Source organism: Mycobacterium kyogaense, assembly GCF_036946525.1.
In the GTDB taxonomy this organism is placed as follows: domain Bacteria; phylum Actinomycetota; class Actinomycetes; order Mycobacteriales; family Mycobacteriaceae; genus Mycobacterium; species Mycobacterium kyogaense_A.
The window spans coordinates 115,344-172,299 of record NZ_JAQIIY010000013.1 but is presented as its reverse complement, the minus strand read 5'-3'; the positions used below and the strand labels follow the sequence as shown (position 1 = coordinate 172,299).

At 65.8% G+C, this 56,956-nt stretch carries 52 protein-coding genes, 2 tRNA genes and 2 pseudogenes (1 of these 56 running past the window's edge); 27 read left to right on the top strand and 29 right to left on the bottom strand.

Annotated features, from left to right (window positions below; translation table 11 throughout):
• Positions 1–47: 47 nt before the first annotated feature.
• Positions 48–2,008: pseudogene (locus PGN37_RS12385) on the bottom strand (2-oxoacid:acceptor oxidoreductase subunit alpha).
• Positions 2,009–2,358: 350 nt separating this feature from the next.
• Entirely contained in the window at positions 2,359–3,363 is a 1,005-nt protein-coding gene (locus PGN37_RS12380; protein ID WP_335331317.1) for a LacI family DNA-binding transcriptional regulator, read from the bottom strand.
• A 109-nt stretch (positions 3,364–3,472) separates the two neighbouring features.
• On the opposite strand from PGN37_RS12380, the gene PGN37_RS12375 reads away from it, so the two are divergent.
• From PGN37_RS12375 to PGN37_RS12360, 4 genes are read left to right on the top strand one after another with little or no spacing between them, the layout of a single operon-like run.
• Complete coding sequence (locus PGN37_RS12375; protein WP_335331316.1) at positions 3,473–4,627, top strand: phytanoyl-CoA dioxygenase family protein; 1,155 nt, start codon at positions 3,473–3,475, stop codon at positions 4,625–4,627.
• A complete protein-coding gene (locus tag PGN37_RS12370; protein ID WP_335331315.1) occupies positions 4,624–5,640 on the top strand; it encodes a Gfo/Idh/MocA family protein in 1,017 nt (338 codons plus the stop codon). Before PGN37_RS12375 ends, PGN37_RS12370 begins: the two co-directional genes overlap by 4 nt.
• Positions 5,637–6,509, top strand: coding sequence for a sugar phosphate isomerase/epimerase family protein (locus tag PGN37_RS12365; protein ID WP_335331314.1), 873 nt, complete (start codon positions 5,637–5,639; stop codon positions 6,507–6,509). The genes PGN37_RS12370 and PGN37_RS12365 overlap by 4 nt, the downstream gene beginning before the upstream one ends.
• Positions 6,506–7,468: a Gfo/Idh/MocA family protein gene (locus PGN37_RS12360; RefSeq protein WP_335331313.1), complete on the top strand. Its 963-nt coding sequence runs from the start codon at positions 6,506–6,508 to the stop codon at positions 7,466–7,468. Before PGN37_RS12365 ends, PGN37_RS12360 begins: the two co-directional genes overlap by 4 nt.
• A 20-nt stretch (positions 7,469–7,488) precedes the next feature.
• Here PGN37_RS12360 and PGN37_RS12355 read toward each other — a convergent pair whose 3' ends face one another.
• On the bottom strand, positions 7,489–7,638 hold the full coding sequence (locus tag PGN37_RS12355) for a hypothetical protein (RefSeq protein WP_335331312.1): 150 nt from the start codon (positions 7,636–7,638) through the stop codon (positions 7,489–7,491).
• A 137-nt stretch (positions 7,639–7,775) separates the two neighbouring features.
• On the opposite strand from PGN37_RS12355, the gene PGN37_RS12350 reads away from it, so the two are divergent.
• Both PGN37_RS12350 and PGN37_RS12345 read left to right on the top strand, forming a co-directional pair.
• Positions 7,776–8,474, top strand: coding sequence for an Abi-alpha family protein (locus tag PGN37_RS12350; protein WP_335331311.1), 699 nt, complete (start codon positions 7,776–7,778; stop codon positions 8,472–8,474).
• 10 nt (positions 8,475–8,484) lie between these two features.
• Positions 8,485–9,750 carry a DUF445 domain-containing protein gene (locus PGN37_RS12345; RefSeq protein ID WP_335331310.1) on the top strand — a complete coding sequence of 422 codons (1,266 nt, stop codon included), beginning with the start codon at positions 8,485–8,487 and terminating at the stop codon, positions 9,748–9,750.
• An 11-nt stretch (positions 9,751–9,761) separates the two neighbouring features.
• On the opposite strand, the gene PGN37_RS12340 is transcribed toward PGN37_RS12345, so the two are convergent.
• The 4 genes from PGN37_RS12340 to PGN37_RS12325 form a co-directional block, all read right to left on the bottom strand.
• Positions 9,762–10,241, bottom strand: coding sequence for an SRPBCC family protein (locus PGN37_RS12340; protein ID WP_335331309.1), 480 nt, complete (start codon positions 10,239–10,241; stop codon positions 9,762–9,764).
• Positions 10,242–10,303: 62 nt separating this feature from the next.
• Complete coding sequence (locus PGN37_RS12335) at positions 10,304–11,128, bottom strand: ATP-binding cassette domain-containing protein (protein WP_335331308.1); 825 nt, start codon at positions 11,126–11,128, stop codon at positions 10,304–10,306.
• Between the two features lie 4 nt (positions 11,129–11,132).
• Positions 11,133–12,191, bottom strand: coding sequence for an ABC transporter permease (locus PGN37_RS12330; RefSeq protein WP_335331307.1), 1,059 nt, complete (start codon positions 12,189–12,191; stop codon positions 11,133–11,135).
• A complete protein-coding gene (locus PGN37_RS12325) occupies positions 12,191–13,180 on the bottom strand; it encodes a substrate-binding domain-containing protein (RefSeq protein ID WP_335331306.1) in 990 nt (329 codons plus the stop codon). Before PGN37_RS12325 ends, PGN37_RS12330 begins: the two co-directional genes overlap by 1 nt.
• Before the next feature lie 184 nt (positions 13,181–13,364).
• Between PGN37_RS12325 and PGN37_RS12320 the strand changes: the two genes are divergently transcribed.
• Positions 13,365–14,147, top strand: coding sequence for a TIM barrel protein (locus PGN37_RS12320; RefSeq protein ID WP_335331305.1), 783 nt, complete (start codon positions 13,365–13,367; stop codon positions 14,145–14,147).
• 4 nt (positions 14,148–14,151) lie between these two features.
• On the opposite strand, the gene PGN37_RS12315 is transcribed toward PGN37_RS12320, so the two are convergent.
• Positions 14,152–14,883 carry a GntR family transcriptional regulator gene (locus PGN37_RS12315; RefSeq protein ID WP_335331304.1) on the bottom strand — a complete coding sequence of 244 codons (732 nt, stop codon included), beginning with the start codon at positions 14,881–14,883 and terminating at the stop codon, positions 14,152–14,154.
• A 151-nt stretch (positions 14,884–15,034) separates the two neighbouring features.
• Between PGN37_RS12315 and iolC the strand changes: the two genes are divergently transcribed.
• From iolC to PGN37_RS12280, 7 genes are all read left to right on the top strand, one after another.
• Positions 15,035–16,003 (top strand): 5-dehydro-2-deoxygluconokinase, encoded by a 969-nt coding sequence (gene iolC, locus PGN37_RS12310; protein WP_335331303.1) that lies wholly within the window; start codon positions 15,035–15,037, stop codon positions 16,001–16,003.
• Positions 15,996–16,880, top strand: coding sequence for a Cgl0159 family (beta/alpha)8-fold protein (locus PGN37_RS12305; protein WP_335331302.1), 885 nt, complete (start codon positions 15,996–15,998; stop codon positions 16,878–16,880). Before iolC ends, PGN37_RS12305 begins: the two co-directional genes overlap by 8 nt.
• A complete protein-coding gene (gene iolB, locus PGN37_RS12300) occupies positions 16,877–17,746 on the top strand; it encodes a 5-deoxy-glucuronate isomerase (RefSeq protein WP_335331301.1) in 870 nt (289 codons plus the stop codon). Before PGN37_RS12305 ends, iolB begins: the two co-directional genes overlap by 4 nt.
• A gap of 3 nt (positions 17,747–17,749) precedes the next feature.
• On the top strand, positions 17,750–19,702 hold the full coding sequence (gene iolD / locus PGN37_RS12295; protein ID WP_335331300.1) for a 3D-(3,5/4)-trihydroxycyclohexane-1,2-dione acylhydrolase (decyclizing): 1,953 nt from the start codon (positions 17,750–17,752) through the stop codon (positions 19,700–19,702).
• Positions 19,703–19,721: 19 nt separating this feature from the next.
• Positions 19,722–21,209: a CoA-acylating methylmalonate-semialdehyde dehydrogenase gene (locus PGN37_RS12290; protein ID WP_335331299.1), complete on the top strand. Its 1,488-nt coding sequence runs from the start codon at positions 19,722–19,724 to the stop codon at positions 21,207–21,209.
• A gap of 136 nt (positions 21,210–21,345) precedes the next feature.
• On the top strand, positions 21,346–22,431 hold the full coding sequence (locus tag PGN37_RS12285) for a YncE family protein (RefSeq protein WP_335331298.1): 1,086 nt from the start codon (positions 21,346–21,348) through the stop codon (positions 22,429–22,431).
• 322 nt (positions 22,432–22,753) lie between these two features.
• Positions 22,754–23,071: a hypothetical protein gene (locus tag PGN37_RS12280; protein WP_335331297.1), complete on the top strand. Its 318-nt coding sequence runs from the start codon at positions 22,754–22,756 to the stop codon at positions 23,069–23,071.
• Positions 23,072–23,190: 119 nt separating this feature from the next.
• Here the strand turns inward: PGN37_RS12280 and PGN37_RS12275 are convergent, their stop codons facing one another.
• The 3 genes from PGN37_RS12275 to PGN37_RS12265 all read right to left on the bottom strand — a co-directional run bounded on the left by PGN37_RS12275 (position 23,191) and on the right by PGN37_RS12265 (position 27,602).
• A complete protein-coding gene (locus tag PGN37_RS12275; RefSeq protein ID WP_335331296.1) occupies positions 23,191–23,781 on the bottom strand; it encodes a hypothetical protein in 591 nt (196 codons plus the stop codon).
• Between the two features lie 351 nt (positions 23,782–24,132).
• Positions 24,133–26,958, bottom strand: coding sequence for a hypothetical protein (locus PGN37_RS12270; protein ID WP_335331295.1), 2,826 nt, complete (start codon positions 26,956–26,958; stop codon positions 24,133–24,135).
• Complete coding sequence (locus PGN37_RS12265) at positions 26,955–27,602, bottom strand: hypothetical protein (RefSeq protein WP_335331294.1); 648 nt, start codon at positions 27,600–27,602, stop codon at positions 26,955–26,957. The genes PGN37_RS12270 and PGN37_RS12265 overlap by 4 nt, the downstream gene beginning before the upstream one ends.
• Before the next feature lie 296 nt (positions 27,603–27,898).
• On the opposite strand from PGN37_RS12265, the gene PGN37_RS12260 reads away from it, so the two are divergent.
• Positions 27,899–28,510: a recombinase family protein gene (locus tag PGN37_RS12260; RefSeq protein ID WP_335331293.1), complete on the top strand. Its 612-nt coding sequence runs from the start codon at positions 27,899–27,901 to the stop codon at positions 28,508–28,510.
• A gap of 115 nt (positions 28,511–28,625) precedes the next feature.
• Complete coding sequence (locus PGN37_RS12255; RefSeq protein ID WP_335331292.1) at positions 28,626–29,366, top strand: hypothetical protein; 741 nt, start codon at positions 28,626–28,628, stop codon at positions 29,364–29,366.
• A gap of 536 nt (positions 29,367–29,902) precedes the next feature.
• On the opposite strand, the gene PGN37_RS27310 is transcribed toward PGN37_RS12255, so the two are convergent.
• Together PGN37_RS27310 and PGN37_RS12250 are read right to left on the bottom strand one after the other, a co-directional pair.
• Positions 29,903–30,481: a DUF3631 domain-containing protein gene (locus tag PGN37_RS27310; RefSeq protein WP_442932915.1), complete on the bottom strand. Its 579-nt coding sequence runs from the start codon at positions 30,479–30,481 to the stop codon at positions 29,903–29,905.
• 596 nt (positions 30,482–31,077) lie between these two features.
• Positions 31,078–31,302, bottom strand: a complete 225-nt coding sequence (locus PGN37_RS12250; protein WP_335331291.1) for a helix-turn-helix transcriptional regulator — start codon at positions 31,300–31,302, stop codon at positions 31,078–31,080.
• Between the two features lie 98 nt (positions 31,303–31,400).
• On the opposite strand from PGN37_RS12250, the gene PGN37_RS12245 reads away from it, so the two are divergent.
• Positions 31,401–32,549: a tyrosine-type recombinase/integrase gene (locus tag PGN37_RS12245; protein WP_335331290.1), complete on the top strand. Its 1,149-nt coding sequence runs from the start codon at positions 31,401–31,403 to the stop codon at positions 32,547–32,549.
• Between the two features lie 20 nt (positions 32,550–32,569).
• Here PGN37_RS12245 and PGN37_RS12240 read toward each other — a convergent pair whose 3' ends face one another.
• The gene (locus tag PGN37_RS12240; RefSeq protein WP_335331289.1) at positions 32,570–34,747 is read right to left on the bottom strand and encodes a glutamine synthetase III family protein; all 2,178 of its coding nucleotides are present in this window, start codon (positions 34,745–34,747) and stop codon (positions 32,570–32,572) included.
• A 203-nt stretch (positions 34,748–34,950) separates the two neighbouring features.
• On the opposite strand from PGN37_RS12240, the gene fdhD reads away from it, so the two are divergent.
• A complete protein-coding gene (fdhD, locus tag PGN37_RS12235) occupies positions 34,951–35,775 on the top strand; it encodes a formate dehydrogenase accessory sulfurtransferase FdhD (RefSeq protein WP_335331288.1) in 825 nt (274 codons plus the stop codon).
• 21 nt (positions 35,776–35,796) lie between these two features.
• On the opposite strand, the gene clpX is transcribed toward fdhD, so the two are convergent.
• Positions 35,797–37,077, bottom strand: a complete 1,281-nt coding sequence (gene clpX / locus PGN37_RS12230) for an ATP-dependent Clp protease ATP-binding subunit ClpX (RefSeq protein WP_046364531.1) — start codon at positions 37,075–37,077, stop codon at positions 35,797–35,799.
• Between the two features lie 259 nt (positions 37,078–37,336).
• The gene (locus PGN37_RS12225) at positions 37,337–37,609 is read right to left on the bottom strand and encodes a hypothetical protein (RefSeq protein WP_335331287.1); all 273 of its coding nucleotides are present in this window, start codon (positions 37,607–37,609) and stop codon (positions 37,337–37,339) included.
• A gap of 97 nt (positions 37,610–37,706) precedes the next feature.
• Here PGN37_RS12225 and PGN37_RS12220 point away from each other — a divergent pair, with 97 nt between their 5' ends.
• On the top strand, positions 37,707–38,150 hold the full coding sequence (locus PGN37_RS12220; protein ID WP_335331286.1) for a TIGR03618 family F420-dependent PPOX class oxidoreductase: 444 nt from the start codon (positions 37,707–37,709) through the stop codon (positions 38,148–38,150).
• Positions 38,151–38,153: 3 nt separating this feature from the next.
• Here the strand turns inward: PGN37_RS12220 and PGN37_RS12215 are convergent, their stop codons facing one another.
• The 4 genes from PGN37_RS12215 to PGN37_RS12200 all read right to left on the bottom strand — a co-directional run bounded on the left by PGN37_RS12215 (position 38,154) and on the right by PGN37_RS12200 (position 41,116).
• Complete coding sequence (locus PGN37_RS12215; protein WP_335331285.1) at positions 38,154–38,834, bottom strand: ATP-dependent Clp protease proteolytic subunit; 681 nt, start codon at positions 38,832–38,834, stop codon at positions 38,154–38,156.
• The gene (locus PGN37_RS12210) at positions 38,831–39,442 is read right to left on the bottom strand and encodes an ATP-dependent Clp protease proteolytic subunit (protein WP_111509492.1); all 612 of its coding nucleotides are present in this window, start codon (positions 39,440–39,442) and stop codon (positions 38,831–38,833) included. The genes PGN37_RS12215 and PGN37_RS12210 overlap by 4 nt, the downstream gene beginning before the upstream one ends.
• A 115-nt stretch (positions 39,443–39,557) precedes the next feature.
• Complete coding sequence (gene tig / locus PGN37_RS12205) at positions 39,558–41,000, bottom strand: trigger factor (protein WP_335331284.1); 1,443 nt, start codon at positions 40,998–41,000, stop codon at positions 39,558–39,560.
• Between the two features lie 39 nt (positions 41,001–41,039).
• A tRNA-Pro gene (locus PGN37_RS12200) sits at positions 41,040–41,116 on the bottom strand.
• 151 nt (positions 41,117–41,267) lie between these two features.
• Here PGN37_RS12200 and PGN37_RS12195 point away from each other — a divergent pair.
• Positions 41,268–41,338 (top strand) — tRNA-Gly (locus PGN37_RS12195).
• Here the strand turns inward: PGN37_RS12195 and PGN37_RS12190 are convergent.
• The 3 genes from PGN37_RS12190 to PGN37_RS12180 are packed head-to-tail and all read right to left on the bottom strand — an operon-like array spanning position 41,338 to position 44,494.
• Positions 41,338–42,186: an NAD(P)-dependent oxidoreductase gene (locus tag PGN37_RS12190; protein WP_335331283.1), complete on the bottom strand. Its 849-nt coding sequence runs from the start codon at positions 42,184–42,186 to the stop codon at positions 41,338–41,340. The genes PGN37_RS12195 and PGN37_RS12190 overlap by 1 nt on opposite strands.
• Before the next feature lie 15 nt (positions 42,187–42,201).
• Entirely contained in the window at positions 42,202–43,389 is a 1,188-nt protein-coding gene (locus PGN37_RS12185) for a DUF1501 domain-containing protein (RefSeq protein ID WP_335331282.1), read from the bottom strand.
• 10 nt (positions 43,390–43,399) lie between these two features.
• Entirely contained in the window at positions 43,400–44,494 is a 1,095-nt protein-coding gene (locus tag PGN37_RS12180; protein ID WP_335331281.1) for a DUF1800 family protein, read from the bottom strand.
• 348 nt (positions 44,495–44,842) lie between these two features.
• Here PGN37_RS12180 and PGN37_RS12175 point away from each other — a divergent pair.
• A pseudogene (locus tag PGN37_RS12175) lies at positions 44,843–45,710 on the top strand (helix-turn-helix transcriptional regulator).
• A gap of 107 nt (positions 45,711–45,817) precedes the next feature.
• Positions 45,818–46,783 carry an SDR family oxidoreductase gene (locus tag PGN37_RS12170; protein WP_335331280.1) on the top strand — a complete coding sequence of 322 codons (966 nt, stop codon included), beginning with the start codon at positions 45,818–45,820 and terminating at the stop codon, positions 46,781–46,783.
• Between the two features lie 13 nt (positions 46,784–46,796).
• Here PGN37_RS12170 and PGN37_RS12165 read toward each other — a convergent pair whose 3' ends face one another.
• Positions 46,797–47,360, bottom strand: coding sequence for a TetR/AcrR family transcriptional regulator (locus tag PGN37_RS12165; protein ID WP_335331279.1), 564 nt, complete (start codon positions 47,358–47,360; stop codon positions 46,797–46,799).
• Positions 47,361–47,438: 78 nt separating this feature from the next.
• On the opposite strand from PGN37_RS12165, the gene PGN37_RS12160 reads away from it, so the two are divergent.
• The 4 genes from PGN37_RS12160 (at position 47,439) to PGN37_RS12145 (ending at position 51,591) form a co-directional block, all read left to right on the top strand.
• A complete protein-coding gene (locus PGN37_RS12160) occupies positions 47,439–48,632 on the top strand; it encodes an FAD-dependent monooxygenase (RefSeq protein ID WP_335331278.1) in 1,194 nt (397 codons plus the stop codon).
• 291 nt (positions 48,633–48,923) lie between these two features.
• Positions 48,924–49,976 carry a PE-PPE domain-containing protein gene (locus tag PGN37_RS12155; protein WP_335331277.1) on the top strand — a complete coding sequence of 351 codons (1,053 nt, stop codon included), beginning with the start codon at positions 48,924–48,926 and terminating at the stop codon, positions 49,974–49,976.
• A gap of 119 nt (positions 49,977–50,095) precedes the next feature.
• On the top strand, positions 50,096–50,785 hold the full coding sequence (locus tag PGN37_RS12150) for a Crp/Fnr family transcriptional regulator (RefSeq protein ID WP_335331276.1): 690 nt from the start codon (positions 50,096–50,098) through the stop codon (positions 50,783–50,785).
• 5 nt (positions 50,786–50,790) lie between these two features.
• Positions 50,791–51,591 carry an MBL fold metallo-hydrolase gene (locus PGN37_RS12145; RefSeq protein WP_335331275.1) on the top strand — a complete coding sequence of 267 codons (801 nt, stop codon included), beginning with the start codon at positions 50,791–50,793 and terminating at the stop codon, positions 51,589–51,591.
• Positions 51,592–51,608: 17 nt separating this feature from the next.
• On the opposite strand, the gene PGN37_RS12140 is transcribed toward PGN37_RS12145, so the two are convergent.
• On the bottom strand, positions 51,609–52,079 hold the full coding sequence (locus PGN37_RS12140; RefSeq protein ID WP_335331274.1) for a DUF4383 domain-containing protein: 471 nt from the start codon (positions 52,077–52,079) through the stop codon (positions 51,609–51,611).
• 119 nt (positions 52,080–52,198) lie between these two features.
• Between PGN37_RS12140 and PGN37_RS12135 the strand changes: the two genes are divergently transcribed.
• Positions 52,199–53,032 (top strand): DUF1542 domain-containing protein, encoded by an 834-nt coding sequence (locus PGN37_RS12135; protein ID WP_335331273.1) that lies wholly within the window; start codon positions 52,199–52,201, stop codon positions 53,030–53,032.
• Here the strand turns inward: PGN37_RS12135 and PGN37_RS12130 are convergent.
• The 4 genes in view from PGN37_RS12130 to PGN37_RS12115 are tightly spaced (at most 42 nt apart) and all read right to left on the bottom strand, a layout consistent with a single transcriptional unit that may run on beyond the window.
• The gene (locus PGN37_RS12130; protein WP_335331272.1) at positions 53,029–54,717 is read right to left on the bottom strand and encodes a cation:proton antiporter; all 1,689 of its coding nucleotides are present in this window, start codon (positions 54,715–54,717) and stop codon (positions 53,029–53,031) included. The two genes, PGN37_RS12135 and PGN37_RS12130, sit on opposite strands and share 4 nt — an antisense overlap.
• Positions 54,718–54,759: 42 nt before the next feature.
• Entirely contained in the window at positions 54,760–55,560 is an 801-nt protein-coding gene (locus PGN37_RS12125; protein ID WP_335331271.1) for an Fpg/Nei family DNA glycosylase, read from the bottom strand.
• Between the two features lie 3 nt (positions 55,561–55,563).
• On the bottom strand, positions 55,564–56,586 hold the full coding sequence (locus PGN37_RS12120; RefSeq protein WP_335331270.1) for an allophanate hydrolase-related protein: 1,023 nt from the start codon (positions 56,584–56,586) through the stop codon (positions 55,564–55,566).
• A 32-nt stretch (positions 56,587–56,618) separates the two neighbouring features.
• Positions 56,619–56,956 carry the 3' portion of a ribose-5-phosphate isomerase gene (locus PGN37_RS12115; RefSeq protein WP_335331269.1) on the bottom strand. The gene runs 136 nt beyond the window's last position, so 338 of the gene's 474 nt are visible here — the last part of the coding sequence; its start codon lies beyond the right edge, outside the window — the gene reads right to left on this strand; the stop codon is at positions 56,619–56,621.

Here is a 56,956-nt window from a genome sequence, read left to right as displayed (position 1 = left end):
CATCTTGGTCAGCGGCGTCAGTCCGAGGTCGGTGCCCATCACGTCGGTCATGCGTTCACTCCGGTCGCGTCAGTCGCTTCGATGTCGATGGTGGCCGCAGCCAGCCGCGCGAACTTGGCTTTCTCGTTTTCCTTCTCGGCCAGTGTCCCGTCCAGCGCGGAGTCGATGATGCTCTCGACCTCGTCAGCCAAGAACGCCATGCCCTCCACCTTGGTCACCGACTGCACGTCGACGAGGAACTGGCCCCGCAGGAGCAGCGCCAGCTGACCGAGGTTCATCTCGGGTAGGACGACCTGGGAGTAGCGCCCCAGCACGTCACCCAGGTTCGAGGGGAACGGATTGAGGTGACGCAGCTGCGCGTGGGCGACCTTGATGCCCTTGCGTCGGGCGCGCCGGCACGCCTCACCGATCGGTCCGTAGCTGCTACCCCAGCCGAGCAGCAGCAGCTCGGCGTCACCGGTCGGGTCGTCGACCTCGAGATCGGCGACGTCGATGCCGGCGACCTTCTCCTGCCGCAGCCGGACCATCAGGTCGTGGTTCTTCGGCTCGTAGGAGATGTTGCCCGACCCGTTGGCCGATTCGAGCCCGCCGATGCGGTGCGCCAGGCCCGGGGTGCCCGGCACCGCGAACTGGCGGGCCAGCGTCTCGGGATCGCGCGCATACGGCTGGAAGGGTTCGCCTTCCTTGGCGAAGGTGTGCTCGATCGGTGTGAACGTGCTGACGTCCGGAATGCGCCACGGCTCGGACCCGTTGGCGATCGCGCCGTCGGACAGGATCATCACCGGCGTGTGGTAGTTGATCGCGATGCGCACTGCCTCCACCGCGATGTCGAAGCAGTCCGACGGTGAGCGGGGGGGCCAGGATGGCCACTGGCGATTCACCGTTGCGGCCGAACATCGCCTGCAGCAGATCGGCCTGCTCGGTCTTGGTGGGCAGACCGGTCGACGGGCCACCGCGCTGGACATCGATGACGAGCAGCGGCAGCTCGGTCATCACGGCCAGGCCGATCGCCTCCGACTTCAGCGAGATACCGGGGCCCGAGGTGCTGGTGACACCGATCGCGCCGCCGTAGGACGCGCCGATCGCCGCGCCGATGCCGGCGATCTCGTCCTCGGCCTGGAACGTCAGCACGTTGAAGTTCTTGTGCTTGGACAGCTCGTGCAGGATGTCCGAGGCCGGCGTGATCGGGTAGGTGCCGAGCACGACCTGCAGATCGGACAGCTGGCCCGCGGTGACGATGCCGTACGCGAGCGCGGTGTTGCCCGAGATCTGCCGGTACTCACCGCTTTTCAGCTTCGCCGGGGCGACCTCGTAGGTGGTGCCGAACGCCTCGGTGGTCTCGCCGTAGTTCCAGCCGGCCTTGAGCGCCAGCACGTTGGCCTCGGCCACCTCGGGCTTGCGGGCGAACTTCTCCCGGATGAACGCCTCGCTGTGCTCGAGCTCGCGTCCGTACATCCACGACAGCAGTCCGAGCGCGAACATGTTCTTGGCGCGCTGACCGTCTTTCTTGCTGGCGCCGATCGACTCCACGGCGCCGAGCGTCAGCGTGGTCATCGCGACGGCCTGGACCACGTAGTCCGAGAGCTCGTCGGTCTCGAGAGGGTTGGCGTCGTAGCCGACCTTGGCCAGGTTGCGCTTGGTGAACTCGTCGGAGTTGGCGATGATCAGGCCACCGCGGGGCAGGTCGGAGACGTTGGCCTTGAGAGCAGCCGGGTTCATCGCGACCAGCACGTCGGGGCGGTCGCCCGCGGTGAGGATGTCGTAGTCGGCGATCTGGATCTGGAAGGACGAGACGCCGGGCAGCGTGCCCTGGGGGTGCGCGGATCTCGGCGGGGTAATTCGGTTGCGTGGCAAGGTCGTTGCCGAACAGGGCTGCTTCCGAGGTGAACCGGTCGCCGGTGAGCTGCATACCGTCTCCGGAGTCGCCGGCGAAGCGGATGACGACCTTCTCGAGCTTCTGCCGGGGCGCGCCGGATGCCTTCGCACTCACGGTGCCGTTGTCTGCCACTCGCTTGCCTTCCGTGTCTCTCTCGTCTCCTCCGGGCGCGCGTCGCGCGTGCGCCCCAGCGACGCTTGCGAGCGAATGCCCATCGAGTCGCCACCGGTGCGGTGCGCCGTCAATGGACACCCGTCAAGAAGTTGGTGTCACTGGCAGTACCGATTATGGCACTTCTCTTAGGGGCGCCTATACCAGGCCCGTAGATGACCCTCAGGTTTCAGCGCGACGAACACCCAGTTCAGGCCCTGTCGACGCGGCGGCCACGGGATGCGAATGTGGTTTTCGTCACGTTGCCGGGTCGTGTCCAGCGTCGCGAACTCTCTTAGAAAAGGTTACCGATCAGTAGCGATCAGCTAGCGCTAGGCGGGCAGGTTGTATGGCGTGATGACCTGGATGGGCACCGGCCGGGCGATCTCCGCCGGCAAAGCTCCGCGCTCGTGCAGGATCAGCCGCAGCGCCAGCCGGGCGTCGGCGCGCAGATCGTTGTGCAGCACCGCCGAGAGCTTCCCCTCGCCCAGGAGGCGACGATTGTCGGCGTCGAGATCGTGCGCGACGAAGACCCGGCAGGGACGACCCAGTGTCTCGAAGGCCGCCACGGTCGCGACGTTGCCGCCCCCGACGGAGTAGACGGCTTCGATGCCGGGGTTGGCCGCCAGCGCGTCGAGCACCAGCCGCTCGTTGCTCGCGTCGATGCCGTCGCTACCGCTGACCTCGACGATCGCGCGGCCGGATGAGCGCAGCGCCGACCGGAAGCCGACCTCTCGCTCCCCCTCGCCGCGGAACACGGCGCGACTGAGGGTGATCAGCACGTCCGACGGCGACTCCCCCAGCCACTGCTGCATCAGGTAGGCCGCCGTGACGCCGGCTCCGTGGTTGTCGATGCCCACGTACGCGCTGCGCGCGCTGGCCGGTATGTCGGTCGTGTAGGTCACCACCGGGACGCCGGCGTCCACCAGTCGGCCGACGGCCTCGGCGACCTGCGGCTCGTCCTGCGCCTTGAGGATCACGCCGTGGCTGCCGCGAATCCGGGCCAGGGTGTCGACCATCTGCGCCGTGGAGCCGGCCTCCCAGAGGTGGAAGCGGGCCCGCAGCATGGCCGGCGCGAACGCCGGTAGCTCAGCTTCGATGGCGGCGCGGAAGGCATCGGAGAATCTGCGCGGGGTCTGCATCACGACGTCGACGAGGTAGCGCCGACCGTTGAGCCGCAGCTGCGCGCGTTGTTTGTCGAGGTCGGCGATCGCCTGGTCGACCTCGGCGATCGTGGTCTCCCGCACACCGGGACGACGGTTGAGCACGCGGTCGACGGTCGCCTCGCTCAGCCCGCTCTGCTGAGCGATCTCTCGGATCTTGTAGCGATGCGCCATCGACCTGGCCCTGTTTCTCCCGGCGTGAGCCCCACGCCAGGTCCTCTGAGGTGTTTTTGACGGGTTTTTGCCGTTGATTGCGGTGCGGATCACAGCAAGACTAACCGTCATGGCCACCTCCCTCCACTCACCGGCATGGCTCGGCGAGGCGGACTGCGACCTCGACGAGTTCCGGGCGCAGGTCGAACAGCAGACCGATCCGGCCGACTATCCGCATGCCCGCGACGTGCGCAGCAATGTGCTCGTCTACGCTGCCGACGTCGCGTCCGAGGATCGGCGCGCGATGCAGGCCGAGGTGATCCGCGCGCTCACCGACGGGCCCGGGGTGGTCGTGTTCGAGGGGGCATTCAGCAGGGACGTGGTAGCGCGGACCAACGACGCCTTCTTCGCCATCATCTCCGACGAGCGCCGCGGCGACCGCACCGCAGGCGACCACTTCGGTGCGCCCGGCGCCAACGACCGCATCTGGAATGCGGCCCAGAAGCTGGCGCTACGCGATCCGCATACGTACGCCGAGTACTACGCCAACGACACGCTGGCACTGGTGTGCCAGGCGTGGCTGGGCCCCCGCTACCAGGTGACCTCCCAGGTCAACGTCGTCAATCCCGGTGGTGCAGCACAGGTTCCACACCGCGACTATCACCTCGGGTTCGTCCCCGTCGAGCAGCTCGAGCAGTATCCGGCCCACCTGCACCGTATGTCGCCGGCACTGACCCTGCAGGGCGCCGTCGCGCACTGCGACATGCCGATCGAGAGTGGCCCGACGATGCTGCTGCCGTTCTCCCAGCGCTTCGCCGGCGGCTACCTCGCGTTTCATCGACCGGAGTTCATCGACTACTTCGCCCAGCATCACGTCCAGGTCCCGCTGGCCACCGGCGACGCGGTGTTCTTCAATCCCGCCCTGTATCACGGTGCGGGAGCAAATGTTTCGGGCGACATCCGCCGCATCGCCAATCTGCTCCAGGTCAGCTCCCCGTTCGGGCGCGCGATGGAGGCCGTCGACCGCACCGCCATGGTGCGCGCGGTGTACCCGGTGCTACGCGGGATGCGCGCCGCCGGCCGGCCCGAGCACGAGCTGCGCAACGTCGTGATCGCCACCGCCGAGGGCTACGCCTTCCCCACCAACCTCGACAGCGATCCCCCGGTCGGCGCGCTGGCGCCGCGCAGCCAGGTCGACATCCTGACCGGCGCCTTGGACGAGGACCTCACCGACCAACAGCTCGACACCGCATTGCACGACTACCACGATCGGAGAAAGCCATGACCACCCTGGGCTTGATCGGCCTCGGCCGTATCGGCGCCTTCCACGCCGAGACCTTGACGAACCTCCCGACTGTCGAACGCCTCGTCGTCACCGACGAGCGGCCCCATGTCGTCGCCGAGGTGGCCACCAAATACGGTGCCACACCGGCAGATTCGGTGGCGGCGCTGCTGTCCTCCGGGGTGGACGGCGTCGTCGTCGCGGCCGCGACACCGGCGCATGCCGAACTGGCGCTGGCCGCGGTCGAGGCGGGCCTGCCGACGTTCTGCGAGAAGCCGATCGCGTCCACCGCGGCGGAGAGCGCCCGCGTCGCCGGCATCATCGCCGGCTCCGGCGTGCCCGTCCAGGTGGGTTACCAGCGCCGCTTCGACGCCGCGTTCGCGGCGGTCAAGCAGGCCGTCGACGGCGGCTCGCTGGGGCGCCTGCACACGGTCCGCAGCACCACGATGGACCCCGCGCCCCCGCCGATGGACTACATCCGAGGGTCCGGAGGCATCTTCCGGGACTGCGCCGTCCACGATTTCGACGCGATCCGCTGGGTCACCGGCCAGGAGGTCGTCGAGGTGTACGCCACCGGCAGCGTCCAGGGTGACCCGCTGTTCGCCGAGTACGACGACGTCGACACCGCGGTCATCACCGTGCGGTTCGACGGGGGCGCCCTCGGCGTGGTCTCCGCTGCCCGGTACAACGGGCGCGGGTACGACTGCCGGCTCGAGGTGCACGGTTTCGACGACACCATGGTCGCCGGGTGGGACGAGGGCGCGCCGGTCGTCAACGGCGATCCGGGCACCGCGTTCCCGACCGGTCAGCCGCACCACTTCTTCATGGACCGGTTCACCCAGGCCTTCCGGGCCGAACTCGGCGCGTTCGTCGACGTCGTCGGCGGCGCCCCGATCCGAGGCGCCACCGTCGCCGACGCGGTCGAGGTCGCGTGGATCGCGGAGGCGGCGACCGAATCGCTGCGGCGCGGCGTTCCGGTGTCCATCGACACGGTGAAAAAGGAGGCACAGCAGTGAAACTCGCGGGAGCCCCGATCTCCTGGGGCGTGTGTGAGGTACCGGGCTGGGGCCATCAACTGGAGCCGGAGCGGGTGCTCGCGGAGATGGCGAGTGCCGGTCTGACCGCGACCGAACTCGGGCCGGAGGGCTTCCTGCCCACCGAGACCGCGGATCTGGTCGCGACACTCGATCGGTTCGGGCTGCAGTGTGTGGGCGGTTTCGTGCCCGTGGTGTTGTTCGACGAGACCCACGACCCGGTCGACGATCTCACCGCACCCCTCGATTCTCTGGTGGCCGCCGGGGCGGGCGTGGTGGTGCTCGCGGCGGCCACAGGCGCCGACGGATACGACAGCCGGCCGGAGCTCTCGGATCGGCAGTGGGAGACGCTGCTGACCAACCTGGACCGGCTCGCCGAGGTCGTCGCGGAACGCGGCCTGACGGCGGTGCTGCATCCCCACGTGGGCACGATGGTCGAGAATCGCGCCGAGGTCGATCGCGTTCTCGCCGGCTCGCGTATCCCGCTGTGCCTGGACACCGGTCACCTGCTGATCGGCGGCACGGATCCGCTGCAGCTGGCTTGCCAGGTCCCCGCGCGGATCCAGCACTGCCATCTCAAGGACGTCGACGCCGCCCTGGCGGCACGAGTGCAGTCTGGCGAGCTCACCTACACCGACGCGGTCGCCGCCGGGATGTACGTGCCGCTGGGGCAGGGCGATGTCGACATCGCCGGGATCGTGACGGCGTTGCAGGACAGCGGCTTCGACGGGTGGTACGTGATGGAGCAGGACACCATTCTGGCCGGGGAACCTGACGGTGACGGACCGCTCGCCGACGTCCGTGCCAGCGTGGCCTTCGTGACGGGAGCGGCCGAGGGCGTCTCGGCGTGAGCCTGCGCATCGGCGTTCTCGGCGCATCGAGGATCGCCGAGAACGCGATCGTCGGCCCCGCGCGCGAGCTCGGTCACCGCCTGGTTGCTGTCGCAGCTCGGGACCCGTTGCGGGCGCGGGCTTTCGCCGACCGATTCGGCGTCGAGCGGGTCGTCGCGTCCTATCAGGAGGTGATCGACGATCCCGAGGTCGACGTGATCTACAACCCGCTGGCGAATGCGCTGCACGCGCCGTGGAACCTGGCCGCGGTCGATGCGGGCAAGCCGGTGCTCACCGAGAAGCCGTTCGCCCGAGATCGTGTCGAGGCGGCCCGCGTCGCGGCGGCAGCCGACGCCGGCGGCGTCACGGTCATGGAGGGTTTTCACTACCTGTTCCATCCCGTGATGCACCGGGCCCGCGAGGTGGCCGGTGACGGCACCATCGGTGAGCTCACGCGCCTCGAGGTCGCGATGGGCATGCCCGAGCCGGCAGCCGAGGACCCGCGCTGGTCACTCGACATGGCGGGCGGGGCGCTGATGGACCTGGGCTGTTACGCGCTGCACATCCTGCGCCGCTTCGGCTTGCCACGCGTCGTGTCGGCGACGGCGGTCCAGCGCACTCCCGGTGTGGACGAGCGATTCGACGCCGAATTCGAGTTCGACTCGGGTGCAACGGGTCTCACGACCAACTCGATGGTCGACGACGAGTACTCGTTCACCCTGCGGATCATCGGGTCGCGCGGCGAGGTGTTCGTGCACGATTTCATCAACCCCCGCCGCGACGACCGGTTGACCATCACGACCGCCGACGGCGAAACCGTGGAGCACCTGGGCACCCGCGCGTCCTACACCTACCAGCTGGAAGCGTTCGCCGCCCACGTCGAACGCGGTGAAGCGCTCCCGCTGGACGCCGCCGACGCGGTGGCGAACATGGCCCTGATCGACGACACCTACCGGGCGGCGGGCATGGCTGCGCGCTGACCGACGTCGGCGATCCTGGGTCAGTCGCCGACGGACTGCGTCACGCTGGCTGCCCGCCGCTCGTGCCAGCGCAGGCGAAGCATCAGGAGGCCGCGGTGCGCTCGCCATCCGGCCGACAGCGGGTCACGCCACGCCGGGACCATCGCCGGCGCCTCGAATTCCCTGTCCATGACGACTATTGTGCCGCGGCCAGACGACACAGGCCCGCCGCAGCGAGCGGCGAAACGGTGTCGATCGTGTGAATGTTGACCGACCAGCTTTTGGCAACGCTGAGGTCAGCGCTGTGCGGTACGACTACCTTCTCCCTATGCCCAAGCCGTACGACCCTCGGGAGTTGTTCAGCCACGCCGTCAGCGCGGCCCGCGTCGGACTCGACGTCTACAGCTGGACCGAGAAGCAGATCGTCGACGCCCTCCGGCACGGCCTCGACGCACTCGACGGAACCGACACGGCCCCGACGGCGCAGACATCTGACGTCGACACGGGCACATCGGACGACACCGCGGAGACTGCCCCGGACTCCCTCGGCGGCAAGCTCAGCGATCTGCTGGAACGCGCTCTCGACCAGAACACCCGAGGCAGCCGGATCGAAATCTTCCACCGGCTCCTCGACCAACTGGTCCCTGACGAGGCCCGCATCCTCGGCGCCCTGTCCGACGGGTCGCGGTCGCCTGTCGTCACCGTGTCGGTCTGGGGGCAGTCACGGGCGACATCACGCCCTGTGCTGCAGAACGCGTCGTTGATCGGCCGGACGGCCAACGTCGCGCTGCCGGAGATGGTGCCGCAGTACGTCAGTCACCTGCTGTCACTGGGGCTGGTCGACATCGGGCCGGAGGACCGCGACCTGGAGACGGACTACGAGTTGTTGATGGCAGAGACCGCGGTGCTGGCGGCGATCAAGAACGGCGCCCGTGGGCCCATTCCGGCCAAGGTGGAGCGCTCGACCCTGACACTGTCGGCGTTGGGCGCCGAGTTCTGGACCGCTGCCACCGGCAATGGCCGGTGATGTGCCGGAGATGACGAGCACGTATCAGGCGATCGCCAGTTGGAGCGAGATCACCACCGATGTCTCCACGTACTGGTGGATCTACCTGTCCATGCCGCTCATCGCCGCGTTCGTGGGCTGGAGCACCAAACTGGTCGCGGTCGAGATGCTGTACCGACCGCTGGATTTCAAGGGTTGGGGGGTCTTCGGCTGGCAGGGGATCGTGCCCCGCCGCGCGGGCAAGGTCGGCTCGACCACCATTCACCTTCTGACCTCGAACCTGCTGAAGCCGGAAGAACTCCTCGAACGATTCGACGTCGACGAGGCGCTGGATCGACTTCAGGTACCGCTCAACGAGGCGATCGAGGAGATCATCAGGGACCTCGCCGAGGAGGTGCGGCCTGGACTCTGGGACAACCTGCCCGAAGCCGGCCGCCGCGCTGTGCGGGATCGCATCGTCGGTCAGATCCCGCAGCTCACCCAGAATCTGATGACCGAGATCAAGTCCGATCTCCCCCGGTACCTCGACATCCAGTTCTTGGCTGTGACGACGTTGGTGCGCAACAAGGAGAAACTGGTCAAGCTGATGCGCAGCGTCAGCACCGATGCCATGGCCTTCGTCCGTCGCAGCGGCATCTACTTCGGGTTCTTCATCGGCCTGGTCCAGATGGTCGCGTGGGCTCTGTTCCAAAACCCGTGGATCATGCCGGCTTTCGGCTTCGCGGTCGGCTTCATCAGCGACTACATCGCCCTCAACATGCTGTTCCGGCCCATCCACCCGCGGAAGTACCTCGGTTTCTACACCTTCCAAGGTCTGCTGCATGCGCAGCGGGAGAAGATCACCCGCGATTACGCCAAGATCCTGGCTGACGATCTGTTCGCCCCCGACATCCTGTTCGATGCGCTGATCACCGGTCCCGGCTCGGACAAGCTGTTCGCCCTCGTCGCCCGCGAGATCGAAGGGGCGATCGACAGGCAGGCGGGCGGAGTCGCCGCCCCCATCGTCGCGCTGACCGTCGGCACGAAGAGGTACCGGGCCATGAAGGACCGGGTGGTGGCGGCGGTGCTCGAGCGTCTCCCCTCGACGTTGTCGGAGGCGCAAGGGTATGCGGCCGAGGTGATCGACCTGGAGAACACAATCATCGACAAGATGAGCCGGCTCACCAACGAGGAGTACGAGTCCATTCTGCGGCCCGTGTTCAAGGACGACGAGCCGTTGATGATCGCCGTGGGTGCGGTGCTCGGCGGCGTGGTCGGTGAGCTCCAGGTGCAGATCATGGAGCTCGTCACCCGCTGAGCCACACCGCGTCAGTGACCGTCGGAGAAGCGCTCCGCGAGGCCAGACAGGGTGGACTCGATGCCCTGGGCGTTCTTCTTGTCGTAGCCCATCAGCTCGATGACGATCGGCAGCTTCGCGGTGGAGTAGTCGAAGGTCTCGGTCACCTTGGTGATGCCCGGGCCGACCGCCGAGAGCTCCCAGCGCCACCGGTGTCCGAGCGGATGTTGCCATTCGACGACGTGGTCGTCCTGCACAGCGGTGGCGGTGGAGGTGATCGCATAGGGCACGCCGAACTGCTTCATCCCGACGGTGAATTTGTCGCCCTGCTGCAACCGGTGCGGACCCTTCACCTGGGTGTCGCGCACGGTGCCCGATCCGTCGACCTCATGGTGGCGGTGTGGGTCCACCAGCAGCGCAAAGATATCGGCCGCAGGGGCGCTGACCTGCACACTGCGGCTGACGGTGCGGGGACCGGAGTCTTCTGTCTTGACCGGTGTCGTAGTAGCCATGCCGCCGTCATACCCACGTGCTCCGCCGGCCAATCGGTCGGCGGAGCATCGTGTCGCGCGCGTCAGCCCTTCGCGCCGCGCAACTCGTGGGACAGCGCCTCGAGCTCGTCGCCGCCGGCCATCTCCTGCGTCAGGTGCTCTAGCGTGATGTCGTCGTACGTGCAGTCGAGCTTCTGCCGGCCGCGGTTGAGCAGGACGAAGTGGTCTCCGACCATGTGGGCGTGATGCGGGTTGTGCGTGATGAAAACCACGCCGAAACCGGCTTCCTTGGCCGCGGTGATGTATTTGAGCACCACCCCGGACTGCTTGACCCCCAAGGCCGCCGTGGGCTCGTCGAGAATCAGCACCCGCGCGCCGAAGAACACGGCACGGGCAATCGCCACACACTGGCGCTGCCCGCCTGACAGCGAGCCGATCGGCACATCGACGTCGGGCAGGTCGATGCCCATCTTCGACAGTTCCGTCAGCGTCGTCGCCCGCATCGCGTTGGCGTCCAACGTGAACGGGAACGACTTGCGTCGCAGCTCCTGACCGAGGAAAAAGTTGCGCCACACCGGCATCAGCGGAACCACGGCGAGATTCTGGTACACCGTCGCGATGCCCTTGCCCAGCGCCTCGGCCGGTGATGAGAACTTCGTGGGCTCGCCGTCGACGAGCAGTTCCCCTTCGGTCTGCTGGTGCAACCCTGCGATGATCTTGATCAGCGTGGACTTGCCTGCACCGTTGTCACCGAGGATGCCGGTCACCTCACCGGCGTGCACACGCAGGCAGATGTCCTTCAATGCGGTGATGTTGCCGTAGGACTTTCCGACGTTACGCAGCTCGACCAGCGGCACCTTTCCTCCGGAAGGCGCGTCGCTGCTTGGCTTTTCCATGGAAATGGTCATCCCGTCACTTCTTTGCGGCGTAGTTGCGGAAGGCGTTGTTGGCGATCACTGCGAACAGCAGCATCGCGCCCAGGAAGAACTTGAACCAGTCGGGATCCCAGCCGGCGTACACGATGCCCTGATTGGTCATGCCGAAGATGAAGGCACCGATCGCGGCTCCGATGGCCGTGCCGTACCCGCCGGTCAGCAGGCAACCTCCGATGACGGCGGCGATGATGTAGAAGAACTCGTTGCCGATACCCTGACCTGACTGCACGGTGTTGAACGCGAACAGCAGGTGCATGCCCACGAACCAGGCGCAGAATCCGACGAACATGAACAGGCCGATCTTGACCTTCGTGACCGGAACACCCACGGCGCGAGCACTATCGGCGTCGCCACCGACGGCGAAGATCCAGTTGCCGATCCGTGTCTTGAACAACACCCAGGTCGCGATCGCGGTGAAGATCAGCCACCACACGACGGTGATGCGGATGCTGACACCGAACAGCGTGAACGACGACGCGAAGACCTTCTGCGCCGAGGCGAACCCGGACATGTCGCTGACACTCTGAGTGGCCACCTGGCCGGCGACGAGCTTCGTGACGGCCAGGTTGATGCCGGCCAGCATGAAGAACGTGCTCAGGGTGATCAGGAAGCTGGGAATCTTCGTCCGCATCACCAGCCAGCCGTTGAAGAAGCCCACGGCCAGCGAAAGAATGAGTGCCAGAACCGAACCCACCCACAGATTCAGATGCAGGTTGTAGGCGAGCATGGACGCGGCGAGCGAGCTGAAGGTGACGGCGACGCCCGAGGACAGGTCGAATTCGCCGCCGATCATCAGCAGCGCGACCCCGCACGCCATGATCCCGATCGTGGAGCTGGCATAGAGCACCGTGGCCAATGACGCGGCCTCGCGGAACGGCGCGGCGACGACGAGGAAGAAGACGAAGATGCCGATCGCACCGATGCCGGCGCCCATCTCCGGCCGGATCAATATGCGTTGCAGCCGGTTCCGCTCCTTGACCCGCTCATCGCGCACCACCTTGTGATTGCCGACGTCGAGTGCCTCTTGCGTAGTCATCAGCGCGTCCCGCCCTTGGCGTAATCCGCCACCGCGTCGATGTTCGACTTGTCGATGAACGCGGGCCCGGTCAGCGTCGGCTGTCCGCCACCGATCACGTTGCCGTTGGTCAGGTACAGCCACAGCGAGTCGACGGCGAGGTAGCCCTGCAGGTAGGGCTGCTGGTCGATGGCCCACTGCACGGTGCCGTCCTGGATGGCGCCCACCAGAGCGGCGTTGGTGTCGAAGGTGCCGATCTTGGCCTTGCTCCCGGCGTTACCGGCCGACTGCACGGCGGTCAGCGCGAACGGGGCGCCGAGAGTGACGACGTAGTCGACGGCGGGGTCCTGCTGCAGCTTGGCGGTGATGGTGGATTCGACCGACGGCATGTCCTTGCCGTTGACGTTGAGCGTCTCGGTGGCGGGGAACTTGTCCTTGACACCGGCGCAGCGGGATTCCAGCCCGACATGGCCCTGCTCCTGGATCACGCAAATCGCCTTCGTGGCGCCCTCGGAGGTCAACCGCTCGCCGACGGCCTGCCCGGCGATGAACTCGTCCTGGCCGAAGAACTCCTTGACGCCCATCGCGCTCCACGCGTCCGCGCCGGCGTTGAACGCGACCACCGGAATGTTCTTGCCCTCAGCCGCTTTCACCGCTGCCTGCATGGCGTCGGGCTTGGCCAGCGTCACGGCGATACCGTCCACGCCGCTGTCCACCGCGGTCTGCACGAGGTTGGCCTGGCCGGGCGCCTCCGGGTCGTTGGAGTAGCGCAGCTCGATGTTGTCCTTCTTGGCGGCGGTCTCGGCGCCCTTGCGGATGAGATCCCAGAACGAGTCACCCGGTACCTCGTGGGTGATCATCGCGATCGTCTTGCGCGGGGTGTCGACGGTGCCGCCCCCACCGCCTCCCTCGCCCGCGCCGGCAGGCTTACCGCCTGTCGACGAGCACGCCACGAGTCCGATCGCCAGAACGCCGGTCCCGGCGAGGGTCGCGAGCCGCTTGAACGTCATCACATCTCCTTGTTGTCGAAGTCGTCGGGACTCTGCGGCGCCGGACGATCTGCGAAGATGTGCCGGGCGCCACGCCTCGTCCTTGATGTAATACGGCTCACAGCCGAAAGTCAACACTTTGTCCTGACATTAGGACTGCATGTCATAGGGTGGGCGTCGCTGCCACGTCGAAAGGGGCGCTTCGATGACCTTCCAACTGTCCGTCAGCGCGGAGATGGTGTTCCGCGATCATCCGATCGTCGAACGCGTCAGGCGGATCCACGAACGCGGTTTCGCTGCGGAGATCTGGAGTTGGCACGACAAGGATCTCGCCGCGCTGGCCCGCACCGGTGCCACGTTCACGTCGATGACCGGCTACCTGCGTGGCGACCTCATCGACCCGGCGAGCTGCAACGACGTGGTGCGCACGGCAGAGGAGAGCATCGAGGCCGCGGCCACGCTCGGCGTCACTCGCCTGAACCTGCACACCGCCGAACTGGTCGACGGCCACGCCGCGCGTCCCCGCGGGCGGGCCACCGGTCAGATGTGGCTGACCGCCGCCCGCACCCTGGAACGCCTCGGCGAGCTGGGCGCGGCAGCCGGTGTGACGTTCGTGGTGGAGAACCTGAACACCATCGTCGATCACCCTGGCGTACCCCTGGCCCGCGCGAAAGACGTTCTCGCACTTGTCGAAGGAGTCGCGCATCCGAACGTGAAGATGATGCTCGACCTCTACCACGCGCAGATCGGCGAGGGGAACCTGATCGAGCTGCTGCGCCGCTGCGGAGATGCGATCGGTGAGATCCAGGTGGCCGACGTGCCAGGGCGATGCGAGCCGGGCACCGGCGAGATCAACTATCCCGCGATCGCGACGGCGCTGCGCGAGATGGGCTACGCGGGCACGATCGGCATGGAGGCATGGGCATCCGGCGCCGGCGACGCTGGGAGCGAGTCGGCGCTCGACGCGTTCGGCGCGGCGTTCCGCTGACGCTTCAGCGGTCGACGAGCGTGGTGTCGAAGTAGTACCGCGACGCGCGATAGCCGTGATTGCCGAACTCGACCGCGGCGCCGGAATCGTCGAAGGCCGTGCGCGCCATCGTCAGCAGCGGCGCGTTCGGCTTCTCGTCGAGCAGATGGGCTTCGGCACGGGTGGCACCGCGCGCGCCGATCCGCTGGCGCGCCAGCCGGATGTGCACACCGCGGGCACGCAGCGACTGATACAGCCCGTTCTTCTCGAGTTCGTCGGCGTCCGGGGCGATTTCGACCGGGAGGTGATTGGTCATCACCGCGAGCGGTTCGCCGTTGGCGCAGCGCAGCCGGTGGATCGAGACCACCTCGCGGTCATGCGAGAGGTTCAACTCCCGTGCGACGTCCTCGTCGGGCAACCCGACGCGGTAGTCGAGCAACGTGGTGGTCGGCTCCTGGCCGGCCCGCGCGAGGTCGTCGAACAAGCTCGTCAGTTCGACGCGGCGATGCACGGGGTTCTGCACCACCTGGGTCCCGACACCGCGTTTGCGAACGAGCAGACCCTTGTCGACGAGTTCTTGAATGGCCCGCCGTGTCGTCGGTCGAGACAGCGCGAGCCGCTTGGCCAGCGCGAGCTCGTTCTCGAATCGGTCGCCCGGAGCCAGGTCGCCGTCGCGGATCGCAGCCTCGATTGCCTGCGCCAGCTGGTAGTACAGGGGCACAGGGCTTGACCTGTCGAGCTCCACGGTCAGCGGCACGTCGACTCCGATCTCGGGTTTGCCGGACCTGCGAAGCCTAACATCGAATGGCAAAAAGATAGAATGTCAGGACAAAGTCTTGACTTTGGGCCGTGACCCGAGGCACAGTCGTACACAGCCACCCACACCCTTCTCGTCGGAGTGACTTGACATGAATTCTCAGCCCTACGACGTCCTCGCCATCGGGCGAAGCGGCGTCGACGTATACCCCCTACAGGTCGGCGTCGGCCTCGAGGACGTCGAAACCTTCGGCAAATTTCTCGGAGGCAGCGCGGCCAACGTGACCGTCGCCGCGGCCCGGCTCGGCAACCGCTCGGCACTGATCTCCGGCGCGGGTGACGATCCGTTCGGCCGGTTCGTGCGCGCCGAACTCGACCGCCTCGGCGTCGACAACCGCTACGTCGCCACCCACGACGAGTTCCCGACGCCGGTCACGTTCTGCGAGATCTTCCCGCCCGACGATTTCCCGTTGTACTTCTATCGCAAGCCGAGCGCACCCGATCTGCAGATCACAGTCGACGACATCGACGCCGACGCGGTGCGCGACGCCCGCCTGTTCTGGGCAACCGTGACCGGCCTCTCCGAAGAGCCAAGTCGGAGCGCGCATTTCGCTGCATGGCAGGCCCGCGAACGCAGGCCGCTGACGGTACTGGATCTCGACTACCGGCCGATGTTCTGGGACTCCCCCGCCGCTGCCACCGAGCAGGTCCGTGCGGCGCTCGCGCATGTGACCGTCGCAGTTGGCAACCGCGAAGAGTGTGAGATCGCGGTCGGTGAGTCGAATCCGCACAAGGCGGCCGACGCTCTGCTCGATCTCGGGGTGGAACTGGCCATCGTGAAGCAGGGGCCACGCGGTGTGCTCGGCAAGAGCCGCCGGTCCTCGGTGACCGTGCCGCCCAACGAGGTCGACGTCGTCAACGGCCTGGGCGCCGGTGACGCCTTCGGCGGCAGCCTGTGCCACGGGTTGCTGCACGGCTGGCCGCTGGAGAAGACACTGCGCTACGCGAACGCCGCGGGTGCCATCGTCGCCGGCCGCCTCGAATGCTCGACCGCCATGCCGACGGCCACCGAGGTCGCCGAACTGGCCGAACAGACCGCTGTGGAGGCCGTCAATGTCTGATGCCGTTGTGTGCGCCGACTATTCGGCGATCACCGATCTGCGCGCCACCGATCCCGGTGCCGTCGCCCGCGCCTGGCAGAACCGCACCACCCGGCCCACGATGCGCGGCAATGGCCGGTTGATGATCGTCGCCGCCGACCATCCCGCCCGCGGCGCCCTGGCCGTCGGCTCGCGCCCGACCGCGATGAACAGCCGCACCGATCTGCTCGACCGGCTGCGCGCCGCGCTGGCCGATCCGGGCGTGGACGGGGTGCTGGCCACCTCCGACATCCTCGATGACCTGCTGCTGCTCGGCGCCCTCGAGGACAAGGTGGTGTTCAGTTCGTTCAACCGCGGCGGGCTGGCCGGCTCGTCGTTCGAACTCGACGACCGGATGACCGGCGCCACCGCTGCATCCACCGCGGCCGCGAGGATGAACGGCGGAAAGATGTTGTGCCGCATCGACCTCGACGACCCGGGCACCGTCACCACGCTCGCGGCCTGCGCACAGGCCGTCGACGAACTCGCCGCCCACGGCCTGATCGCGATGCTCGAGCCCTTCATGTCGTCGCGGGTGAACGGCAAGGTCCGCAACGATCTGTCGCCGGATGCCGTGATCAAGTCCGTGCACATCGCACAGGGCCTCGGCTCGACGTCGGCCTACACGTGGATGAAGCTGCCCGTCGTCGACGAGATGGACCGGGTGATGGAGTCGACGACCATGCCCACGCTGCTGCTGGGCGGCGACCCGACCGATCCGAACGAGGCGTTCGCCAGCTGGGAGAAGGCATTGGCCCTGCCGTCGGTGCGCGGCCTGATCGTCGGCCGCACCCTGCTCTATCCACCCGACGACGACGTCAGCTCCGCCGTCGCGACCGCGGTGGCGATGGTTCGATGAACTCGAAACTTTACGTCCCCGCGGGCAGCGCGACCGCGCCGTTCACCGTCGCGATCACCCCTGAAGATGCCGGCTGGTCCGAAGCATCGTTGCATGTCGTCGATCTCGGTGACGGCTCCGAGGTGGCGTTGAGCACCGACGGCAACGAAGTGATGATCCTGCCGCTTGCCGGCGCCGCGACCGTCACGTGCGGCGGTGACGTGTTCACCCTGGCGCCGCGTGTCTCGGTCTTCGACGGCCCCGCCGACATGGTCTACCTGGGCATCGGTCAGCAGTACACCCTGGCGGGCCGCGGTCGCATCGCGATCTGCGGCGCCCGCGCGTCCGCATCGTTTCCGAACCGCCGAGTGGCCGCCGCCGACGTGCCGGTCGAGTTGCGCGGCGCCGGCAACTGCAGCCGGCAGGTGCACAACTTCGGTACCGCAACGACATTCGAGGCCGATTCACTGATCGCCTGCGAGGTGATCACCCCCGGCGGCAACTGGTCGAGCTACCCGGCGCACAAGCACGACGAGAACACCGACGTCGAGACCCAGCTCGAAGAGATCTACTACTTCGAGGTCGACGAAAGCCCGGCCGGCACACAGGGATTCGGATACCACCGGGTGTACGGCACCCCCGAGCGTCCTATCGAGGTCCTCGAAGAAGTCCGCACCGGTGACGTGGTGCTCGTCCCGCACGGGTATCACGGGCCGTCCATCGCCGCGCCCGGACACCACATGTACTACCTCAACGTGATGGCCGGCTCGGGCCCCACCCGAGCCTGGCTGATCTGTGACGATCCCTCCCACACCTGGATGCGTGCCAGCTGGGAGCACCAGGAGATCGACCCCCGCCTTCCGTTCACCCCCAGCCGAGGAGAGTGACCCGTGGTTTCCACCGCGCCGAAGTCGACCGAGAAGCTCGCCGACACCGAGCCGACCGTGCGCCTCACCGTCGCCCAGGCGACCGTACGGTTTCTGGCCAACCAGTACGTCGAGCGAGATGGCCAGCGGCACAAGTTCTTCGCCGGGTGTCTGGGCATCTTCGGCCACGGTAACGTCGCCGGCATCGGGCAGGCGCTGCTGCAGGACGAGATCGAAGCCCACGAATCCGGCGTCGAGCCCGGCCTGAAGTACGTCCTCGGCCGCAACGAGCAGGCGATGGTGCACACCGCGGTCGCCTATGCGCGTCAGCAGGACCGGCTGCAGGCATGGGCCGTCACCGCCAGCATCGGCCCCGGCTCGTCGAACATGCTGACCGGCGCCGCCCTGGCCACCATCAATCGCCTGCCGGTTCTGCTGCTGCCGTCCGACACCTTCGCCACCCGGGTGAGTTCTCCTGTCCTGCAGGAGTTGGAATTGCCCGGCAGCGGTGACGTGACGGTGAACGACGCGTTCAAGCCGCTGTCGCGGTTCTTCGATCGGGTGTGGCGTCCCGAGCAGCTGCCCGCCGCCCTGCTGGGCGCGATGCGGGTCCTCACCGACCCCGCCGAGACGGGTGCCGCGACGGTGTCTCTCCCCCAGGACGTCCAGGCCGAGGCCCACGACTGGCCGGAATCGCTGTTCGCCGAACGAACCTGGCATGTGGCCCGCCCGCTACCCGAACGGTCGGTGATCGCCCGCGCCGCGGACGTGATCCGGTCGGCACACAAGCCGCTGATCGTGGCCGGCGGCGGCGTCATCTACTCGGGCGCGAACGAGGCGCTGGCCGAGTTCGCCTCGCGCACCGGCATTCCGGTGTGTGAGAGCCAGGCGGGCAAAGGTTCTCTGCTCCACGAGCATCCGCAGTCGGTGGGCGCGGTCGGCTCCACCGGGACGACGGCGGCCAATGCACTCGCCAGCGACGCCGACGTGATCATCGGAATCGGGACGCGCTACAGCGATTTCACCTCGGCATCGCGCACGGCGTTCAACAACCCGGACGTGCGATTCGTCAACATCAACGTGACGTCGCTGGACGCCGTCAAGCAGGGCGGCATCGGTGTGGTCGCGGATGCGAAAGAGGCGCTCGACGCGCTGACCGACGCGCTCGCCGACTACACCGTCACTGACGACTATCGAACGCGCACAGCCGAATTGATGACGGAGTGGAACGAAACCGTGTCTCAGGTGTACCGCACCTCCGACGATGTCGCCCTCAACCAGAACCAGGTGATCGGGCTGGTGAACACCCTGTCGGACCCGCGTGATGTTGTGGTGTGTGCGGCCGGATCGATGCCCGGGGACCTGCACAAGCTGTGGCGCATGCGCGACCGCAAGGGCTACCACGTCGAATACGGCTTCTCCTGCATGGGATACGAGATCGCCGGAGGCATCGGAGTGCGGATGGCCGCACCCGATCGGGACGTGTTCGTGATGGTCGGCGACGGTTCCTACCTGATGATGGCCACCGAGATCGTCACCGCGGTTCAGGAGGGCGTCAAGATCATCCCCGTCCTGGTGCAGAACCACGGGTTCGCGTCGATCGGCGGGTTGTCGGAATCGCTGGGCTCGCAACGCTTCGGCACCGCCTACAGGTACCGCGGACACGATGGCCGGCTCGACGGCGACACCCTGCCCGTCGATCTGGCCGCGAACGCGGCGAGCCTGGGCGCCGACGTCATCAAGGTGACGACAGCCGCCGAGTTCGCCGACGCGGTCAAGGTCGCCAAGGCCGCCGACCGCACCACCGTGATCTACGTCGAAACCGACCCGCTGATCTACGCGCCCGACAGCCATTCCTGGTGGGACGTCCCGGTCAGCGAGGTGTCGTCACTGGACTCCACCCAGCAGGCCTACCAGCGTTACGCGGACTGGAAGAAAGTCCAGCGGCCCCTGATCACTCCGTCCGACCGCCCCTGAACACCGAGAAAGAGCACACATGAACACCATTTCGCATTGGGTCAACAACGAGATCTTCAGTGGCGCCAGTGGTTCCACGGCGCCGGTGACGAATCCGGCGACGGGTGAGGTGACCGGTCAGGTCGCGTTGGCCTCGGTCGCCGACGCCCGCACCGTCATCGACGCCGCCGCCGCAGCGTTCCCCGCCTGGCGCGACACGTCGCTGGCCAAACGCACCCAGGTACTGTTCCGGTTCCGCGAACTGCTCAACGAGCGCAAAGGTGAACTCGCCGAAATCATCACCAGCGAGCACGGCAAAGTCGTCTCCGACGCCCTCGGCGAAGTCGCCCGCGGCCAAGAAGTCGTCGAGTTCGCCTGCGGCATCCCCCACCTCCTCAAAGGCGGCTTCACCGAAAACGCCTCGACCAACATCGACGTCCACTCCATCCGCCAACCCCTTGGACCGGTCGGCATCATCTCCCCCTTCAACTTCCCCGCCATGGTCCCGATGTGGTTCTTCCCGCTGGCCATCGCCTGCGGGAACACCGTCGTGCTGAAGCCGTCGGAGAAAGATCCCTCCGCAGCGCTGTGGCTGGCCCGCCTGTGGGCCGAGGCTGGCCTGCCCGCCGGGGTGTTCAACGTCCTCCAAGGCGACAAGACCGCCGTCGACGAACTGCTCACCAACCCCAAGATCAAGAGTGTGTCGTTCGTCGGATCGACCCCGATCGCCCAGTACGTCTACGCCACCGGCACCTCGGCAGGTAAGCGCGTACAGGCTCTCGGCGGCGCCAAGAACCACGCGGTGATCCTGCCCGACGCCGATCTCGACCTCGCCGCCGACGCCATGGTCAACGCCGGCTTCGGCTCCGCCGGGGAACGCTGCATGGCCATCTCCGCGGCCGTCGCCGTCGGCCCCATCGCCGACGACCTCGTCGCCAAGATCGCCGAACGCGCCGCCACCATCAAGACCGGCGACGGCACCAAGGATTCCGACATGGGGCCCCTGGTCACCCAAGCCCACCGCGACAAAGTCGCGTCCTACATCGATGCCGGTGAAACCGCCGGGGCGAAGGTCGTTCTCGACGGCCGCAACGTCACCGCCGATGGTGGAGCCGATGGGTTCTGGCTCGGGCCGACCCTGCTCGACAACGTCACCCCCGACATGACCGTCTACACCGACGAGATCTTCGGTCCCGTCCTGTCCGTCGTGCGCGTCGATACCTACGACCAGGCGCTCGAGCTCATCAACTCGAACCCCTACGGCAACGGCACCGCGATCTTCACCAACGACGGCGGCGCGGCCCGCCGCTTCCAGAACGAGGTGGAGGTCGGCATGGTCGGCATCAACGTGCCGATCCCCGTCCCCATGGCCTACTACAGCTTCGGCGGCTGGAAAGCCTCCCTCTTCGGTGACAGCCACGCCCACGGCATGGACGGCGTGCAGTTCTTCACCCGCCAAAAAGCCATCACCACCCGCTGGCTCGACCCCAGCCACGGCGGCATCAACCTCGGCTTCCCCACCAACTAGCCCCCTCCCCGCGAGCGTGCGAGTCTGCACACAACACGCCGCCCGCAGATGTGCATCCGCGCACGCTCGCTGGGACCGAACTGCGGTTATGACGATCCGGCGGGATACCGCTCGCGATGGGTAACCCGTCAGGGTGATGAAGCTGTGGGCGACCCTCGCGTTGGTGTGTGTGGTGACGGCGTGTCAGAGTCAGCCGCCTGACCAGGCTGCCCCGACCACCACACCGTCGGCTCCCAGCAGCACGCCGACCACGACCGGGCTGATTCCACCCGGGGCGCCCACCGAAGGCACCCGGCCGCCCACGGACAGCCTCCCGCCCGCCGCGGAACCGCAACAGGCTCCCGCGCCCTCGCAAGCCCCGCCGGGTCGCCAGATCCGGGTGGGTTCCGCACCGGAAGGCGTCGTCGTCGACGCGGTCAGCCGCACCGCGGCCGTCGCGACCCGCCGCCCGAACGAACTCGTCCTGATCAACGTCGACACCGGCGAGATCACCGGCCGCACAGCGCTTCCCGGCGTCGCCAGACACCTCCAGCTGGCCAAGCCCGGCGGGCCTGTCCTGGTTCCCGTGGAGAGTGCGAACGCATTGGTTCGCGTCGATCTCCCCGGTGGCCGCGCCGAGGCGCAGATCATCACCGGCACGGTGCCGCACGACGCGTCGGAGGCGCCCGACGGCACAGTCTTCGTCGCCAACGAACTCGGCGGCACCGTGACCGCGCTGCGCGGCAACGACATCGTCAAGGTGTTCACCGACAGCGTTCAACCGGCAGGCTTGGCCCCGGTCGGCGACCGGATGGGCCTTCTCGACGTCCGCAAGAACGACCTGACGATCTACGACACGACGAACCTGTCGATCGTCGGCTCCACGCCCGCCGGGGACGGCCCCACGCACCTCGTCGCCGACAAGCACGGCCGCATGATCGCCGCCGACACCCGAGGTGATGCGGTCCGCGTCTTCGACACCTCGCCGCGCCAACTCGCCGAGATCGCTCAGCCCGGCGGGCCCTACGGCATCACCTATGACCCGACGCGCGACCTGCTGTGGGTCGCGTCGTCGGGCATCAACGAGGTCGTCGGCTACGACATGTCGAATCCGATGCCGCGCGAAGTGAAACGCATTGCCACGGTGCAGAATCCGTACACCGTCGGGGTGGATGCGACCACCGGCCGATTGTTCGTCGCGGGAGTGACCGCCGGGGTCGTGCAGATCATCGACCCCGGCTGAGCCACCCCGTTCGAGCGTCAGAGGATGTAGAGCTACCTCGTCCTGGCGCTTTGGCATGCCGTGACAGCGTTGGCAATAGTGGATAAGGTTGGTCTGAACAGGGATTATCCCGAACAGTCAAATACTGCCAAACGGCGCCAACTGCGGACCGACTGCGGACCACACGGCGTTGCTCAAAGCGGGCGCGCACCATCAGTCAGCTCGCGGCACGAATTGCGAGCCGGCTACTGACATAAGGCAAAACGGTCCCCCATTCGGGTCTGTACGAAATTCGTACAGACCGCTATGCTGTACGCAATTCGTACAGGAACGGAGAGGGACTATGGCGGAGATGCCGACCTGGAATGGACAGGCTGTCACTCAAGAGGATGTCATCAAGGTGGCGCGTTCTGCTTTCGAAATCGTGCTCGAACACATGCGGGGCACCTCGATGCCGACCGATAGCAAGCACGAGTTGCTGCACCTTTTGGAGGCAGGGTCTTACCTCTACTGGATGGGCACCTACACGACTTCCGTGGCCCTGACAGCGGCACGCGACGCGGGGGCCTCGTGGAACGAACTTGGCGCAGCGATGGGGGTTAGTCGTTCGTCGGCGAAGTCGCGCTACGAACGTGAGGTGCGCGACGGTGCGAACGCGTAAGGCGCGAGGTAGTCCTTGAACTGTGTTCCGTGGCTGGCGGAATGCTCGATCTGGCGGCCAATTGGTTCCTTGCCAAGTTAAGCACCAACTGTGGCCCGAGTGTGGTCCGCTGACCCCGTTTACGTGGCCTCCTCCAACTTCAATTGCTTCGGCACCAGAATGCCGAAGCGAGCATCTGACGGCCCCTCGCCAAGTGCTTCCACGAAGGCCTCGCGGCGCGCTTCTTGCGTGAGCTCCTCTGAGGACAGGTAGGGCTGTTCCGACAATTGCCCAAGCGAAGCCCGGCGCCAGTAGGTTCCCCGATTGTCGCGAAAGAAAATATCGACATGATGTGGTCGAACCGAAGTGTTCGCCAACCGAATTGAAACCTTCCATTGCCCTGGCGGAAGCGCTGGTGCCCGCCCGAACGCCAGACGATCCCTGCGAGGCTCCCACGCTGTAGGCGTCGACTGCACGAGCTGGCCAGAATCGAGCTGCATCGGCAACGCAACCTCGCTGTGCTGGCAGGTGACTACCACGACTAGGTCATAAATCACGGAGTCCGAAGCATTGATAAGGAGAACCGGAACGTGGACAAGGGTGTCTAATCCCTGACCCTGAATCCATTCGCGGTATTGAGAGGTCAGTCCGGGGCCTAACCATGCGGTGATCTGCTCAGCCTGCCGACGCTTGTCAGAACGCCGCCGTTCCCAAACTTCGTAGGCGAACACAGTGGTTGCGATGGCGAACGCAAGGACTGTGCCGACACCAGCCACCCAGTCCGGTACCGATCCGATCCCCAATTCGCGCCCATGCCCCGCTCGCTGAGTTGGCCCCACTGCACGAAGGTCAGCACCCCAAGAACAACGGAAACGAGACCGAAAACGATCGCGGAAGCTATCCATAGCCATATGCGTGACGATTGGCCGCGAGACACGTCGTTAGTCTCCCTTGTTCACGAATCGATGGAGCTGGCGATCTTCAGTTTTGGCGTCGAGGCACTCTGAGCGCGCCTTCTGGCGCGCACCAAATGGAGCTCCAGATCAGTCGTCTCTCAGTTCTCCACAGGCGCGACTGCCGAGTCAGAGAAACTTCGCTACTTCTGCCTCAAGCGAGAAATTCCCCTTCTCTCCGAGCTCGTTCATGTAGTTCATGGCGTCTTGTTTCAGGCTCTCATCGCCTGACGCAATCGCTCGCGCAATTACGGTCGGCACGGCGTCCTGCATGAGCTCGAAAGTTACCAGTCCCGACTCGTCTTGGCCCTCAAGCAACATCTTCAAGACTTCAAGCGCCGCATGCGGATCGAGGTCAGCCGCAAAGGCAATCTCCTTGCCAATCATGTGGGATTCCGACCTAACATCTGGGCACAGCTCTATCGCCTGCTTTAAGCGCGGAAGCCACCATTCCACCCCGAACTTGTGGCACTTCACGAACCAGCAGAACTCTGCGAGCTCCTCCCGGTCATCAGGCTTATCTTGTACATGGGCAACCCGAGAGTCCCAAAGTTGTGCGAGCCGGTCCCGGATTGGGTCATCAACGACCTGTGCGTGCGTGAGTGCCCAACCAAGATGGCCGATGGCATCACCACGGACCTTGGGTGGGACGACAGAGAAGAACTCGCGAGCAGGGCTCTCCTCGATCGTGTTGTGTCCCCGGATAATTGCGTTAATGACCCAGTCACCGATCCGCTGGAGCGGATCAAACTGCGTACGCCATCCGGCAACTACCGGCTGCTCAAGCCGGATTGCTCCAGTCATCGATGAGGAGAGCAGTTTAAAGATTGAAACGTTGTAATGATGGGTGGTGATTGCCGTGGTGAGGGCGATTTGCTGCTGGGTCGACAACCCAACTTCTGAGCCAAAGAACTCAGACGCATGTGTTTCCAACCACTCTGGGTCGGTCATCAGCAGCCGTCCCACCCCTTCGCCCACGGCGGCGCTCGACGCGCCGTGGATATCGTCCCGCGATAGCTCTCGCATTAGAGTGGACCTCGCCGATTGGTACCAGATGGTGTCCGTGCCGTGGGCCATCAAGTAGATCAATCCGCGTATCCCCATCGGCCACTGCCAATTAAGCGACGTTGTGAAGGCATCCATCCCAGTGTTGCCGGCGCTCGCGATGTACTCGTCCCAAGCTATTTCGTCTGAGAAGGATTCAATGATCAGCTCGGCGACCTGAGGCATTACTCCCTCAGGAATCACAAGTTTGGACTGCGGCTTAGCCAACTGTTCGAGAAGTCCTACGGCAGCTTGTTTGGCGGAGCGAAAGTCGGGATCGTCGTCTCCATGTCCGCCCTCTGGAGGGAAAGGAGACTGATCGTCATGTTCTAGGATGCCCCCAATTACCTCAATAAGCTGTGTCCAATCTGGCTCAATGCCAGCTTTCGCGGCGTCCCGCCACCCACTAACGATCGCCCTCAAGTAGGTAGGCCGCAGCCGATCGACAAGGTTGCCCACCCCCGCAACCGCTTTCGGACTCGCTGTCAGAAGGGCGGTCAATGCGCGACCTTGCCCCTCATGCGAAGGCTCAGGACCCCATCCATCGCCGGCGTCGTGCCAACTTTCAAGGTGGTTGATTAACTCCGTAGCACTCATCGCTGCCATATCATCTTGGCGCAGAGGGCTATTCGGCCCCGACCAGCTCCAGACAATTGGGGCCGGTTCTAGTGGTGCATCGATGACTCCGTAGCTGCGATCGAGATCCGCCAAGGTCGCCTGCAGCTGCGCTGGCAATGCTTCGCGGCCAATAGCAGACAACCAACTGTGTTTCCACAGGTTGCCGTATTCCTGAACTTGCTCGTCGATATCGGCGGACTCCTCGCCGTCGCCGCGCAACTGTTCTCTTCGCCGATCACTCTCGGCCAGACAGCCTCGCTCGATGAAACCAGGAAGGTCATCAAGCACTCTCGGCGAAACGTTGGCGACAGCACGCGCTAGCTCCGCGTAGTCAATTCGACACGAATAATGAAGTGAAAGTTCGTCAAATAGCAGGGTGCGCGCCGAGTCCAGAAGCTCAATCATGTGCGGGTCAGCACCGTCGGTTTGGCGGATCGCTTCGCCGAGCGAGAACAGGGCGAGCTTCCGCCCAAGGAGCATGTTGGTTTGCAACAGTGTGCCGGTAGCACCTGCCGCATCAACCAACATCGCCCTGATCGCCAGATCTCTTACCGCCTCGATCAACGCCTGCTCGACGTCTTCGTGGTCGTGGGTGCGTTTGCGTACGGACTCCCGCGAAAAGTGAGTGTTGTCGTAATCCTTCTTCAGCTTTCCGGCGATACGCTCGTACTTGACAAGCCATGGCAAAACGACCGCGAGGCCGTCGTTTCCGATCGCCGCAACCAGTTTTGAGAGCCCTAACTCATACCAATAGTCCTCGATAGTGGTTGCGGGCTTAAGACGATCTTTCCCTGGGGTCGGCCTGAAGATCACCCCGGCTAACCACTTGCCGGCCTCAGTCTGCCCGCCTTGAAACAAATTTGCCGCCACAGCCACTAGGTCTCGCGGATCAGTCCGCCATCCCATCCCAGTTGACTTCCACGACTTGAACAGAGGCTCTAAACGCGCAGCTTGTTCAGCTGGGATCGCTGCGCCAATCGCGAATGCACCTCGCCGAACCCAAGCGTTGTTACTTTTACCAAGTTTGAGTAGCACGTCAACCACTGCTTCCGGCACATCGGGAGCAGCACGAATCAGATAATCGATCTCTGGCCAGTAGACGTCTCGGACCAACCCATCATCGGTCACTTCCGGCTCAGGAGGGTTGCTGAATATTCCGTGTTCTGCAAGGGGCTTCACCCAAAGTGGGTTTTTGATGCCTTCAAAGAATGCGCGCCTAAGCTGCAGGGTGGGAATCCTGCGCAAAACTTCCTTAACCTGCTCATCGTTGGGCGCTTTGAACCGGGATGTCACTCCTCCTCCTCATCTACCAGAGCATTGATGTCATCAAGCAAGGGGTTCAAGGCCCTTAGATTCTCGAAGAAGACACCAGTCCGGACTTCGATAACGTCCTCGACGACCCTGATGTTGGCTAACAGGTCAGCGTCAGAGGGCAGAGGCCTCTCCGCGTCGTGATTACGGTCAATGTGCGTCCATCCAACGAAAAATTGGTACGCCTGATCCCATTGTCTTACGGCCGGGTGATTTTTGTCTTTCTCACCGGTAACCAGCGAAGCAGCATTTAGCTTGTTCCGACTGTCTTCTTGAGCAGCAGCAGTAATGATCGAATTAATCGCCTGAGCCACAGCTTTGGGTAGCGGTATTATGTCTTGATCGGCCGACAGGTCTACCTCTGGATTTTCCCGCAGCAGTCTCGGCAATTTATTCGTGAGAGAACCAGAAGACGGATTTGGCCTTGGGATAGTGTCGACCTTGAGCGCCGCAGGCAAGCCGTTCATTAATTCACGCATACAATGGCAAATTACTGAAATCCGAGCTGATTCACACCCTTCCTCCGCTGCACCCTCCAGTTCCCGCAGCGCGGTCCGGTACATGCCGGCAAGGCGCGGACTACGGTCCGCCAGGGTGGCGGCGATGCTCTGCTGTCGTTCAATCACCTGCGGCCTTCACCTTCCATCCCTCAAACGTGTACCAGACGTCTGCCAAGCGCACCCAAGATGATTACGCATCAGAAAGAGGGTGTCGCTCCACTTCATGAATTCCTGTTAGACCCGGCTGACCACGCGCGGTCTGTTCGCTTGGATCTGACAATCCTCACTTTGCGTCTCAGAACTTTAGTTTCGGACACCTGACCGCGAGTCATCCCGTACCACTGAGACTTCCTGCTCGTATCGTCGCAAAAATTCCTCCAAAACGAGGTTCGCATAACAAAGACTTCTGATACTTTTGCGACATGCCAACATCCACCGCCTCCACGATCACCGGAGTCCAATTGGGCTATGCCCGGGTGAGCACCAGCCATCAGTCGCTGGATCAACAGTTCGACGCACTGACTGCAGCGGGCGTCGACCCCAGCCGCATTTACAACGACAAGCTCAGCGGTACGTCGACCCGCGAACAGCGACCGGGACTCGCCGCTCTCTTGGACTACGCCCGCGACGGGGACGCCCTTGTGGTTGTCGGCATTGACCACCTGGGTAGAAACGCGGCAGAGGTCATGACAACGATCCGGGATCTAGGCGAGCGCGGGATCATGCTCCGTTCGCTCCGTGAAGGCATCGATACATCCAATGCGACTGGCCGCATGATCGCAGGAGTCCTCGCAAGCCTCGCAGAGCTTGAACTTGAGCTAGGACGTGAACGTCGCACAGCAGCGCGAGACGCACGCAGGGCGAGGGGGCAGCACATCGGACGCCCAAAGGCCTTGGATGACAAGAAAGCTGCGCTGGCTCGGAGGATGCAAGCGAACGGCGAGCCAGTCACCACCATCGCGGAAGCGCTCGGAGTCAGCCGTGCGACGGTGTACCGAGTCCTCGCCAACGAAGACGGTGCCGCAAATGACTGACTCGGCTGCAGACGGACCCCGGATTCTAAAGCTGCCGCCATGGACGCACGCTCGATTTGAGTGGAGCGAGGCCGATGAACACTTGCGGGCATTCCTGAAACTCACACACAGATGGGTGGATCCCGGGTTCGAGGAATTATGGGCGGAAATTGGCGAGCGGCCAGGAGATCCAGACGGGCCTGACCAGGCTGACATCTTCTTTGAAGAAACGGACGGCTTGTGGCCGATGCTCTACGACTGGCTACTTCATGGGCTCCTCGTCCGTGACGCGGTGTCGGCGTTCGAGGTCTATTTCGACAAGGTGACCCATGAAGCACTGCGAAGCCAGGGCCTGAAATGGAGCACTGAGGGCGGCCGGTCACCGGATTGGGATGCCCTTACATCGTTTTGGCGACGGCACATGGCGGTGAAGGTCGAGACGAATCGTATGAAGACCATACGACGCATCCGAAACATTCTCACGCATCAAAGGGGCGAACTTCGTACTGATGAGCTCCGCCGGCGGTTTGGAGGTCGTGATGATCTGCTGCCCGACAACGCGATCCGTTTAAGTCAGGACGAGGTCTTGGCGATATTCGACGACCTTTCCGCCATGGTTGAGAAGATGGATACAGCGGTTCGCAAGGTCACTACCAGCAGAGTCAATCTGAATATCAAGACTTCAGATCCGAACCTCGATGCGATGCCGGAATCAGGGGGCGAGAGCAGGATCCCTACTGACCTTCTACTCGCGCTCACGGACGCTCTCGCGCGTTGGGACGAATGGGTTGCGACTTCCGAGCGTGTATTGGAAGCCGACACAGGCATGGCGTCGGCGATCAGGTCGCTACTCGACTGGCACAACACCGCTCACTAGAGAGAGCGGTTGCCATCAACCTTGCCTGGGGGGTAACCCCTCCCGACATCAGAGCTGGACACCAGTGCCTCAGCGCCGTATCCCCCTAGACCGATTTTGAGCCGGAGGTTTTGTCCAAGCGCTGATGGCAACTGTTGCATCGTGGCTGGTAATGAGAAGGATTCACGCTGTAGGCCACGAGGGTCCATTCGCCTCGTGAGGTCCTGACGTAGTCACTCACCTGGCCAGGGTCCGCGTGATCATAGCTCCATTCCCGAGCAGGTTCGCCACAGTCAACGCACGGATGATTCGCTGCTGGTCCTCGACTACGACGTAGCCGAGTGTGGGCCGCAATATAGCTGGGCGTTCGGCCTGACCAATAGGGATGTGCTGCGCCGGGTTTGAACAGCTTCAAATCGTGCACCGTGTTGGGATTCCCATGACGTTGCCATCGCTTGTAGTGCATTGCGCACAGCCCGCGTGAGCCGATGGGCTTGTCGCAACCCGGAATATGGCATCGTTGGCCGGATTTGGCGTCGCTAGTCACCATGGCCTCACTACGCCGTAGCGGATGTAGCGGATGTAGCGGATGTAGCGGCCTCCGGCACATAGCGGTTCCAAGCATCGGCCAGATCTGCAACGTCATACCCCTTGACAATCTCGTCACCTTGGCGGATGTTCTTCGACCCGACGTCGTACCGCCTGAGAAGGGTGGACAAATCCCTCGCGGAGAGTGCGTTGCCGTTGTAGTGGTAGTTCCCCCAGGGTGATTCGGGCATACCGTGTAGTTCTGTCAAGATCCGCGATGTAGGCAGTTTGCGCCTATCGCGGAACACAAGTCGTAGATCTCGTAGCAACTGAACACCGGTGCTTGTTGTGTCGTCGCGAGAACCGCGAACGATTGCCACCGCAGCATCCCGCGCCAGATCCGGCCAACGCCCGCTGGCGACGTCCGCAACCGCGATCAGAGGTTCCCACACGTCAGCAGAACGGTCGCTGACGGGCATGTCGTCGGGCAACGAGAAGTCGGCTGACTGCGTCCAGTGCGCCAAGGACTGGCCCAGCTTCCGGGCTTCTGGTCCGTTCACTCGGTCACGCCAAGGCTCGACACGTTCATGGCCTGCTCGTCGGCGCATCCGCACGATGACTGACCGGTCCGCAATGGTGTCCGGCAGTGAGTGCAGTCCCGCAACTGCCACAGCACAGTACGAGGAGAATTGCTTGGCCTCCAGTGACCCGTTATTCCACGACCCCCGGCCCGCCTTACCGCTGCGGCGATGCCCGGAGTTGAGAAGCGCACGCAAGTCTTCGTTTCCCTTGGCGTTTCGCCCGTAAACGGTGTCAATCTCGTCGTAAAGCAGGGTGGGCGCGGGACTGCGTGACACCTGAGCGAGGACGTATCCTGTTGTGGCGCTTGATACCAGCAGACCACGGGGCACCAAATACTCACTCACTTCAAGAGCCCGTGTCTTTCCGGTCCCCTTCTCTGGTGAAATGAAGGCCAAGCGCGGAGTCGAGTCCCAGCAATCCATGCGCCACGAGTGAGCAAGCCAGAGAACATGGGCGCATCGAGCGTGATCATTTGGGTAAGCAATGAACCTACTCAAGAACCGGTCCACAGCGTCGAGGACGTCGCACCGACTCAAGGCGTCCGCTACATCCGCTACACACCCGATTCCGCTGGTAAAGCCGTCAGCCTTTGTCCCGGCGTCGACGTCAGTAGCGGCAGACATCACGCGACACCACCGCGTGCGCTCTTGCTCTCCTGTGCTGCCAGCCATTCCAAAACATCGGACTCGCGGTAGCGGACCCTGCGCCCCGCTTTCCAACTTTTGGGACCGATACCCATGCTGCGGTACCACCGAAGCGTGGGTTCGGAGAACCCGTACTTGTGGGCTACTTCGGATGTGAAGAGGAGGCGGTCGTTTGAATGTTGATGTGCTGTTGTGGATTCCATAGTGCTTACATCATGCGTCCGATTAGCGGTCCGATGACCTGCGCTTATCGCCAAACTGTTAGCGCTGCCAAGCAAACGGCTGGGCGTATCCTCTGCCCATGGCGAAGCGCAACCCCAGCGACCTTGGCTACATCGAGGACCGCTGGTTCGATGACGACAACCAGCCCAAGGCCCGCAGCGGGCAGGGCAAGCGATACCGCGCCCGATGGGTAGACGACGACGGCAACGAACGCGCAGCCAGCTTCGCGGCAGAGAAGGCGGCGAATGCACACCTCAAGGCGGTCGCACGCGGAGAGTACGCCAACAAGGCGGGTAAGCAGACGTTCGCGGAGTTCTTCGGCACCTGGCGTGAGTCCCAGGTGTGGGCACCCGGCACCGTGAAGAAGGTCGACCAAGCTATCGGGTGTGTCACGTTTGGCAACGTGCCATTAGAGCGGTTGCGGCCCAGCCACATTCAAGGATGGGTCAAGACAATGGTTGATAAGCCATTGGCGCCCAACACGATCCACTCACGGTTTGACCACATCGGAGCCGCCATCCGCGCCGCTGTCGCTGACCGGGCCATCCCCTTCGATGTGACAGCGACCGTGACGCTGCCCCGGACGCGTCGGGCTGAGGCGGCGATGGTGATCCCGACGACGGCTCAGGTTGGGGACGTATTGCACCACGCACCGGAGCACTTCGCAGCATTCGTAGCACTCTGTGCCTTCGGCGGCCTGCGGCTGGGTGAAGCTGGTGGACTGAAGGTTTCCGACATCGATTTCATGCGCCGCGAAGTGCGGATTGAACGGCAGGTACAGGTAGCCAACGGCGGCGGCGTTGACATCCGCCCACCGAAGTACGGCAGCGAGCGGACCGTATACATCCCGCAGGATCTAATGACGATGCTGTCGGAACACGTGCGCCTTCACTGCCCCGGGAAGGACCCTGATCGCTGGATGTTCACGGACAGCAAGGGTGTGCCGTTACATCAGAACTCGGCTGATTACCTGTGGCGGCGTACCAAGACGAAAGCCGGGGTGGCCTTCAAGCTGCACGACTTGAGGCACTTCTACGCGTCCGGGCTGATCGCCGCTGGATGCGACCCGGTGACTGTGCAGCGGGCTATCGGGCACGGGTCGGCATCACTGACGCTGAACACGTATTCGCACCTGTGGCCGAAGGCTGAGGACCGAACCCGTAGTGCGGCGGCCCAGATGCTGAACGAGGCACTTACTGCGGACCGAGTGCGGACCCAGTCGCAGTAAGTGCCCCGTCACCAGCTATCTCAGAGGATGTAGAGCATCTCCTGGTAGGTCGGCAGCGGCCACAGGTCGTCCGCGACCACGCCCTCCAACGTGTCCGCGGCGGCGCGCACCGCGTCCATCGCGGGAAGCAGCACCGTCTGCGCGTGCGTGGCCTCGTCGAGCGCGGACTCGGCGGAGTGGTCGGCCAGTCCCGTCTTCAACGCCGACAGTGCCGCGGTCAGCTCGGCGATCGGGGCCGACACTGTTTCCAGCATCGTCGTATCGGCCGACACGCCTGCCGCCTTCAGTGTGGCCACGTTCTGCGCCAACTCCGTCTGGTAGCGCACCGCCGCAGGCAGGATCACCGTCGTGCCGAGTTCGAGCGCGAGCTTGGCCTCCACACCGACCGTCAACGCGTACTGCTCGAGCCGAACCTCGTACCGGCTGTGCAACTCTCGTTCGTTGAAGACCCCGTAACGCTCGAAGACCTCCACCGCCTCGGGCTTGATCAGCTCGGGGATCGCATCCAGCGTCGTCTTCAGGTTCGGCAGGCCACGCTCGGCGGCTTCGATCTGCCAGTTCTCCGAGTAGCCGTCTCCGTTGAACACGACCGCGCCGTGATCGGTGATGATCTCGGTCAGCAACTTCTGCACGGCCTGGTCGAAGTCTTCTCCGCCGCCGACTGCCTCCTCGAGCACCGTCGCCATGTAGTCGAGCGAATCGGCCATGATCGTGTTCAGGATGATCATGGGCACGTTGATCGTCTGCCCCGAGCCCGGCGCGCGGAACTCGAACCTGTTGCCTGTGAACGCGAACGGGCTGGTGCGGTTGCGGTCACCCGGATCGGTGGGCAGTTCGGGCAGTGTGTCGACGCCGATGATCATCGACCCCTTGCCTTTCGACGAGGTCGCCGCGCCCTTGGCGATCTGCTCGAACACGTCGGCCAACTGCGCGCCGAGGAAGATCGAGATGATCGCCGGCGGAGCCTCGTTCGCGCCCAGCCGATGATCGTTGGTGGCTGAGGCCACCGACACCCGCAGCAGGCCCGCGAATTTGTGCACCGCGCGGATCACCGCCGCGCAGAACACCAGGAACTGGGCGTTCTCGTGCGGGGTGTCACCCGGCACCAGCAGGCTGCCGAATTGAGAGTTGCCCATGGAGAAGTTGACGTGCTTGCCCGACCCGTTGACGCCGGCGAACGGCTTCTCGTGGAACAGGCACTCCATGCCGTGCTTCTTGGCGACATTGCGGAAGATCGTCATCAGCAACTGCTGGTGATCGGCGGCGATGTTGGCCCGCTCGAACATCGGCGCGATCTCGAACTGTCCGGGTGCGACCTCGTTGTGCCGGGTCTTGGCCGGAATGCCGAGCTTGAACAGCTCACGCTCGGTGTCCATCATGAAGCCCAGCACCCGCTCGGGGACCGAGCCGAAGTAGTGGTCGTCGAACTCTTGGCCCTTGGGCGGCTTGGCGCCGAACAGCGTGCGGCCGGCGTTGATCAGGTCGGGCCGGGCGAGGAAGAAGTGCCGGTCGACGAGGAAGTACTCCTGCTCGGGGCCGCAGAACGACACGATGTGGTCGAAGTTCTTGTGGCCGAACAGTTTCAGGATGCGCTCAGCATGCGTGCCCATCGCCTGCTGGCTACGCAGCAGCGGGGTCTTGTAGTCCAGCGCCTCGCCGGTCATCGACACGAACACCGTGGGGATGCACAGCGTGTTGCCGTTGGGGTTCTCGAGGATGTAGGCCGGGCTGGTGACGTCCCACCCGGTGTAGCCGCGCGCTTCGAAGGTGCTGCGCAGGCCGCCCGACGGGAAGCTCGACGCGTCGGGTTCACCCTGGATCAGCGTCTTACCGGCGAACTCGGCCAGCGTCTGGCCGTCGGAGACGGGTTCGAGGAAGCTGTCGTGCTTCTCGGCGGTCAGCCCGGTCATCGGGTAGAACACGTGCGCGTAGTGGGTGGCACCCCGCGACAGCGCCCAGTCCTTCATGGCCGAGGCTACGGAGTCGGCCACCGCAGGGTCTAGTTTGGCGCCCTTCTCGATGGTGGCGACCACCGACTTGTAGACCGACTTGGGAAGCCGCAGCTGCATCTCCGCCTTGGTGAAGACGTTCGAGCCGAACACCTCTCCGGGCGCCTCCGTCGGATCGAAGCTGATGGCCGGCGGGACATACGCTTCGACATTGTTGATCGCCTGCAGGCGCACCGAGTTACCGCTCAATGGACTTCCTTATCCGCTGCGTCGTCCGCGTTCTTTTTTCACAGACGATTGACCGGCCAACAGTAGGAACATCGGATGCCGATCCTGTTACGCGAACGTCAACGCCGCAAAACGTCGGTTACCAACCGTCGCCGGACAGCCGTCGTGGCCCTCGCTGCCCGAACGGACCACAATGGACGGATGTCGCGACGAGAGGTACGTCCGTGGGCCGAGTGACCTCTCGCCGGCGCGCGCATCACGTGACGGCCGGTGGCTCGACCGCCCGCCCGGAGACGTTGGCCGTCGAGGAACCGCTGGAGATCCGCGTCGATGGTCGCCCTTTGACGGTCACGATGCGCACCCCCGGTTCCGACGTCGAGCTGGCGCAGGGCTTCCTGCTCACCGAGGGTGTGGTCGCGGGCCGCGAGGACATCGCTTCCGTCCGCTACTGCCGGGGCGCCGACGAGGACGGTGTGAACTCCTACAACGTCCTGGACGTGACGTTGACGCCGGGCGTCGCACCGCCGGATGTCGACCCGACGCGCAACTTCTACACGACGTCCTCATGCGGGGTGTGCGGCAAGGCCTCCCTGGAGGCGGTTCGGTTGGTCAGCAAGCACGCCCCCGGCGACGATCCGTTGACCGTCGAGGCCGACGTGCTGGCGGACATGCCCGCGGAGCTGCGCCGTCGGCAGAAGGTGTTCGCCGCCACCGGCGGACTGCACGGGGCCGGGCTGTTCGCCGCCGACGGTCAGCCGCTCGTCGTGCGCGAGGACATCGGAAGGCACAACGCCGTCGACAAGGTCATCGGCTGGGCGCTCGAACAACATCGCGTTCCGCTGGGCGGCACGATCTTGTTGGTGAGCGGCCGGGCGTCGTTCGAACTCACCCAGAAAGCGGTGATGGCCGGTATCCCGATGCTGGCGGCGGTGTCAGCGCCGTCATCGCTGGCGGTGGATTTGGCCGCGCAGTCGGGACTGACCCTCGTGGCATTCCTGCGCGGCGACTCGATGAACGTCTACACCCGGCCGGACCGCGTCATCAACTGACGCCTCGCACCTCGATCGTCGTCAGGCAGTCTTGTCGCGGCGCTCGGTGCGTGACGGCTTGCGCGGCACGATCGTCGGCAGCACGTTGTCCTCGACGGTCTCCTTGGTCACGACCACCTTGGCGACGTCGTCGCGGCTGGGGATGTCGTACATCACCGGCAGCAGGACCTCTTCCATGATGGCGCGCAGGCCACGGGCGCCGGTGCCGCGGTGGATGGCCTGATCGGCGATCGCATCCAACGCATCTTCGGCGAACTCGAGCTCCACACCGTCCATCTCGAACAACCGGGTGTACTGCTTGACCAAGGCGTTCTTCGGCGTCGACAGGATCGACACCAGCGATTCCTTGTCCAGGTTGGTCACCGACGCCACCACCGGCAGACGGCCGATGAACTCCGGGATCAGTCCGAACTTGATCAGGTCCTCCGGCATGACCTCGGCGAAGTGGTCCTGGGTGTCGATCTCGGCCTTGGAATGCACCTCGGCGCCGAAACCCAGACCGCGCTTGCCGACGCGGTCGGACACGATCTTCTCGAGGCCCGCGAACGCACCGGCCACGATGAACAACACATTCGTGGTGTCGATCTGGATGAACTCCTGATGCGGGTGCTTGCGCCCGCCCTGCGGGGGCACCGACGCCTGCGTGCCCTCGAGGATCTTCAGCAGCGCCTGCTGCACGCCCTCACCGGACACGTCGCGGGTGATCGACGGGTTCTCGCTCTTGCGGGCGATCTTGTCGACCTCGTCGATGTAGATGATGCCGGTCTCGGCGCGCTTGACGTCGTAGTCGGCGGCCTGAATCAGCTTGAGCAGAATGTTCTCAACATCCTCGCCGACGTAGCCGGCCTCGGTCAGCGCCGTGGCGTCGGCGATCGCGAACGGCACGTTGAGCATCTTGGCCAGCGTCTGCGCAAGGTAGGTCTTGCCGCAGCCGGTGGGGCCGAGCATCAGGATGTTGGACTTGGCCAGCTCGACCGGCTCCGAGCGCGAATCGCGGCTCTTCTCCCCCGCCTGGATGCGCTTGTAGTGGTTGTACACCGCCACGGCGAGCGTGCGCTTGGCAGTGTCCTGACCGATGACGTAACTCTCGAGGAAGTCGCGGATCTCCGCAGGCTTGGGTAGCTCGTCGAGTTTGACGTCGTCAGCGTCGGCGAGCTCTTCCTCGATGATCTCGTTGCACAGGTCGATGCACTCGTCGCAGATGTAGACGCCCGGTCCCGCGATGAGCTTCTTCACCTGCTTCTGACTCTTGCCGCAGAACGAGCACTTCAGCAGGTCACCGCCGTCTCCAATGCGTGCCATGGTGCAGGGGTCCTACTTCCTCTTGCTGTTGCACATCGATCATTCGGTGGGTCGCACCGCAACGCTTCCGACGCTACCCGCATCTTCCGGCCCTATGCGACCGATGAAGCCGAATAGTGCCGCTGTTATTCACGTGTGGTCGCGTCAACATATCGCCTGACCGTCCGGTGAGGCCGCCGAACGCACCACCGTGTCTCTGGCGTGTCGCCGCTGTTACTCGACCGAGAGTACCCATCCCTGCCGACGATCGTCTGGCATGTCAGCGACCGGGTCCCAGAGGGCCGGGTCCGATGGGTCCGGGGCCGACCGGACCGGGTCCGACGGGGCCGACGACGCCGCCCACCCCGACAGGTCCGACGGGACCCACGACGGGGTTGGGCGGGTTGACGTAGACGTTGACCGCGACGCACTGAGCGATTGCCGGGTCCCAGTACGTGCCCGCCGGGCACACCGGATCCTGAGCGTGCGCGAGGCCAGGCGCGAGGGCCGCCGCGCCCGCAGCGGCCAGGGTCAGCAGCAGAGTCTTCTTCACGACGATTCCCCCTCGGATATTGACGAGCACGTAGATCTCAAGGGTGGCACGCGCGATGTCAACCCGCGGACTTTTGGGCCGGTCGTAGCCTGTGGAGGTGACCACCCTCACCGACGCCGTCGCGCTGGCCCGCACCCAGAACGGCCTGGCCGTGGTGTCGACACTGCGCGCCGATCTGACGATCCAGGCATCGCTGATCAACGCCGGCGCGCTCTCGCACCCCGCCTCCGGAGAGCCGGTGCTGGGGTACGTCACCTACGGGCGGGTGAAGCTGGCCAATCTGCGGGCGCGCCCGCAGACGGCAGTCACCTTCCGTGATGGATGGCGGTGGGCGACGGTCGAGGGACGCGCCGAGCTGGCCGGTCCGGACGATGCTCAGCCGTGGCTCGACTCGGAGCAGATGCTCGCGCAGCTGCTCCGCGACATCTTCACGGCCGCAGGCGGCACCCACGACGACTGGGAGGCCTACGACGCGACGATGCGCGAGCAGCGGCGCACCGCAGTGCTGGTGACCCCGACGAGGGTCTACAGCAACGGCTGAGCGTCAGGCGTTCTGCGCCGACAGCTTCCGGTACTGCAGCACCGTGTCGATGATGCCGTAGTCCTTGGCAGCCTCAGCGGTGAGGATCTTGTCGCGGTCGGTGTCCTTGCGGATCACGTCGGCCGGCTTGCCGGTGTGGCGCGACAGGGTCTCCTCCATCAGCGTGCGCATGCGCTCGATCTCGGCGGCCTGGATCTCCAGATCGGAGAACTGGCCCTGGATCACACCACCGAGGGCGGGCTGATGGATGAGCACGCGGGCGTTCGGCAGGGCCAGACGCTTACCCGGCGTGCCTGCTGCGAGCAGCACCGCCGCGGCCGACGCGGCCTGGCCCAGGCACACCGTCTGGATGTCGGCGCGCACGTACTGCATGGTGTCGTAGATCGCCATCAACGAGGTGAACGAGCCACCCGGGGAGTTGATGTACATGGTGATGTCGCGATCAGGGTCGAGCGACTCGAGCACCAGGAGCTGGGCCATGATGTCGTTCGCCGACGCGTCGTCGACCTGCACACCGAGGAAGATGATGCGTTCCTCGAACAGCTTGTTGTACGGGTTCGATTCCTTGACGCCGAAGCTGGAGTGCTCGATGAACGACGGCAGGATGTAGCGGGCCTGCGGCTGCACGCGCGGGTCCAGAGCGGGGTGGATGTCCGCGGGGTGAGAAGACGATGTGTCGGTCATTTGTCGATTCCTGCTCCTGGTCCGTCACCGTTAAGGGTGACGCTGGTGATGATGTGATCGACGAAGCCGTATTCGAGCGCTTCCTGCGCCGTGAACCACCGGTCACGATCGGAATCGGCCTCGATGCGCTCGATGCTCTGCCCGGTGAACTCCGCGTTCAGGCGGAACATCTCCTTCTTGATGCTGGCGAACTGCTCGGCCTGGATCGCGATGTCCGCGGCGCCGCCGGTGATACCTCCGAGCGGCTGGTGCATCAGGATGCGGGCGTGGGGCAGGGCGTAGCGCTTGCCCTTGGTGCCCGCGGCGAGCAGGAACTCACCCATCGATGCGGCCATACCCATCGCGTAGGTCGCCACGTCGCAGGGGGCCAGCACCATCGTGTCGTAGATCGCCATGCCGGCGCTGATCGAGCCGCCGGGCGAGTTGATGTAGAGGTGGATGTCCTTGGTGGGATCCTCGGCCGACAGCAGCAGGATCTGGGCGCACAGCCGGTTGGCGATGTCATCGTCGACCTGTGAACCCAGGAAGATGATGCGCTCGGCCAGCAACCGCTCATACACCGAGTCGACAAGGTTGAGGCCCGACGAGGCGCCACGCATGTCAGTCACGACTGGATACCTGCTTTCTTCTGTGTACTTCCGACGCGGTGACCGGTCTTATGCACGACACTAACCAACCCGCGGCGCTGGGGAGTCCCCAGACGCCGCGCGTTCGCTCAGAGCATCACTTGGTGTCGTCGTCCCCGGATGTCTCGGTGACGTCGGTGTCGTCGGCGTTATCGGTGTCCGTTTCGGCGGTCGCCTCGTCGCCGGCCTCGATCTCGTCGTCCGCGATGGCCGCGTCACCGGCAGGCCCGAAGAACTCGGTGGTGTCGATCTCGGTGCCGTCGGTGTCGGTGACGGTCGCGCCGTGCACGACGGCGGCGACGGTGAGCCCGCGACGCACGTCGGCGAACATCGCCGGCAGCTGATTGTTCTGCTGCAGCATCTGGATCAACTGCTGGGGCTCGATGCCGTACTGGCGCGACATCAGCACCAGCCGCTCGGTGATGTCGTTCTGGCCCACCTGGATGTCGAGCTTGTCGGCGACGGCATCCATCAGCAGCTGCGTCTTGATGGCCTTCTCCGCGTTGGCGCGGTTCTCGGTGTCGAACTCCTCGCGGCTGCTGCCCTGCTCGACGAGCGAGTCGGCGAACTTCGACTCGTCGTGGTCGAGCCCGTGGATGGCGTTGTGCAGCGTGTCGTCGACCTGGGCCTGCACGACGGCCTCGGGCAGCGGCACCTCGACCAGGGTGAGCAGCTCTTCGATGGTCTTGTCGCGGATGGCCTCGGCCTGCTGCACGCGCTTGACCCGGGCCACCTTCTCGCGAAGGTCGGCCTTGAGCTCGTCGATGGTGTCGAATTCGCTTGCCAGCTGGGCGAATTCATCGTCCAGCTCGGGCAGCTCGCGCGTCTTGACCGACTTCACGGTGACGGTGACCTCGGCCTCCTGCCCGGCGTGCTCCCCGGCGACCAGCGTCGTGGTGAACGTCGCGGACTCGCCCTCGGTGAGCCCGACGATCGCCTCGTCGAGGCCGTCGATGAGCTGGCCGGAACCGACCTCGTGCGACAAGCCCTCGGTCGCAGCCTCCGGGACGTCCTCGCCGTCGACGGTGGCCGACAGATCGATGGAGACGAAGTCACCGTTCTCGGCGGCGCGCTCGACACCGGTCAGCGTGCCGAACCGCTTCTGCAGCGAGTCGAGCTCGGCCTCGACGTCGGAGTCCTCGACGGCGATCGGGTCGACAGTGACCTTGAGGGTGCTCAGGTCAGGCAGATCGATCTCGGGACGGATGTCCACCTCGGCGGTGAACACCAGCTCCTCGTTGTCCTCGAGCTTGGTCACCTCGATCTCGGGCTGGCCGATGGGCTGCAACGACTCCGAGGTGATGGCCTCGCTGTAGCGGCTGGGCAGCGCGTCGTTGACGACCTGCTCGAGCACGGCGCCGCGGCCGACGCGCGCCTCGAGAAGCTTGCGGGGGGCCTTACCCGGCCGGAAACCGGGCAGCCGGACCTGCTTGGCAAGCTGCTTGAAGGCGTTGTCGATCTCTGGCTCGAGTTCGGTGAAGGGCACCTCCACGTTGATGCGCACCCGGGTCGGGCTCAGCTTCTCGACGGTGCTCTTCACTCTCGTACTCCTCTATTGCTTTCATCTGATGGGTCGAACTGGTCGGGGTGACAGGATTTGAACCTGCGGCCTTCCGCTCCCAAAGCGGATGCGCTACCAAGCTGCGCTACACCCCGGTCGTGGCTGCCTGTCACGCTCACGCGCAGCGTCAGACCACCGGCGATCCTACGTCCTGACCTCAGCGAAGCCACATCCAGATGGCGATTGGATTCTCGAGGGGCGGGGCCGGTATCCTCTGGCGGTACTGCAGCGGCGCTGCAGTGACACGCGGGCGTAGCTCAATGGTAGAGCCTCAGTCTTCCAAACTGATTACGCGGGTTCGATTCCCGTCGCCCGCTCAGAATCCGAAGTACACCGCGGCCATGTCGTCGCCGCCGTGTCCAGCCGTACTCGCGCCGTCGAACACCGCGCGGACGCCGTCGATGAGCGCCGTGGACACCCCGGACTCGGCGAGGGCGGCCCGGATGAGTCCGGTGTCCTTGCGCACGCCGTCCACGCTGAACTGCGGCGCATACGACTCCTCGATGATCGCGGTGCCCTTCATCTGCAGGTAGGCCGAGTTCGCCGCTGATCCGTCGAGAGCCTCCAGCACTTGGCGTTGATCCACGCCGAGGCCTTTGGCCAACGCCATCGACTGCGCGGTCGCCGCGGCGATCGAGGCGATCCACGCGTTGCACGCCAATTTGAGCTTGGACCCCGCACCCGGCTCGTCACCGACCCAGAGGGTCTTGGACCCCACCGCGTCGAACGCCGGCTGCACCCGCTCCTGCAGTGCAGGATCACCGGAGGCCAGCATCACGAGCTTGCCCTGCTCCGCGGGTGCCTTCGTGCCGAGGACCGGGCAGTCGAGAAACGCGACACCGTGCGTGGCGGCCAGCGCCGCGGTCTGTGCAGCGCCCTCCACCCCGACGGTCGCGCACTGGACGAACACCGCGCCGTCATTCAGGTGCGGCAGCACCGTCTCCATCACCGACACCGTCGACTCGGTGTCGAAGAGCATCGCCATCACGACGTCGGCGTCGGCGACGGCCGCCACCGGGTCCAGCGCGACCACCGCGCCGTCGTCGGCCAGCGGTTCCGACCGAGCCGGCGTGCGGTTCCACACCGTCACGTCGAAGTCCTCGCGCAGCAGTGACTGCGCCATGCCGGCGCCCATCGCGCCCGTTCCCAACACCGCGATTCGCATACCCGCCATTGTGCGTCACACGATCTGCAGGCCGCTGCGCCCTCCGCCGATCACCGGTGTCGGATCGGCGTCGAGGACGCGGGCCAGCACATCCTGGTAGATGTCGCGAAAATCGGTCGTGTACTTGAGATCTCCGTCGTCGAGATCGGTGAGGCTGGGTTCGTCGCCGTAGAAGCCGCCGCGCACCGGGGCGCCCGCGACGAACACCGGTCCCGCCGTCCCGTGATCTGTGCCCTGGGAGGCATTGGCCCGTACCCGGCGCCCGAATTCGGAGTACGCCATGACGACGACGTCGCGGCCGCGCTGGTCGGTGGCCATCCGCTGAAGGAACGGGGTGAGGGCGCGATCGAGGGTCTGCAGCAGCCGCTGTTGGGTGCCGCGCTCGTCGGCATGGGTGTCGAATCCGCCGAGGGAGACCATGTAGAGCCGGGTCGGGACGCCCGCGGTGATGGCGGCGGCCACCGTGTCGAGTTGGGCGCTCAGGGACGCGCCATCCCCCTGATGGGTGTCGCCGAGATGGGCGAACGTGCGGTCCGCCGTGCCGGTCGCGCGGTAGGACGCGGCCACTGCGGCCATGACGTCGGTGTCGCGGGGATCCGGCGCGCTCAGCGCGGCGACGACGGAGTGGATGTCGCCGGGGTGAGACCGCGTCGTGGTCAGCGCGGCCGCGGTGGTCCGCTCCCCGACGGCCATCGGCGGCAGGACCGCGCCGACGTTGACGGCCCGCAGCGGGTCGTCACCGGTGCTGTCGAGCCATCGGCCCACCCAGCCGGTGCTCACCGGTTCGCTCGGAGAGGCCGTCTGCCAGATGTCCATGGACCGGAAGTGACTGTGGTCCGGCTTGGGGTAGCTCACGCCGCGCACGATCGCGAGATGACCGTCCTGCCACAGCCCGTGCAGCCCCGTCATCGCGGGGTTGAGGCCGAGTCGGTCGTCGAGGTGCAGCACGTCGGCCGGTGCGTACGCCAAGTCCGGCCGGGCGTCGTGATAGGCGTTGTCGGCGTACGGGATCAGCGTGTTGATGCCGTCGTTACCGCCGTAGAGCGTCACGATGACGGCGATGCCACTCCCCTTCGCGAGCGGCTGGCGGCGGGCCGCCGCCATCAGGTCGGGCCACTCGACGGCCGCCGCTCCGGAGAGCAGTCCGAGCGCACCGACCCCGGCGCTGGCGAGCAGGAACTTCCTGCGGTTGATCTCGGGCATCCTCTGTTCCCTAGGACGTCAGGTATTCGGGTGTGTTGACGGCGGCGGCGACGAGCCGATGCGGGTTCGACGCCAGCGGCGTCAGTGCGGTGGCGCTCCTATCGGTCCAGTCACCGATGCCGATGAGGTAGCCCACGGCATCGAGCCGGTCGCGGGGAGCCGCCTGCTCGACGGTGGACAGGTCGGCACCCGCCGCCAGGGCCGACGCCGTCGAGAACCGCACCGAGGTGCTGGCCGTCGTCAGCCACACCTGACCGTGCGGCCATCCCCCGACATCGGGCGGGTAGAACGGCCGCTGCCCGAGAGTCCGAAGCGCCGATTGCGTTGCCGCAGAGGTCTTTTCCGTCGCCAGCGATACCCCGAGCGAGCGGGCCACCCCCACGAGCCATTCGACGGGCGTGTTCACCATCGCCGGCCGGGCGGCCACGAACTCCGGATCGGTGAGGACCGCCCGGGTCAGTGCATGCAGGTCTCGGTTCGGTCCGTAGGCCGCGGTGAGGCGCGCCGATGCGGCCGGCGAGGGATCGCCTCCGGCGAGTTGACTCCAGAGTCTGCCGGTCACGTAGGTCGGCGAATGTGGTTGCGCCAAAACGATATCGCAGAACTGCGCGGCGTCGAGGTTGCCGGTGACCCCGAGAAGTGTCTTGACGCCGTTGTCGTGCCGCTTGGCTGCCATCGAGGGTGCCCCGCCCCGGTTCACCACCCAGCCCGTCAGTGCCCGTGCCCCGGATCGGACGTCGCCTTCGGTGTAGCCGTTGCCGTGACCGAGCGCGAACAGTTCCATGAACTCCCGCGCGAGATTCTCGTTGGCCGAACGCGCAGTGTTGGTCTGCGCGTCGAGCCAGTCGAGCATCGCCGAATCGGTCAACATCGCGTAGGACAGCGTGCGGAAGTCTCCGAGGCACAGCGCTCGCAGCGTCTGATTCTGGGCGGCCATCCACGCCGCAGTGCGCACCTTCGCCGCCGAGGTCGCGAAGTGGTTGTGCCACAGCAGGGTCAGCTTTTCCCCCGACGGGCTCGCTGACGGCCGCCATACGGGCCGGCCACCACTGCGCGAGTCGATCCATCTGCCGCCCCAACGCGCGCTGATACTGCTTGCGCGCATCGACAGAGGCCGATTTCCCGGGTGGTTCGAGGATGTCGAACGTCGGCATCGGTGTGGCGACCGCACCGGGATCGGACTCCGGATCGGCCGTGAGCACGCGGTCGACGTGAGCGGACCAATCCTCGTCGACCGCGGCATCCACCGCGGCGCCGGTGGTGCCGAAGCCCATGCGCCGCAACAGGCGCGCCGTCGTGACCCACCGCGCCGATTGACTCGGCACCGTCACGTATCTCGATTGCACGATTCCGACATGACCGCCACTGTCACCGCCCAACCTGAAAATCGCCTGGGTCGCGGGGTAGAACACGCTCGCAGTCGCGGCAGGCCTGGGTCCGGGACAATGGCCACATGGAGCAGGCCCAGTTCGCCGAATTCCTACGCCACCGGCGCCAGGCACTCACGCCGGACGACGTCGGGTTGCCGGCCGGCTCGCGGCGGCGCACCGCCGGATTGCGTCGCGAGGAGGTTGCGGCACTCGCGGCGATCTCGACGGACTACTACAGCAGGATGGAGCAGCAACGCGGCTCGCAACCATCGGCAGAGGTGGTGGCCGCCCTGGCACGAGCGCTGCGGCTGTCCCTCGACGAACGTGATCACCTGTTCCGCCTCGCGGGGCACAACGCACCTGCCCGAACGCCGGTCAGCGATCACGTCAGTCCCGCGACGATGCGCATCCTGGACCGACTGCACGACACTCCGGCGCAGGTGATGTCTGCTCTCGGGGAGACGCTGGTACAGACCCCCCGCCGCACGGGCTCTGCTCGGCGACGAGACCCGATTCCAGGGGATGGCGCGAAGCGTCCTGTATCGATGGTTCACCGATGAGGGCAGCCGGAACATCTATCCGGTCGACGACCACGTGAAGATCGGGCGGTCGTATGTCGCGGCCGCACGGATGGGTTTCGTGCGCGACGGGGCGGGTTCCAGGACGGCCCGGATCGTCGAGGATCTGCTCGAGCGGAGCCCGGAGTTCGTCGCGCGCTGGGAGCAGCACGACGTGGATCTCCCCCATGAACTGTCCAAGCGTGTCGTCCATCCGACGCTGGGCGTACTCGACCTCCAGTGCCAGATCCTGCACGACACAACACAACTGCACACATTGCTGGTGTTCACCGCCGAACCCGGGACGCCCAGTCATGCCAAACTCTGTGCGTTGGGCTCCGATCCGGAGGCGTACATGCGGGAGGCACGCGTGGATGCGGCCTTCCCGGGTTGACGCGGCGGCAAGGAGGGAGGGGCACTCCCGGGATAACTGCGTCCTGAACACCGCACGGGAAAGGTGACACCGTCGCTACTGCACCCACACCTGACGAGGAGAACGAGATGGCCACGCCCGAGCATGCGGCGGTACCCACCATGACAGGGCGACTGATCATGATCACCGGCGGAAGTGACGGGATCGGCCTCGCTCTCGCGGATCGACTCGCAGCCGCCGGCGCGGAGCTGATCCTGCCGGTGCGCAATGCCGACAAAGGCCGGCGGGCCGTCGATCGGATCCGCATCACCACTCCCCAGGCGCGCGTGACCCTGAAAGCGCTGGACCTGTCGTCGTTGCAGTCCGTCGCCGACCTGGCCGGTGAGTGCATCAGCGAGGGACGACCCATCCACGTGTTGATCAACAACGCCGGTGTCATGAGCCCGCCCAGCCGACAGACCACCGCCGACGGATTCGAACTGCAGTGGGGCAGCAATCATCTCGGGCACTTCGCGCTCACCGCGCGGCTTCTTCCGTTGTTGGCCGCAGGCCAGGCGCGGGTGACCACGCAGACCAGCGTTTCGGCTCGGTTCAACGGGATCAACTGGGCGGACCTCGACTTCGAGTCCTCCTACTCGGAATCCAAGGCGTACAGCCAGTCCAAGATCGCCAACCTGATGTTCGCCCTCGAATTGAACCGGCGAAGCGAGTTGAACGGGTGGGGCATCACCAGCAACGCGTCACACCCCGGCGTGACACCGACCAACCTTCTCGCCGCGCAGCCGGTGCTCGGTCGCGAGCGTGACACGCCGGGACTTCGCGCCGTTCGCGTGGCAGCCCGGCTGGGCTTGGTCAACCGGTCCGCCGATGAGGGTATGCTCCCGGCGCTGCATGCCGCCACGCATCCGGCCGCTCGCGGCGGAAAGCTGTACGGCCCGAAAGGTTTTCAACATCTTTCCGGCCCACCAGCCGAGCAGGAGGTCTACAAGCCTGCGCGCGATGCCGCAGAGGCCGCCCGGCTCTGGGAGCTGTCGGAACAGCTCGTCGGGGTGCGGTTCGACCACACGCCTGCTTCTCCGCATCCGAAACCCTGAGCTCCGCAGTCCGTCACCCTGCGACCGCGGCCGCGATCACCCGCTCAGCCGCGGCGTCGACCCGCGAGCGGTCACCGGTGACAAGGCCGTCCTGGCACAGTCCGCGTAGCCCGGACACCACCAGCGTCGCTCGCACCCGAGCGTCCGACGTCCCGAAGCCCAGACCCGCCAGAGCAGTGGCGATCGGGTCGAGCATCACGGTGACGGCGTCGTTTGCGTACGGCTGGTAGGTGTCCGGATCGGTGATGGCCAGGCTGAGGACTTGCAGCAGGAGCGAGACGCTGCGGCGCTGCCGCCCCCGCGTGATCGCTTGCCAGAGCGTGTGCGCGGCGGCGATGAAGTCCTCTGCGGTGGCCACTCCGTCGAAGATCTCGCCGGCGTCCGGGCGGCTGGCCGCCATCGCCTGCGCGAGCAGCTCCCCACGATCGCCGAAGTAATAGAGCAGCATCCGCTTGCTGGTGCCCAGCGCCTCGGCCATCGGCGCCAGCGACATGTCGGCGACTCCCCGTTCTTCGAGGTGGCTCACGACGGCACGGAGCAGTTCGGCCCGACGTTGCGGATCGGCTGTGCGCGGCATCACTTGAACGTACCGATCGGTACGTCTATCGTCAATGATGTGCCGATCGGTACATGAACGATGGACGAGGAGCTGACCATGACGGATGACGACACAGTGCGGGTTGCGATCGTCGGCGCGGGGATCGGTGGGCTGACCGCGGCGCTGGCTTTGCGCGCACACGGAATCGATGCCCGCGTCTACGAGCAGGCATCGGAACTGCGCGCACTCGGCGCCGGGGTGTCGATCGCCCCCAACGGGGCCCGCGTCTTCGCAGGCCTCGGCGTCGGCGAGCGGCTGCGTGACGTCGCCGGACGGTACTCGCACTACGTGTTTCGCACCGCCGCCGGCCAACCGGTCGCCGGCGAACCGTCCCGCCTGTCCTTCGGCGATCCGGCCCGGACGATGTTCCTCCACCGCGGCGAGTTACAGGCCGTCCTCTCCGACGCGCTGCCCGACTCGGCGATCAGGCTGGGCCACAAGGTGGTCGAGGCGCACGACGGGGACGACGGAGTGACCGTCTGGTTCGCCGACGGCAGTGCGGTCGAGGCCGATCTTCTGATTGCCGCCGACGGCATCCATTCCCGCCTGCAGGGCCTGGTCAGCGAACCCGCCCACCCCGTCAGCGAGGGCATCATGGCCTACCGCGGCCTGATTCCCGCCGAGCGCCTCGCGGGCGTCGCACCGGTCGCTGCGATGGACGCCTGCGCGATGTGGATGGGACCGGGCCGCAGCTTTCTCGTGTATCCGGTCTCCGCAGGGCGCCTCCTCAACGTCGTCGCGTTCGTGCCGACCGACCTCGACGTCACCGAATCGTGGACCGCACCCGGCGACGTCCGCGAACTCGCCGCCGCGTACTCGGGGTGGGATCAGCCGGTGCTCGACATCATCGACTGCATGGACGAGACGTTCCGCTGGGGCATCTACGACCGTGAGCCGCTGTCGAACTGGTCCGGACGCCACGTCACGCTGCTCGGGGATTCCGCACACGCCGTCGTGCCGCACCTGGGTCAGGGCGCCAATCAGGCCGTCGAAGACGCCATCACGTTGGCCACCCTCCTGCAGCGGTGTCCGCGGGTGGACCTGCCGGCGCGACTGCGGCTCTACCAGGATCTCCGGTTGGCACGGACGCGCAACGTGCGTGACGGCGCGCGAGAAGCGGGCCGCATCTATCGGTCAACCGATCTCGATCCACAGGAGCAGGCCACGCGCATCGATGCCATCTTCGACCGGATCGCCGTGAACAGCTACGACGCGCAGGGCGTCGCCCGCGAAGCTCTGGCGGCAGTCTGACCAGCGGTGACACTCGGTCATTTCCTTTGTGCGCCTTGCACATTCCGAATTCCGCATGCCACCTCCCCCGTGGACGCGTAACATCGCCGACGACTAATGGGGGGGCCATATGTCGCGACACGTTTGTGCGTACGCACAAGCCGGCAATCATGTGCTGCCCGCTTGCGGTCCGCTGTCTGACCACATCGTCACAGTTCAATGCGGGCAACAACGATTACTCGTGAGCAATTCGGGCAAATACTGTGCCGGAGCGGTTGCTGCTGCTTTGCCACACTCGGAGGGACGTAATCCATGAAGAAAGTCATTGCCACACTTCCGATGGTGGCGGCCGCGGCGCTGCTGTCCGCGACACCTGCCGTGGCGGATGTCGCCTACATGACCGGCCTGTTCGGCGCCAAGGTCGACTACGCCAGCATCTCTGCGCCGTCCGGCCAGGGCTGCGACCCGGGCGCGGGCTGCGACGTGATCCCCTACGCCAACTTCAGCCCCAATGCCGCCAGTCTGAGGCGCGGCGTCCAGGCGATCGAGGACTACGTCGCCGCGCACCCCGGCGAGAACACGATCTGGACCTACTCGGACTCCACCGACGCCGCCATCGAGTACATGAACACTCACCCCGAGGACACCACGACGCAGTTCTACCTGCTCGGTGCGCCCAGTACACCCGGCAACTTCCAAGCCTTCAGCTTCTTCAGCCGCCATCCGACGCTGGCTGACGGCGTCGGCTCCAACGCGACCTTCGTCCTGCGGCAGTACGACATCGTCGCGGACGTTCCGGCCGGGACCAGGAACTTCGCCCGGTACAACCTCAGCCAGAGAGTCCACCGCGACGGGTACAACGGCCTCGATCTCTCCAACCCGGCGGTCTCCTACACGGATCCGCGAACCGGGTCCACCACGCAGTACTTTCTCACCTATCCCCTGCCCTTGATCAACCCGGGCTGGAAGACACCGGAGCAGATCGCCGCCCAGGACAAGGCGCTGCGACCGGGGATCGAGAGCCAGTACTACGTGCCGGGCAAGGTTCAGCGGCCGGTCGTGCTGCCTCCCCCGACCTATCCGACGCCGGCGACCACCGCGACCGCCACGGTGGACAAGACGGCAGGCACCGACGCCACGACATCGACGCCGGACAAGGCGGAGTCGACGGGCGTCGTGCGAAAGTTCTTCTCTCGGTTAACGGAACGTCAGCAGGCGAAGGCCGACACCGTCTCTGACGCAAAGGACACCGTCTCTGCCGACAAGGACACCAGCACCCCGGCACGAGCGACGAAGAAGGATCGTCCGCGCCTGCAGGATCGGATCGCGCAGAAGCGGGCCGAGCGCGCCGCAGCGGCGTCGTAACCGCACACATCAGACAGGTCTGATCGCGACACGGCGGCAGCGGAGTTCTTCCACCGCGCGTAGACGCTCTCTCACCGGGTAGCAGGCGTGGAGACCACGCCGGCAGTTCGGGAGAGATCATGACCGATGCGCCCACCGCGCTACTCGACGCAGCCATGCCTGGGCTGCAGTACCGCACGGCTACGGATACCACGAGGTGGCGGGCGGGCGACGTCATCTTCGATGACGGCGACCTCGACAACTGCTTGTACGTGATCCATTCCGGCAGGGTGCGGGTCGGCCTCAACAGCGACGATCGCCAGTGCCTGTTTCAGGTGCTCGGACCGGGCGAGATGTTTGGCGAGGAATCCGTCTTCGATCCTGGCCCCCGCACGACCTGCGCCGTCGCGGTCACCGACACGATCGCCACCCGGCTGGAACGCCGCGAACTGATCGCGACGATGACGGCGCAGCCGGAGATGGCCCAGCGATTCCTGCGTATCCTCGCCCGCAGGATCCGCAGCACGTCGAGCACCATCACCGACACCGTCTATGCCAGTGTCGCCGCCCGGGTCGCCAAACACCTGCTGGGCCTCGCTCAACGCTTCGGCGTGCAGGAGCACGGCGCGATGCGCGTGCCCATGGAGCTGACGCAGGAGCAGTTCGCCCATCTGGTCGGCAGTTCGCGCGAATCGGTGAACAAGGCACTGTGCGACTTCGCCGCCCGCGGATGGATCGTCGTCGCACGGGACAGCATCCTGATCAGGGAATCAGAGCCTCTGGCTGCCCGCATGCACGGCGCCCGCCGTGCCCACCTGGCAGCGCAGTGATCGAGATGGAGCTACACGTCACGTTCGTCGGCAACGCCACCACGCTGATCCGCTGCGGCGACATCACCGTGCTCACCGATCCGAACTTCCTGCATCAGGGCCAACGGGCCTACCTGGGGTACGGGTTGTGGTCCAAGCGCCGCCATCCGCCTGCGTTGCACGTCGAAGACCTTCCACCCCTGCACGCAGTCATCCTGTCCCACATGCACGGCGACCACTGGGACCGCGTTGCCGAACGCGGGCTGGACCATGACCTCCCGATCGTGACCACGCATGCAGCCGCACGTCGCCTGCACTCCAAAGGCTTTCACGCCGCACACGGACTTCAGACTTGGCGCACGTCGCTCATCGAGCAGGGCCGCCACCGCTTGACGGTGACGGCTCTGCCCGGCAGGCACGCGCCGATGCCCCTGCGTCGGTTGCTTCCTCCTGTGATGGGGTCGATGTTGGAGTTCAGCGACGGAACCCGACAGTGTCGGCTCTACATCTCCGGCGACACCTTGCTCATCGACGAACTCGCGGAAATTCCAGCACATTTCGATGCGATCGACGCCGGCATCCTCCATCTCGGCGGCACCCGGTTGCCCGCGGGCGGGAAGCTGCCGTTCGGTGTGACGGTCACCATGGACGGCGTCGCGGGCGCGGAGGCGGCGCGACGGTTGAACCTTCCGCGGGTGATTCCGGTGCACTTCGACGACTACGGCGTCTTCGCTTCGCCGCTGGGAGATTTCACCGCAGCGATGCACGAGCGCGGCCTCGGTGACCGTCTGATCCGCATCGAACGCGGCCAGACGGTCAGCCTGTGACGGTCAGCCTGTGACGGTCAACGCCGCCCGGCGCCGGCCACCGGGCGGCCCAGCACCAACCCGAGGGCCAGCATGCCCAACGCCAGGATGAGGTGCAGCCAGTTGTCAGCGTTGTTGAGCGGCACGAAGTTCATACCGCTGTCGCGGTCGATGACCAGCCCGTACACCCACAGCACGGCATAAATCACTGCGCCGACGATCAAATACGACCGGGATGCGGTAACGCTGCGCGCCAACAGGATTCCGGCCACGCCGAACAGCAGGTGGACGATGTTGTGCAGCACCGACACGGCGAACAGCCCGAGCAGCATGGCCCCGGAGTGATGGCCCGCGAACGACAACTCACCGTAGTTGGTGGTCACCCCTGGTATGAAGCCGGCGATGCCGACGATCAGGAACACGACCCCGACGATGAGCGCGGCCCATTGGACCTGGGATCGGGATGTCGAGATTCGGGTCGTCGCAGGGGTCTGCCTGGGAGACGTCACGGCGTCACGTCCTTTCATGTCGTTGGGCGCCCGAGCGGCGCTCGTCTGCCCTGCTACCCGGGAGCAACGGCCCGAAACGACACCCGGCTCACCCGCGACCTGTCGGTACGCTGTGAATCATGGAAGGCGTTCTTCTACTCCTCATCGTGCTGGTCGTCGCGGCGATCGGCATCGCCGTGTACGCATCGTCGAAGGCATCCGGTCAGCGCAGCGCGGCCTCACTGGCTGATGCCAAGGCCGACGCCCGTCGTCTCATCGAGCGTCTCGGCGGTCAGGTGTACGCGCTGACCGGAACCGACGACGCCTCCAAGCAGGCACTGGCCGACGCGTCGGAGCGCTACACCGCCGCGTCCTCGCAGATCGATCAGGCCACCACCGTGAAGCAGGCGGCGCTGGCCAAGGAGAGTGCAGTCGAAGGGCTGTATTACGTACGCGCGGCGCGGACCGCGATGGGCATGGATCCGGGGCCGGATCTGGAGCAGCTGTCCGGCCAGCGCACGGCCGGTGCCGTCACCGAGGACCGCAGTGTCGAGTTCGACGGCCGCCAGGTCCAGGCGTCGCCGACGCCGTCGCAACGCACCCCCAACTACTACCCCGGCGGCCGGGTCGCGGGACGTCCGGTGCCCGCGGGCTGGTACTCCGAGCCGTGGTGGAAGCCCGCCCTCGTGGCGGGCGCCTGGGGTGTGGGCTCGGCACTGCTGTTCACATCGCTGTTCTCCGGCATGGCCGGGGTCGGCTACGACGCCAACGCATTCGAGAACGGCTACGGCGACGGATTCGCCGACGGCATGGAACAGGGTCAGCTCGACGGCGGGGGCTCAGACGGTGGGGGCTTCGACGGGGCCGACACCGGCGGTGGTTGGGACGGCGGCGGCTGGGACGGCGGCGGCAACGACTGGGGTGGCGGCGATTTCGGCGGTGGCGACTTCGGCGGCGGCGGGTTCGACTTCTAGAACCGGCTTTCCAGTCGGGCCGATACGCCGGCCTCCTGCAGATCAAGGCGTTCGAGCATCGCCCGCACCGCCTCGTCGTCGATGCGTCCCTCGTCGCGCTCGGAGATCAGCGCGTGCCGCTGCGCAGACAGCACGTCGCGGTAGAGCTGGGCGAAGATCTCGGCCCGCGGGGTGTGGGCGTCCGGGTCCGGCATCTCGTCGGCGTCCTGAGAATGTCTGGCCACGACCCCGCGGATCTCGGCGAGCACCCGCGGATCGAGTCCAGCGGGAGGGTTGGCCCGGAACTCGGCGAGCACCGAGGCCGCCGCGGAATGCACCACCTGTTCCGCCTTCTCCGTCTCGGCCGCGGTGAAGGTTTTGTCGTCGTCGGCGGACAGCTCGAGTCGGCGGATCAGCAGCGGCAGCGTCGCGCCTTGCAGCAGAAGCGTTCCGACGCTGACGACAAAGGCGATCGCCTGGATCGTGGCCCGCTCCGGGAACGGGTCACCCGCCGCCGTGGTCACCGGAATCGCCGCCGCAGCCGCGAGGGTGACCACCCCGCGCATACCCGTCCACGACACCACGACGTTCTCCTGCCACGTCAGGGCCCGGTTGTCGATGCGCGAACGCCAGCGCGGCGGAACCGCGGCACGCCGTCGGGTGCCCAGCGCGCCGCGCGCGCCCTGCGCGGGAACAGGCACGCTGAGCCGCTTTTCGACCTGGCGGGATAGCACTCCCCTGCTGAACATCGCGAACACCGACAGCGGCCGGATGACGAGCACGATCAGCAGCACGATCGCCGACGCGACGGCGACCTCCACCAGCGACTCGTGGGCCTCGCGCAGATCTTCGAGCACGAACCGCAGATGCAGCCCGATGTAGGCGAACACGAATGCTTCTAGCAGCACGTCCACCGAGTTCCACACGTACCGCTCCTGCAGGCGGGTCTGGTAGCCGGCGTCCACAGTTCCGCTGCCGACGACGAACCCGGCGACCACCACGGCCAGCACCCCGGAGGCGTGCATCTCCTCGGCGACGATGAACGCGGCGAACGGCACCATGAGCCCCTGCACCGTCTCCAGCGCGGGGTTGGCCAGGCGTCGCCGAATCCACAGCGTGACGTAACCCAGTGCGGCCCCGACCAGCGGCCCGAGCACCGCGCTGTAGCCGAACAGCAACAGCGGGTTCTCGATGAACGTACGGCTGCCGGCCACCTGTGCGACCGCCACGGAGAACAGCGCCAGGGCGGCCGCATCGTTGATGAGGCTCTCCCCGGTGAGGATCGACATGACCCGCTTCGGCAAGCCGAGTTTGCGGCCGACCGCCACGGCGGTCACGGCATCCGGTGGGGCCACGATGGCGCCGAGCACCAGCGCGGTACCGAACGTCAGCGGCACGACCACCAGCCACGACGACACCAGCGCCACGGTGAACGCGGTGACGACGACGAGACCGACACCGAGCCCGAGGATCGGCTTGATGTTGCGCAGGAACGTGGGGAAGGAGAAGTCCAGCGCGGCCGAATACAGCAGCGGCGGCAACACCACCGACAGCAGGATGTGCGAATCGAGTTCAGGCGCGGTGAAACCGGGCAGGAAAGACACGGCGATGCCGACGACGACGATGATCAGGGCGGGTTCGAGCCCGCGGCGGTGCGCCACCGCGGTGACGACGATGGCTCCGACGACGACCAGGATCAATTCCACCCGGTGATTCTCCCGGGTCGAGCGGCCGGGCGCCCACCGGAATCAGGTCTGGCAGGTGGGGCACCAGAACAGGTTGCGTCCTTCGAGCACTTCGGTGCGGATGGGTGTGTCGCAGATGCGGCACGGGTCACCCGCGCGGCGGTACACGTAGGTGCGCGGGCGTCGCGGACCGTACGAGGGTTGGCCGTGGTCGTCCTCGGGTCGGATGGTGATGATGCGGCCCTTGCGGACACCGACGTTCATCAACTCGACGAGATCGGTCCACGCGTCGTCGAACTCGTTTTCCTCGACCGTGGTTCCGGGCCGGTGCGGGTCGATGCGGTGGCGGTAGAGAAGTTCGTTGCGGTACACGTTGCCGACACCCGCGAGCACCGACTGGTCCATCAGCAGCGCTCCGATCACTCTGCGCGACTTGTGGATTCGCGTCCACGCTGTGCTGGGGTCGGCATCTTTGCGCAACGGGTCGGGGCCCAATCGGGCGAGGATCTCGGAGACCTCGGCTTCGGTGACCACCTCACACGCGGTGGGTCCGCGCAGATCGGTGCCACGCTTGGTGCCCACGATGCGCATCCGCACCTGGCCCACCGGGTCGGGCACGCCGTCCTCGACGTCGAACACGCCGAACTTGCCGTACAGGCCGAGGTGCACGTGCACGATGCGGCCGCCGTCGTAGTGGTGGAACAGGTGCTTGCCGTAGGCGCTGGCCCGGGTGAAGGTCTTGCCGTTGACCGCGTCGGCACCGTCGATGAACCGTCCCTGCGGACTGCTGACCGCCACACGCTGTCCCTTGAACATCCGCTGGTGCTGCCGCGCGAGACGGTGAATGGTGTGACCTTCGGGCATTCCTTAAGTCTGCGGCACCGCACCCGCGGCCAGGGCAGCCGGCCAGCTCCCGTAATGACTGACGTCGACACCTTCGACCGATCCGTCACATCCGAAGGCCGTCCGCCACGTTCCGTCGGCGAATTCGACCTTGCCCAGTTGCATCGGCGCGGGCAGTTCGGCCAGGAATCGGCCCAGCGCCGCGGGCGACAGTAGCCAGCGGTGTCCCATCAGCGCCGCGCCGGCGGCACCGTCGGGCAATCGCGTGACCCCGGGTTTCGGTGGGCTGGTCGGCAGCGCGGTCATCCGGTACCTGGGTGCGGTGGTGATGTCGCCGGCGAATCGGGCCCCCCGGTCGGTGAGCTGGTACACCAGCGGGCCGTCGCGCAGGTGGGCACCGAAGACCACGAGTTCGGTGTGCTCGGCCACGGCGAGCGGCCACACGTCGACCGGCGCCGGATCGGTGGTGAGGCGTGCCGCGATGTCGAGTGCCACGGCGTCGTCGAACGCACGGGCCAGCACGGTGACGCCCGCGCGCCCCGCCGGGAGCGCGACCCCGCACATGTCCTCGCTGATGCCGGGAATCCCGGACGTCGGCACCAGCAGCGCGTCGGCGGTTCCGTCGATCAATTGCCGCGCAGCAGTAGGGCTTTCGCCGACCACGGCGCCGCCGAACTGTTCGACGGCCGCACCTGTGCGGACGAGATCGTCGACGGCGGCTCGAAACGCCGCACGTGACAGCTCGTCGAGGAACGACAGGTCGTCCGGGATTGCGACGACGGGCATCGGCGGCGCGGCGAGCCGGGTGTCCGCCGGCCACGGTCGCGACGGTGCGCCGGTGGCCAGAGCCGACATCGCGGCGTCGGCGAGCAGCAGCGTCGGCGCGAGAATGGTGATGCGAGTTGAGGATTCGCCGGCTTCCGCGATCCCATCTGTGCTGATCACGTCGGCCGTCGGGGTGATGGCGACGGCGCCGGCGGCGTCGACACCCGCACCGACCGCGACCCGCACGCCAGCCATCAGTCCCGGGCCGCGGCTGTCATCCATATCTGCAGTGAGTACGAGCCGGTGCGCCGGCCTCAGGCTCCGGGCACGGGCGGCGCGGTGTGCGTCTTCTCGTACTCGGCGAGGATGTCGATCCGCCGCTGGTGCCGCGGCGCCTCCGACCAGGCGGCAGCCAGGAACGCGTCGATGATCGCGAGCGCGTCCTCGGTGGTGTGCATGCGCCCGCCGATCCCCATCACCTGGGCGTTGTTGTGCTCGCGGGCCAGCTGGGCCGTCTCGACGCTCCACGCGAGCGCGCAGCGGACACCGGGCACCTTGTTGGCGGCGATCTGCTCGCCGTTGCCGGAGCCGCCGATCACGATGCCGAGACTGCCGGGGTCGGCGACGGTCTTCTCGGCCGCGGCGATGCAGA

Excerpts from the sequence above, each read along its gene's own strand:
- PGN37_RS12380 (WP_335331317.1), bottom strand. The coding sequence starts at position 3,363 with ATGGCGCATCGCTACAAGATCCGAGAGATCGCTCAGCAGAGCGGGCTG.
- PGN37_RS12375 (WP_335331316.1), top strand. The coding sequence starts at position 3,473 with ATGGCCACCTCCCTCCACTCACCGGCATGGCTCGGCGAGGCGGACTGC.
- PGN37_RS12370 (WP_335331315.1), top strand. The coding sequence starts at position 4,624 with ATGACCACCCTGGGCTTGATCGGCCTCGGCCGTATCGGCGCCTTCCAC.
- PGN37_RS12355 (WP_335331312.1), bottom strand. The coding sequence starts at position 7,638 with ATGGACAGGGAATTCGAGGCGCCGGCGATGGTCCCGGCGTGGCGTGAC.
- PGN37_RS12350 (WP_335331311.1), top strand. The coding sequence starts at position 7,776 with ATGCCCAAGCCGTACGACCCTCGGGAGTTGTTCAGCCACGCCGTCAGC.
- PGN37_RS12345 (WP_335331310.1), top strand. The coding sequence starts at position 8,485 with ATGACGAGCACGTATCAGGCGATCGCCAGTTGGAGCGAGATCACCACC.
- PGN37_RS12340 (WP_335331309.1), bottom strand. The coding sequence starts at position 10,241 with ATGGCTACTACGACACCGGTCAAGACAGAAGACTCCGGTCCCCGCACC.
- PGN37_RS12335 (WP_335331308.1), bottom strand. The coding sequence starts at position 11,128 with ATGACCATTTCCATGGAAAAGCCAAGCAGCGACGCGCCTTCCGGAGGA.
- PGN37_RS12330 (WP_335331307.1), bottom strand. The coding sequence starts at position 12,191 with ATGACTACGCAAGAGGCACTCGACGTCGGCAATCACAAGGTGGTGCGC.
- PGN37_RS12325 (WP_335331306.1), bottom strand. The coding sequence starts at position 13,180 with ATGACGTTCAAGCGGCTCGCGACCCTCGCCGGGACCGGCGTTCTGGCG.
- PGN37_RS12320 (WP_335331305.1), top strand. The coding sequence starts at position 13,365 with ATGACCTTCCAACTGTCCGTCAGCGCGGAGATGGTGTTCCGCGATCAT.
- iolC (WP_335331303.1), top strand. The coding sequence starts at position 15,035 with ATGAATTCTCAGCCCTACGACGTCCTCGCCATCGGGCGAAGCGGCGTC.
- PGN37_RS12305 (WP_335331302.1), top strand. The coding sequence starts at position 15,996 with ATGTCTGATGCCGTTGTGTGCGCCGACTATTCGGCGATCACCGATCTG.
- iolB (WP_335331301.1), top strand. The coding sequence starts at position 16,877 with ATGAACTCGAAACTTTACGTCCCCGCGGGCAGCGCGACCGCGCCGTTC.
- PGN37_RS12290 (WP_335331299.1), top strand. The coding sequence starts at position 19,722 with ATGAACACCATTTCGCATTGGGTCAACAACGAGATCTTCAGTGGCGCC.
- PGN37_RS12285 (WP_335331298.1), top strand. The coding sequence starts at position 21,346 with ATGAAGCTGTGGGCGACCCTCGCGTTGGTGTGTGTGGTGACGGCGTGT.
- PGN37_RS12280 (WP_335331297.1), top strand. The coding sequence starts at position 22,754 with ATGGCGGAGATGCCGACCTGGAATGGACAGGCTGTCACTCAAGAGGAT.
- PGN37_RS12260 (WP_335331293.1), top strand. The coding sequence starts at position 27,899 with ATGCCAACATCCACCGCCTCCACGATCACCGGAGTCCAATTGGGCTAT.
- PGN37_RS27310 (WP_442932915.1), bottom strand. The coding sequence starts at position 30,481 with ATGCGCCGACGAGCAGGCCATGAACGTGTCGAGCCTTGGCGTGACCGA.
- PGN37_RS12250 (WP_335331291.1), bottom strand. The coding sequence starts at position 31,302 with ATGGAATCCACAACAGCACATCAACATTCAAACGACCGCCTCCTCTTC.
- PGN37_RS12245 (WP_335331290.1), top strand. The coding sequence starts at position 31,401 with ATGGCGAAGCGCAACCCCAGCGACCTTGGCTACATCGAGGACCGCTGG.
- clpX (WP_046364531.1), bottom strand. The coding sequence starts at position 37,077 with ATGGCACGCATTGGAGACGGCGGTGACCTGCTGAAGTGCTCGTTCTGC.
- PGN37_RS12215 (WP_335331285.1), bottom strand. The coding sequence starts at position 38,834 with ATGACCGACACATCGTCTTCTCACCCCGCGGACATCCACCCCGCTCTG.
- PGN37_RS12190 (WP_335331283.1), bottom strand. The coding sequence starts at position 42,186 with ATGCGAATCGCGGTGTTGGGAACGGGCGCGATGGGCGCCGGCATGGCG.
- PGN37_RS12185 (WP_335331282.1), bottom strand. The coding sequence starts at position 43,389 with ATGCCCGAGATCAACCGCAGGAAGTTCCTGCTCGCCAGCGCCGGGGTC.
- PGN37_RS12180 (WP_335331281.1), bottom strand. The coding sequence starts at position 44,494 with ATGCGCGCAAGCAGTATCAGCGCGCGTTGGGGCGGCAGATGGATCGAC.
- PGN37_RS12170 (WP_335331280.1), top strand. The coding sequence starts at position 45,818 with ATGGCCACGCCCGAGCATGCGGCGGTACCCACCATGACAGGGCGACTG.
- PGN37_RS12165 (WP_335331279.1), bottom strand. The coding sequence starts at position 47,360 with ATGCCGCGCACAGCCGATCCGCAACGTCGGGCCGAACTGCTCCGTGCC.
- PGN37_RS12160 (WP_335331278.1), top strand. The coding sequence starts at position 47,439 with ATGACGGATGACGACACAGTGCGGGTTGCGATCGTCGGCGCGGGGATC.
- PGN37_RS12155 (WP_335331277.1), top strand. The coding sequence starts at position 48,924 with ATGAAGAAAGTCATTGCCACACTTCCGATGGTGGCGGCCGCGGCGCTG.
- PGN37_RS12150 (WP_335331276.1), top strand. The coding sequence starts at position 50,096 with ATGACCGATGCGCCCACCGCGCTACTCGACGCAGCCATGCCTGGGCTG.
- PGN37_RS12145 (WP_335331275.1), top strand. The coding sequence starts at position 50,791 with ATGGAGCTACACGTCACGTTCGTCGGCAACGCCACCACGCTGATCCGC.
- PGN37_RS12135 (WP_335331273.1), top strand. The coding sequence starts at position 52,199 with ATGGAAGGCGTTCTTCTACTCCTCATCGTGCTGGTCGTCGCGGCGATC.
- PGN37_RS12125 (WP_335331271.1), bottom strand. The coding sequence starts at position 55,560 with ATGCCCGAAGGTCACACCATTCACCGTCTCGCGCGGCAGCACCAGCGG.
- PGN37_RS12120 (WP_335331270.1), bottom strand. The coding sequence starts at position 56,586 with ATGGATGACAGCCGCGGCCCGGGACTGATGGCTGGCGTGCGGGTCGCG.